Here is a 55,834-nt window from a genome sequence, read left to right on the forward strand (position 1 = left end):
GCAGAGGGTGGTGCCGTCCGGCTGGGGAGCCTCGTCGCGGGCCCAGGCGGGGAGGGTGCCCCAGGCGCGGAGGACGGGGGTGACGAGGGTGCCGTCGGTGGTCGCGCGAAGGCGGGACAGGGCGAGGGCTGCCTTGGCGGGGCCGCGCATGGGCGGGAGCGGGACGGGGGCGGGGGTGCGGTGGAGACGGGCGAGCAGGGTGGCGACGGCTTCCCAGGGGGCCGCGTCCGGGTCTTCAGGGTCGACCGGGGTGCCGTACGGCCAGAAGCTCACGGGCCGGTCGTGGAGGTCGACGGGTATGGGGGTGAGCGGGGGCAGGAGTATCTCGGGGAGTCGGGTGGCTGCCGCCATGCGAGACGTCAGGTCGGTGACGTCCATGTCCGGGGCGTGGGCCTTGGCGACGGTGCCGGCGTGCCGGACGACGGTTGCGTCGGGGCGCTCGGCGAGGGTGGCGGTTGCTCCGCAGGGACAGGCGGACGTGCGTGAGTGAGCCGCGGCTATCGCTTGCGCGGTGAGGTCGGGCAGGAGCGGGGTGGAGGTCACGGGGTCCCTTGTGCGCGGGTTGGCTGAGCCGGGTCGCTGGGCGCCGGGGCAGTCTTTGTGCTCGGCGCTCGGCGTGCTCGGCGTCCATGGGGCCGTGACCGGGGGCTGCCGCCCCCAGACCCCGCTTCGGCCCTGAACGGGCCTCGTCCTCAAACGCCGGACGGGCTGGATGATACGGGGCGGCGTCTGGAAGGGGCCCTGAGCCTGGGGACCAGGCGGACTGGATGATGCGGGCCGGCCTGGACAGGGAGCCCTGAGGCTGACCACCGGGGGCTCGATGATGCGGGCCGTGCTCAAACGCCCCCGTCGGTTTCAGGGAAAAGCAATGCCGGCGCAGCTCCCCAGCTGCGCCGGCATTTTTGCCGTCCGCCGCACCCCCGTCCCCACGGGGTTTCATGGGTGGATGTCCCCGCCCGGACCGCTCTTCCGGGCCTGGGGTCGCCGCTCAGCGCCCCAGCATCACGCCCACGGACGACGCCTGTGTGGCCACTGTCTCCCAGCCGTCGAAGACGAGGAGGAGCAGGGCCGCCAGGGGAAGGGCCATGAGCGTCGCCACCAGGGGGTGGCGGCGGCCCTGGCGACGGGGGCGCAGCCATGTGCGCTCCTGCATGCGGATCACTGTCCGCGGTGCCGTCTGGGCCATGGTCCCTCTCCTGACCTGTGTCAGTTGTCGTTGGCAGCGGCGGGTGTCTGACCTCGGGGGACGAGTGCTGCACCCGCCGCTTGACCTCAAATCTAGGCGCGTGGCCGCCCCGGCACGTCATGCCCTCGTACCGATTGGCGGGCCTCCCGGAGGATGAGCCATGACCTGCGGAGTACTCCCCTGGGTGGAGACGAGGTCCTAGGTCTCGGGGTCATCCCCGAGGGGACGCCCGGTGTGCCCCGCTTTCTCATGGCTCCGCTCCGAGCTGTCCTCCCGCGGGATCGGCTGCTCGACCAGCGCGAGGACCGGTTCGCCATGAAGCGCGCCGTACGCACCACGGACCCTCCCCCACTGCCTAAACGGCGTGGGGGGACCCCCACCGGGTGACTTCGCTCACTTCCACGACACCTCGACGCACCGCCGTCTCCACCCTGCGGCCCGCCCTGCTCGCCACCACCTCGTACGTGCGCGTCGTGTCCCCGGCGTCCACGACTATCTCCACGCGATCACCCTTCACGGGCCCAATCCCCCTTTCGTCACGGGTGGTTGGGGGTGCCTTCGCTGCTAAGTCGCCCTGTTCGTCCACCCTCTGACCACCCTTCAAGTCTCCCACCCACCACTGACAATCCGTCGGGCCGAGAGGGCGCGGCCTCTGCGCACGGCGGCCCGCGGAAACGTAAGCTGTGGCTCGTCAGACGGACCGGGCAGCGGGGATGAACATGGCGATGATGCGCCTGAGGCGCGAGGACCCGCGCGTCGTCGGCTCGTTCAGGCTTCACAGACGGCTCGGCGCGGGCGGCATGGGCGTCGTCTACCTGGGCTCCGACAAGAAGGGGCAGCGGGTCGCGCTCAAGGTGATCCGGCCCGATCTGGCGGAGGATCAGGAGTTCCGCTCGCGCTTCGCTCGTGAGGTCTCGGCGGCGCGGCGGATCCGCGGTGGCTGCACGGCCCGGCTGGTGGCCGCCGATCTCGAGGCCGAGCGCCCCTGGTTCGCCACGCAGTACGTGCCCGGTCCCTCCCTGCACGACAAGGTCGCCGACGAGGGCGCGCTGGGCGCCGCGGAGGTCGCCGCCGTCGGGGCCGCCCTGAGCGAGGGGCTGGTCGCCGTCCACGAGGCCGGTGTCGTGCACCGGGATCTGAAGCCGTCCAACATCCTGCTGTCCCCCAAGGGGCCGAGGATCATCGACTTCGGCATCGCCTGGGCCACGGGGGCCTCGACCCTCACCCACGTCGGCACGGCGGTCGGCTCGCCGGGCTTCCTCGCCCCCGAGCAGGTGCGCGGCGCCGCCGTCACCCCGGCCACGGACGTCTTCTCGCTGGGCGCCACGCTGGCGTACGCGTCGATGGGTGACTCGCCCTTCGGGCACGGCAGTTCCGAGGTGATGCTGTACCGCGTCGTGCACGAGGAGGCGCAGCTGCACGGCGTGCCGGACGCGCTGGCCCCGCTGGTGCGGGCCTGTCTGGCGAAGGATCCGGAGGACCGGCCGAGCACCCTTCAGCTGTCGCTGCGGCTGAAGGAGATCGCGGCCCGGGAGGCGCAGGGGTTCGCGGACGTACGCCCGCCTGCCCAGCGTTCCCCGGAGTCGGACCGGCCGACGGGGCGGCTCGCCGACACCTACGCCGATCAGCAGCGTGCCCAGCGGCGCGCTCAGGGCACTCCCCCGACGCGCGGCACCGGTATGCCGCGGGGCAACGGCGGTCCGCGTGTCCCCGGTCCCGCCCGTGACACGGCCCCGCCGCAGCGCGGTGCCGGCGGTCCGCAGAGCGGTACGGCGTCGGGCCGCCCCGGGGGCCGTCCGATGCCGGGTCCGCGCACCTCGCCCCGCTCCCCCAACGGCAACCGGCCCGCCCCGCGCGGCGGCAACGGACGGCCCGCTCCCCGGAACACGGGGACGGGGCTGCGGCCCGCCAACCCCCAGCTGCTCCGGCAGCGGCTGTTCGTGTTCGTCGTGGTGACGCTGCTCGTGGCGCTCGGCATCGCGGCGGCCCAGGGCTGCCAGGGGCCGGACCGCGGGCTCGGCGGGGACGGCGACGGGGACGTCGTACGTCCGAAGCAGGAGCAGGTGGACTCGGACTTCGAGCCGCTGGATCAGGAAACGATGTCCGAGCGGTACGACTCGACGTTCGAGATTCCGGAGTAGGCGCCCGCAGGGGTCTTTCCCGGGGTGCGCGGTGTCAGAGGAGCGGGGGCAGGATCCGTTCGAAGAACTCCCGGTCGCCCTCGAAGACCGGGGTCAGGGACAGGAACTCCCGCGGTGTGACCCAGCGGGCCTCTGCGACCTCGTCGGGGTCGGGCACCACGTCGCCGGTCTCGGCCCGCGCCGTCCACCAGTGCAGGCGGAAGGTGCCGTCGTCGGTCTCCGACTCCCAGACCTTGGCCAGGGGTACGACGGTGAGGCCGACCTCCTCGTGGACCTCCCGGGCGACTGCGTCCCGCTGGGTCTCACCCGGCTCGATCCTGCCGCTGACGGGCTGCCAGTAGCCGGGGCGTGCGACGGCCGGGCCGCGGCGGATCGCGAGGACGCGGTCGGCGCGCAGCAGGACCGCGACGATGGCCTCACCCCGGCTCATGTGCGCAGGTCCTAGAGCCGGGGGCGGCCGGTGGCCACCGCGTAGAAGGCGACCGCGGCCGCCGCGCCGACGTTGAGGGAGTCGACTCCGTGGGCCATCGGGATGCGGACCCACTCGTCGGCGGCGACCAGGGCCTGGGTGGAGAGGCCGTCACCCTCGGCGCCGAGCATCAGCGCGACCCGGTCCATGCGGTGCGGGGCGGCCTCGTCGAGGGTCTTGGCCTTCTCGTCGGGGGTGAGGGCGAGCAGGGTGAAGCCGGCCTCGCGGACGGATTCGAGGCCCTTGGGCCAGGTGTCGAGGCGGGCGTACGGCACGGAGAAGACCGCGCCCATGGAGACCTTGACGCTACGGCGGTACAGCGGGTCGGCGCAGTCCGGCGAGAGCAGGACCGCGTCCATGCCGAGGGCGGCCGCGGAGCGGAAGATGGCACCGATGTTGGTGTGGTCGTTGACCGACTCCATGACCACCACGCGGCGGGCGGTCTGGAGCAGTTCGGTCGCCGTCGGCAGCGGCTTGCGCTGCATGGAGGCGAGCGCTCCGCGGTGCACGTGATAGCCGGTGACCTGCTCGGCGAGCTCCGGGCTGACCGCGTACACCGGGGCCGGGAGCTCGTCGATGACGTCGCGCATGACGTCGACCCACTTGGCCGACAGCAGCATCGACCGCATCTCGTAGCCGGCTTCCTTCGCCCGTCTGATGACCTTTTCGCCCTCGGCGATGAACAGGCCCTCGGCCGGTTCGCGCTTGCGGCGCAGTTCGACGTCGGTCAGGCCCGTGTAGTCGCGCAGGCGCGGGTCGGTGGGGTCATCGACGGTGATGAGATCGGCCACAGAGTGATACTGCCTTGTCCTGGGTGCGGTGCCAACGGTTCGGGACGGGTTGGGTTACCCGCGGTTACGCGGAAGGGGTCGGTCCGACCTTCACGACCTCGCCGATGACGATGACCGCCGGCGGCTTCACTTCGTGGTCGAGCACCGCCTGGCTCGCCGTCGCGAGGGTCGCGTCGACGCGGCGCTGGGCGGCCGTCGTGCCCTCCTGGACCAGGGCGACGGGGGTGTCGGGGGACTTGCCGTGCGCGACGAGGGTCTCGGCGACCTTCCCGATGGTGCCGACGCCCATGAGGATGACCAGTGTGCCGGTCAGCTTGGCGAGCGACGGCCAGTCGACCAGGGAACGCTCGTCGTCGGGGGCGATGTGGCCGCTGACCACGGTGAACTCATGGGCGACGCCCCGGTGGGTGACCGGGATGCCGGCGGCGCCCGGGACCGAGATGGAGCTGGAGATGCCGGGCACGACCGTGCACGGGACGCCGGCCTCGGCGAGCGCGTTGACCTCCTCCATGCCACGGCCGTAGACGAAGGGGTCGCCGCCCTTGAGGCGGACCACGGACTTGCCCTGCTTGGCGTGCTCGATCAGCGCGTTGTTGATGGCCTCCTGGGCCATGAAACGGCCGTACGGCAGCTTCGCCGCGTCGATCACCTCGACGCTGGGCGGCAGTTCGGCGAGCAGGTCGCGCGGGCCCAGGTGGTCGGTGATGACGACGTCGGCCTCGGCGAGCAGACGGCGGCCGCGCACGGTGATCAGGTCCGGGTCGCCGGGGCCGCCGCCGACGAGGGCGACGCCGGGCGTGCGGGTGCGGTGGTGCGGGGCGACGAGGGTGCCGTCACGCAGGCCCTCGACGACGGCGTCGCGGATGGCGGCGGTGTGGCGGGGGTCGCGGCCGCGTGCGTCGGTGGTGAGGACGGCGACCGTGACGCCCTCGCTGTGGCCGGTGGCCGGGGTCCACGCGGTGGCCGCGTCGGCGTCGTCGGAGCGGACGCACCACACGCGGTGGCGCTCGGCCTCGGCGGAGGCGGCGGTGTTGGCCTCGTGGTCGCTGGTGGCGATCAGGGCGTACCAGGCGTCGGCGAGGTCGCCGTCCTCGTAGCGGCGCCGGTGCCAGGTGACCTCGCCCGCGTCCACCATCGCCTCGACCGACGGGGTCGCCTCGGGGGACACCAGGAGGATGTCGGCGCCCGCCGCGACCAGGGCCGGGAGGCGGCGCTGGGCCACCTGGCCGCCGCCGAGGACGACGACCCGGCGGCCGGTGAGGCGGAGGCCTACGGGGTAGGCGGGATTTTCGGCCATGAGGGTGCGGCTCCCTTTTGCGGCGGCGGTGCGATGCCCTGACGTGCGGATTTTATGCTGCGGGCGGTTCTGACGGTGCGGGTGTCCGGTGGCTGGGCGCGGACGGCGACGTGACTGGGGACCCGGGGTGCACTCCCCGGGTCCCCAGTCACGCGGCTACTTCTCGGTGACCCCGGCCGAGTCGAACGTCGCCACCTCGTGCATCGCCCGCGCCGTGCTCTGCACCAGCGGGAGGGCGAGGAGGGCGCCCGTGCCCTCGCCGAGGCGGAGGTCGAGGTCGACCAGCGGGCGCAGGCCCAGCTTGTTCAGGGCGGCCACGTGACCGGGCTCGGCGCTGCGGTGGCCCGCGATGCAGGCCGCGAGGACCTCGGGGGCGATCGCGCGGGCCACCAGGGCGGCGGCACCGGCGCTGACGCCGTCGAGGATCACCGGCGTACGCAGCGACGCGCCGCCCAGCAGGAGGCCGACGAGCGCGGCGTGCTCGAAACCGCCGATCGCGGCGAGGACGCCGATGGGGTCGGCCGGGTCGGGCTGGTGGACCTCGATCGCGCGGCGCACGACCTCGGTCTTGCGGGCCAGCGTCTCGTCGTTGATGCCGGTGCCGCGGCCGGTGACCTCGGCGGCGTCCGCGCCCGTGAAGACGGAGATCAGGGCGGCCGACGCGGTCGTGTTGGCGATGCCCATCTCGCCGGTCAGCAGCGCCTTGTTGCCGGCCGCCACCAGGTCGCGGGCGGTCTCGATGCCGACCTCGATGGCCTGCTTGGCCTCCTCGCGGGTCATCGCGGGGCCGGTCGTCATGTCCGAGGTGCCCGCGCGGACCTTGCGGGGCAGCAGGCCAGGGGTGGCCGGGAGGTCGGCCGCGACGCCGACGTCGACGACGCACACCTCGGCGCCCACCTGCCCTGCGAAGGCGTTGCAGACCGCGCCGCCGCCGAGGAAGTTGGCGACCATCTGGGCCGTCACCTCCTGGGGCCAGGGGGTGACGCCCTGGGCGTGCACGCCGTGGTCACCGGCGAAGATCGCGACGGCCGCGGGCTCCGGGATGGGCGGCGGGCACTGGCGCGAGAGCCCGGACAACTGCGCGGAGATGATCTCCAGCATGCCGAGCGCGCCCGCCGGCTTCGTCATCCGCTTCTGCCGCTCCCAGGCCTCGCCGAGCGCCTTGGCGTCCAGCGGGCGGATCTGGGCGACGGTCTCGGCGAGCAGGTCGTGCGGCTCCTCGCCGGGCAGGGCGCGACGGCCGTACGTCTCCTCGTGGACGACCCACGACAGCGGGCGGCGCTTGGACCAGCCGGCCTGGAGCAGCTCGGGCTCGTCCGGGAACTCGTCGACGTACCCGACGCACAGGTAGGCGATGACCTCCAGGTGCTCGGGCAGCCCCAGCGCGCGGACCATCTCGCGCTCGTCGAAGAAGCTGACCCAGCCGACGCCGAGGCCCTCGGCGCGCGCGGCGAGCCAGAGGTTCTCGACGGCGAGCGCCGCGGAGTACGGGGCCATCTGCGGCTGGGTGTGCCGGCCGAGGGTGTGGCGGCCGCCGCGGGTCGGGTCGGCGGTGACGACGATGTTCACCGGGGTGTCGAGGATGGCCTCGATCTTCAGTTCCTTGAACTGCTTGGCCCGGCCCTTGGGAAGGGACTTGGCGTAGGCGTCGCGCTGACGCATCGCCAGCTCGTGCATGGTGCGCCGGGTGTCCGCGGAGCGGATGACGACGAAGTCCCAGGGCTGGGAGTGGCCGACGGAGGGCGCGGTGTGGGCGGCCTCCAGGACCCGGAGCAGGACCTCGTGCGGGATCGGGTCGCTGCGGAAGCCGTTGCGGATGTCGCGGCGCTCGCGCATGACCTTGAGGACGGCCGCGCGTTCGGCGTCGTCGTAGGCGGGCGCCGCCGGACCGGTGGGCTGTCGTGTTTCCTCGACCACGGCCGTGCTCTCTTCCGCCTGCTCTTCCTGGTCTTCCTGATCGGCGGCCCGGGTGTCCAGGTCGTCGGCGTGCTGTACGAGTTCGGGTTCGCCGTCCCGGGGTGCGGGCACCGTGGCGGCGGGGCCGGTCCCCTCCGCCACCGGCAGCACGATCGGCTGCGGCGGGGTCGGGGCGAGGTGCGGGGTGGTCGGCACCGAGCCCTCGACCGGCACGAACCGGCCCAGCGGCCGGCCGGGCGCGGACTCCTGCGGGATGCCGCTCGGCAGCACCGTGACGGGCTCGGCCTCGGCGGACGCCGTGGGCTCGACGCCCGGTCGGGCCGGGTCCTCGGCGAGTTGCGCGGGGTGGGGCTGGGACCGGAGCTGGGGGCCCGCGGGCTCGGCGACGAACGACTCGGAGGTCTCGGCCGGGGTCGCGGGGGGCTCGGTCGTGTCCGGGCCGACGGTTGCGGCGGCGAGGGGCTGCGGCACCGCGGCGGTCGGCTGGGAGGCTGCGGCCGGTTCGCCGTCCGGGGTCTGCGGGACATCCGGGAGCGGAGCCGACAGAGCGGCGTCGGGTGCCGGGGCCGCGAGGGCCGTCGGGTCGGCCTCAGCCGCGGGATCCGCTACGGGGGCTTCCGCGTCGGCGGCGGGCGCGCTCGCGTCCGTGGCCTGGGCGGCGGGGTCGGCGTCGGCGTTCACCGGAACTCCGTCCTGCGTGGGGTTCTGCTGGGCCTGCGCGGGGACGGCTCCGGGAGCCTGTGCAGGGGTGGCGTCCGGGAGGGCCTCGGGTGCAGGCGCGAGGCCGGCGTCCGGGACGACCTCGGGAGCCGGCGCGAGATTGGCGTCCGGGACGACCTCCGGGGCCGATGCGAGATCGGCGGCCAGGACGGCCTCGGGGGCCGATGCCTGCTGCGGCTCCTGGGCGGGCAGCTCGGCCGGAACGGCGGGTACGTCCTGCTGGGCGGGTTGATCCGCGTCCGTGGGCTGCGGGATCGCTTCGGGGGCTACGGCCGCGGGGGTGCCGTCGGTGGGCGCGGCGACGGCGTCGGCCGGCTGCGGGGCCGCAGCGACGTGCTCGGCGTCCACGAGCTGGCGGGCCTGAGAGGCGTCCGGGAGGGCTTGGGCGGCCTCGGGGTGCTGAGCCGCTTCGGGAGCCTGTGCGGCTTCGGGGAACTGCGCGGCTTCCGGGAACTGAGCGGCCTCGGGCGGCAGTGCTCCCTCAGGTGGCAGAACGGCCTCCGGAGCGAGGACGGGCTGCGGGGCGTGGGACTCGGCAATCATCTGTGCGGGGGCCTCGGCGGAGGCGGAGGCTACGGCGTCGGGGGCCTGGGCACCCTCGGGGGCCCCGGGAACCTGTGCGGCGCCGGCAGTGGGAGCACCTGGAACCTGTGCGGCGTCGGGAGCCGCAGCCTCGGGAAGCGGCCGGCCCTGGGAGGCGGGAGCGTCGGCCATGTGACCGGCCTCAGCGGCTTGGGCCTCGGCCATGTGACCGACCTCAGCGGCATGGGCCCCGGCCATGTGACCGACCTCAGCGGCATGGGCCCCGGCAACCTGGGCAGCGTCAGCCGCGGCGGCCTCGGCAACCTGAGCGACATCCCCGGCGGTGCCTTCGGCCACCTGGCCCGCATCGGCGATCACGTCGCCGGCCTGGGCCGCGGGCGCCTCGGAAGGCTGGGCAGCTTCAGGCACGGAGCCGTCAGCGACCTGCGCGGCCTCAGCGACCGGAACGGCCTCGCCGGCCGGCGCTTCAGCGGCCACGAGAGGCTCGGCAGCCTCCGGAACCTCGACAACCCCAGCGACCTCGGCGCCCTCGGCACCGACCGGACCCGGTCCGGTCTCAGCGTCACCCTCCGACGCCTCACCGACGCCCGGAACCTCCTGGCCACCGTCCCCGCCGGGCACGGGCCCAGCAGTCGGCACGGCCACGTTCACCGGCGCGGCGTCAGCGGCCTCGCCCCCACCGGTGACCGAGTCACCGGCGACAGCGGGCACCATTCCCACACCCTCGGCGGCACCCGCAACAGCCCCGTTGACCTCCGCCGCACCCGAGGCCCCGGGCCCCTGCGCAGCGTCGTGACCGGGCACCGCCTCGGCAACCGGCGCGACACCGGCAGCAGCAACAACAGCCGGCTCCTGCCCCGCGTACACACCCTCCTGCGGAGCGGACCCGGCCACCCGAGCCACGGCCGCCTGCGCCACTCCGACAGGCTGCTCCGTGGGCATAACCGTTTCGGCAGCCGACGCCTCCATGCTCGACGGCCCGGGGGCCGGAGGCTGGGCGGCGGCGCCCCAGGGTGCCGCCGGCTGCGGGACCGTGGGGTCGAGGTACTCGGGGCTCACCGGGACCGGGCCGGCCTGGCGGACAGGTGCGCCGACGGCGCCGCGGTCGGCGAGGGAGCGGACCGGGCTCGCGGAGGCGTCCGGGATGGGCGGGCCGAGGTGCAGGGGGCGCCGCGGGGTGATCGGCGGGATCGGCGACGTGGGAGCCGTCGGACCCGGGAGGCGGACGGCACTGAGGTCGACCGAGCCGCTGTCGCGGCCGGACATCTCGTGCGCGCCCGGCTCGTGCAGTGCCTCGACGACCGGCTCCGGCATGGGTGGGGCGACCTCGTTGCCCCAGGCACCCTGGGTGCCGGGCAGCAGGAGGTCTTCGTCCTCGGCGGTGGTCTCGGAGAGGTAGGTGTACGTACCGTGCGCCGCGGGGGCGCCCGGCTGCTCCACCGTGCCTGCGCTCTCCGGCAGTCCCTCGCCCGGGACCTGGCCGGTGTCGGTCATGCGTACCCCTCGCCCATCGGTTAGTGCTTATACGACCAGCTCACCGGGAACGGCGCACCGACCGCCCCCGCAGTGAAGAACGAGCGTGCTTGCCCAGCGGCACGAACGACCCGTCCCAAAAAGGCGACAAAGCCATTGAGTGGCATTGTCGTGGTCATTCGTCCGTCGCGACAGCTTGATCCGCGACAGGCCGATGTGGACTGCGCCACGTTGCGCGTCCTCCGGTTTCGCCGTACCACACCCACCCCAAACGGGGCATGTTTTTCCGGACATTGACCGACGAATAGCCGGGCGACCGAGTGCGGTACAACGATCGGCCAGCCTACCGCGCGCGGTACGACAACAGGATCACGGGGAGGGTGGACGGTCACACCGTGCGATCGGGCGGTGTCCGCCCGTCGCCCGACCGGCGTTGCTCAGCGAGGCGTCGGGCGCGGTCCCAACTGCCCGGTGAGCAGGAAGGCGACGCTGCGCTCGCGCTCCGTCCAGGCCCGGGTGTCGAGTTCGACGGACTGGAGGAGGGAGCACTCGACGTCGTAGCCGTGTTCGGAGAGGCCGCGGCCGATGAGTTCGGCGTCGTCGCGGGTCGCGGCGTGCGTGACGATGCGCTGCGGGCGCCGGTCGGCGACGGCGGATACGACGGCCGCTCCCCCGCCCCCGACGCGGACGACGTCCGGCTCGGGGAGGTTCTCCAGGACGTGCGGGGCGGTGCCGTTGACGATCTGGAGCTGGACGCCGAACGCGCGTGCGTTGGCCTCGGTGCGGGTGCATGCCTGCGGGTCGCGGTCGACGGCGATGACGGCGGCGCCGGCCCGGGCGGCCTCGGTGGCGAAGGCACCGCTGGCACAGCCGATGTCCCACACGAGGTCGCCGACGCGCGGGCCGAGGCGGGCGAGTTGGGCGGCGCGCAGCGGTTCGAGTTCGCTCTCGCTCATGAGACCGCCGTAGGACTCGGCGGGCAGTGTCCAGCCGCGCGGGCCGGCGCTCGGGTCGCGGCCGGCGATCCACTCCCCGGCCTCCGCGGTGCCGGCGTGGCCGCCGATGACGATGACGACGTTCGGGTCGCGCCAGGTGTGGTCGGCGGCCTTGTCGGAGGTGACGACGGTGACCTGTTCCCGCTCGGTGCCCAGTTCCTCGCAGATCACGAAGGTTCGGTGGACGCCCTCCAGGAGCAGCCCGAGTTCGGCGGGGCCGGCGCCGGGTGAGGTGAGGACGGCGACCTTGGTGTGGGCGCGGCACACATTCACCGCGCGTCGCAGGGTGCGCCGGTGTGCGACGACCACTTGTGCGTCGTCCCAGGGCATGCCGGCGCGGGCGAAGGCGGCGGCGACCGAGGAAACGGCGGGGACGACCTCGACCTCCAGGCCGAACTCGGGCGCGCGCAGGGTTCGTACGACGCCGAAGAAGGCGGGGTCGCCGTCGGCCAGTACGACCGCGGTGCCGCGGTGGCCCGCGATGCGGCGGGCGGCGAGGGAGACGCTGCCGAGGCGGATGCGCTCGGCGTTGGGCGGCACCTCGGGGAGCGCCAGGTGGTGGGCGGCACCGGCCACGAGCGTGGCGGCGCCGAGGGCTGAGCGGGCCGCGGCGGTCAGCGGCGAGCCGTCCCAGCCGATCACCGTGACGCGGTCGGCCATCGTCGTCAGTCTCCAGGGTTTGCGCAGGTCGTTGCAGGGCAGCCCGAGGGGCAGGCTCCGTGAGGGTACCTGGTCAGCGGCTCGGCACCGACCCCGCCGACGGGTTCGTTTTTCGTCAGTTCCACTCGCCGAACGACGTGAAGCCGCCACTGTCGGCCAGTTGCTCACCGGCGCCGTCGAGGTCCTCCGGCAGGAGGCTCCACACGATGAAGTCGGTGCGTACGTCGGCCCAGGTGCCGTCGTCCGTGCGGACGTGCGCTATGCACGCGTTGCGCAGGACTCCCTCGCTGATGCAGCCGATCTTCTGGGCGACCTGCTGGGAGGCGGTGTTGTCGGCGGCCGTGCGCAGCTCGATGCGCTCGAACTTCTGGTCGGTGAACAGCCATTGCGCGGTGGCGAGCGCGGCCTCGGAGGCGTACCCCTCGCCGCGGGCCCAGGGGGCGACGATGTACGACAACTCGGTGGCACGCACATGCCAGTTCGTCTTCGTCAGCTGGACGACGCCGACCAGGCGCTGGGTGAGGAACTCGGTGACGGCGAGGTCGAGTCCGCGGCCGGACTCGCGTTCCGTCGGGGCGTAGTCGGCGATCCAGGTGCGGGCGCCCTCCTCGGTGAAGGGCTGCGGGACGTCGGTCCAGGCGCCGACCTGTTCGTCGTTCATCATCTCGGCCAGCGCGGGCACGTCGTCCTCGTCGAGGGGACGCAGCACCAACCGCTCCGTGCTGATGGAGATGTTGGGGAAGGTGCTAGTCATGCGACGCTCCGTAACCTTCGACGAACGTTCAAGGCCTGCTGAACTGCCCAGCATGCAGCATGAAAGCACTGAACTGCACCACGGGGTCCACACCAAGTGAAGGAGTGGACCCCGTGCGTGGCGATACGCGGTAAACGCACCGTCAGATAACGCTTGACCTCTTAGAACGCCGCGACGACCGCACCGTCGTACTTGTCCTCGATGAACTTCTTCACCTCGGGCGAGGTCAGCAGCTTGGCGAGCTTCTCGACGCGCGGGTCGTCCTCGTTGCCCTTCTTCACGGCGAGGAAGTTGCCGTACGGGTTGTCCTTGGGCGACTCGGCGGCGATGGCGTCCTTGGCCGGGCTGAGGTCGGCCTCGAGCGCGTAGTTGCCGTTGATGACGGCGGCGTCGACGTCGCTGAGGGAGCGCGGCAGCTGGGCCGCCTCCAGCTCCTTGAACTGAAGGTCCTTCGGGTTGGAGGCGATGTCCTTCGGGGTCGCCGCGTAGCCGACGCCTGCCTTGAGCTTGATGACACCGTTGGCCTCGAGCAGCTTCAGCGCGCGGGCCTCGTTGGTGGTGTCGTTCGGCAGGGCGACGGTGGCGCCCTTCTTCAGGTCCGCCAGCTTCTTGACGCCCTGGGAGTACACGCCGAGCGGCTCCAGGTGCACCGTGGCGTTCGGCACGGCGACGATGTCGGTGCCGTTCTTCTTGTTGAAGTCGTCCAGGTACGGCTGGTGCTGGAAGTAGTTGGCGTCGACCTCACCCTGCTGGACGGCCGTGTTCGGCGTCACGTAGTCGGTGAACTCCTTGACCTCGAGTTCGAGGCCGGCCTTCTTCGCGAGGTTGTCCTTGATGTAGGTAAGGATCTCGCCCTGCGGGGTGGGCGTGGCGGCGACCTTCAGCGGGGCGCTCGCGTCGGAGCCGGAGTCCTCGTCCGAGCCGCAGGCGCTGAGCCCGAGGGTGAGGGCTCCGGCGGCGAGGACGGCAGTGGTGATCTTGGCGGTGTTACGCACGAAAAGTGCCTTTCCTTATGGTGGTGCGACCCCGTGGTGGTGTTACGGGGAGATCTGGGGAGCTCAGACGGTCTTGCCGGTGGCCGTGGATGCCTTCAGCAGCCGCAGCTTCGGCGCCGGGCCCGACTGGCCGCCGCGGCGGTGCAGGGAGCGGGCCGCGTAGTCGCCGGCGGACTGGATGAGGGAGATGACGACGGCGAGGATCGCGACGGTGATCCACATCAGCTCGGTCTCGAAGCGCTGGAAGCCGTAGCGGATGGCGATGTCGCCGAGGCCGCCCGCGCCGACCGTGCCGGCCATGGCGGAGTAGCCGATGAGGGCGACGATCGTGGTCGTGGTGCTGGCGATGACGGACGGCAGGGACTCGGGCACGAGGACCTTGCGCACCACGGTCCAGGTGTTCCCGCCCATCGACTGCACGGCCTCGACGAGCCCGCCGTCCACCTCACGGACGGCCGTCTCGACCAGGCGCGCGAAGAACGGGATGGCGCCGATGGCGAGCGGCACGATGGCGGCCTCACGGCCGATGGTCGTCCCGGTGACCCAGCGCGTGAAGCTCATCAGCGCGACCATCAGGATGATGAACGGCATCGACCGGGCGACGTTCACGATCTGCCCGATGACCTTGTTGGCGAGGACGTTCTGGAGCAGGCCGCCCCGGTCGGTGAGGACCAGCAGGATGCCGAGCGGCAGGCCGCCGACCACGGCGATGAGGGTGGACCAGCCGACCATGTAGAGGGTGTCCCAACACGCCTGCTCCAGCAGGGGCTGCATCTCGGACCAGGTCACTTGGCACCTTCCTTCAGCAGAACGGGCTCCTGGCCCAGTACGTCGATCTGGAGGCCCTGCTCGCGCAGGAAGCCGATCGGCACGACGTTGTCCTCGTAGCGGCCGGGCAGTTCGATGCGCATCCGGCCGACCTGGAGGCCGCCGACGGTGTCGATGGCGGCGCCGAGGATGGAGATGTCGATGTTGTAGGTCCGCGCGAGCTGGGAGATGACCGGCTGGGTGGCGGCCTCGCCGTGGAAGGTGACGTCGACGACGGTGCGGTCGTCCGCGGAGGCTTCACCGGCGACCGGGAAGAGCGCCGAGGCCAGCTCGGAGCCGGGCGTCGCGAGCAGCTCGCTGACGGTGCCTGACTCGACGACGCGGCCGTTCTCCATCAGCGCGGCCGAGTCGCAGATCGACTTCACGACGTCCATCTCGTGGGTGATGAGCAGGACGGTCAGGCCCAGCTGCCGGTTCAGGTCGCGCAGCAGCTGGAGGATGGAGCGGGTGGTCTCCGGGTCGAGGGCACTGGTGGCCTCGTCGGAGAGCAGCACCTTGGGGTCGCCGGCGAGGGCGCGGGCGATGCCGACGCGCTGCTTCTGACCGCCGGAGAGCTGGGCGGGGTAGGCCTTGGCCTTGTCCGCGAGGCCCACGAGGTCGAGGAGTTCGAGCGCCTTGCGGGAGCGCTCCTTGCCCGACCTGCCGAGGATCTCGAGCGGCAGCTCGACGTTGTCCTGGACCGTCCGGGAGGACAGCAGGTTGAAGTGCTGGAAGACCATGCCGATACGGCTGCGCGCCTGCCGCAGTTCCTTGCCGGCCCGGGGGCCGCGTCCGGCGAGGGCGGTGAGGTCCTGTCCGGCGACGGTCACCGTGCCGGAGGTGGGGCGCTCCAGCAGGTTGACGCAGCGGATGAGCGAGGACTTGCCGGCGCCGGACTGGCCGATGACGCCGTACACCTCGCCTTCGCGGACGTGCAGATCGACGCCGTCGAGGGCGGTGACCTCGCGGCCGCGTGAGCGATAGACCTTGGTCAGGCCTGATGTCGTGATCACAGGGGGTTCCGTCACTGTCGAGTACGCGGGCGTGGGTGTGCCCTGGTACGGGAGGGAAGTCATGCGCGGGCAACTCGGTCTCGTACGGCGTCAGGCGTACGGACGTGCCACGGCGGCTCGCTTCGGGGCGCGAGGCTCAGGAGTGGTGCGGGGGCCCTCTAGAAGGCGCGCATTCGACACATACAACGAGCACCGGGCGTCATGGTCGCCTCGGTCGCAGTGGTGCGGCAGCTCGTCGTGGTCATGCGATCAGTAAATCAGACGTATTGCGTTGACCAAGAACCGCTGTCCGCATTGCGGACAGCGGTGGACAGTCCTCAGTCGCGGACGGAGATCTCCACTCGCCCGTCGCTGACCAGCGCGGACAGGGCCGACAGGTCCTTCACGACGAGGTCGGCGTCGACCTCGTCGGCCTGGTGGGTTGTGGTCAACGCCACGGTGGTCATGCCGGCGGCGCGACCGGCCGCGAGACCGGCGGGGGCGTCCTCGAAGACGACGCAGTCGGCCGGGTCGACGCCCAGTTCACGGGCGGCGAGGAGGTAGGGCTCGGGGTCGGGCTTGCCGCGGGTGATGTCGTCGGCGGTGATCATCGTCTTGGGGAGGATGCCGACGGCGTCGAGCCGGGCCTCGGCGAGGCGGCGGGTGGCGGAGGTGACCACGGCCCAGCGGTCGGCGGGCAGGGAGTCGAGGAATGCCTTGGTGCCGGGCAGCAGTTGCACGCCGTCGTTCGGCACGTCCTCGACCTCCATCGCCTCGATGCGTGCCAGGGCCTGAGGCACGACGTCGGCGGGCAGCAGTTCGGCGACTATCTCGACGGCCGGACGTCCGTGCAGCTCGACCCGGCCGAACTCCTCCGTGATCCCGTACTCCTCGGCCCACCGCGCCCAGCAGCGGTCCACGGAGGCGAGGGAGGAGACGAGAGTGCCGTCGTTGTCGAAAAGGAGGGCATGTGCACGGATCTTCATGCCCCCGACCCTACGGTGCCGTCCGGGGGCGGCCGCATCAGGTCTTTTGGGCCGTAATAGGCTCGCCGCATGTTTGATGCCCTGACGCTGGTGACCGGGGTCGCCGCGCTGTTGCTCGCCGCCTGGTGCGGCTGGGCGGCCTACCGTGACCAGCCCACCAAGGACTGGCACTTCATCGGGATGGCCGTGGTGACGCTGCTGGCCCTGGTGCAGCTGGTGGTCGGGATCGTGCAGCTGGCGCGGGGCGAGAAGCCGGAGCAGGGCACGACGATCTTCGTGGCGTATCTGCTGGGGTCGTTCGCGTGTGTGCCCGCCGCCGGCTTCATGTCGCTGGCCGAGCGGTCCAAGTGGGGTTCGGTGACGGTCGCCGCCGGCGGTGTGGTGCTGGCCGTGCTGGAGGTACGGCTCTATGACATCTGGGGAGGCTGAGGTGGCCGTGAGCGAGGACAGGCCGACGCGGCTGATCAGCGGGCCCGGGGTGCTGCTGGTGTGGCTGTACGGCGTGATGGTCGTCGGGGCCGTGTCGCGGTCGGCGTACCAGATCGCGACGGAGTTCGACCGGGCGCCGCTCGCCTATTCGCTGTCGGCGGTGGCGGGCATCGTGTACGGGTTCATCACGTACACGCTCGTCAGGGGTGGGGAGAAGGCCCGCAGGGCTGCGCTGGTGTGCTGCGCCGCGGAGTTGCTGGGCGTACTGACGATCGGCACGTGGACGTTGGTCGAGCCGTCGGCGTTCCCCGATGCGACCGTGTGGTCGGACTTCGGCATGGGGTACTTGTTCATTCCGGTGCTCTTGCCCGTGACCGCGCTGTTTTGGCTGCGCAGGCGTGCGCCTCACGAGGCTGCCGCCTGAGGTTCTCAGGCGGCCCACCGCTCGTCGTGGCTTGTCGCGCAGTTCCCCGCGCCCCTAAGACAGGGCGTCGCAGTCACGCTGTTGTCGCGTATACCCCGGCCTGCTTCTCCAGGACGATCATCGGGACGCCGTCCGCGCCCTTGGACGTGCCCACCGCCTCGTAGCCGACCTTGCGGTACAGGCGGAGGTTGCCCTCGCTGCGGTGGCCGGCCTCCAGGCGGAACCGCTTGGCGCCGCGCTGCTCGGTCAGGGCCGCCTCCGCCGCGCGCAGCAGCCTGGCGCCGATGCCGTGGCCCTGGAGGCGGGGGTGAACGATGAGCTTGCCGATGGCGGCGGCGCCGTCCGCGGTGACGCTGCCGCGCACCGAGCCGACCACCTCTTCGCCGAGCCGTGCCACGAAGACGCAGTCCCCGGTCACCTCGGCACGGACCGAGTCCAGGGTTTGGACGAGCGGGTCGATGCGGTAGTTGCCATACAGCGCCGCTTCGCTCTGGAAGCACAGGTACTGCAACCTGAAGATCTGCTCCGCGTCCCGCTCGGTCGCCGCAGAGATGGTCACGCTCATGCCCATGTGCGCACGCCTCCCGCTCACCTGATCGCCTGTTGTCCCCCACTCCTATCCCCGCGCACTGCGGGCCGCAACCTCCGGCGTGAGCAATCGGCGCAGACATCCCAGGCATCTGGAACGTTCCGGGCCGAGACTGCCCTGTGAGATACCCAACTCCCCCGCGATTTCCCGGTATGTCAGGTCGTTCGGCGAGAGCAGCGCCTCCATGAGACGGGGGCAGCGGCCGGGCAGCCGGCGGACCGCGTCGCGCAGGGCCCGGTGCCGGGCGGCGGCCAGGGCGAGGTGCTCGGGGTCGTCGCGATCGGTGTCGGCGGCGGGCTCGCTCTCGTACGGCCGCTCGCGCCGCGTCGTACGGCGGCTGCGGCGGGCCTCGAAGCGGACGGCGCTGCGCAGCCAGCGGTGCGGATCGGCGGGCGGGCCGTCGGAGTCGAGGCGTTCCAGGAGGCGGAGCCAGACCGCCTGTTCCAGGTCGCCCGGCTCCGCTCCGGAGGCGGGTGCCTCGGCACGGGCCTCCGCGACGAGCAGCGGGCGCAGGGCGGAAACCAGGTCGTCCCTCATATCCGGCACGACGCGGCCGCCCGGGCGGAGGTTGCCCGGGCGGCCGGCGGTCACCCCAATCGGGGCGGGAGGCTCAGCCGTTGACGAAGTCCTCGCGGGCCAGCAGGCCGGTGTCGGGGTTGTCGGTGAAGACACCGTCGATACCGGTCGCGAAGTACGTCCGGTAGGCGCCGAAGACGTCGCCGTAGGCGTCCGCGTCGGTGCCCTTGCGAAAGTTCGCGGGCAGGAAGGGGTTCTCGTTGCGCATCGTGTAGGGGTGCAGGATCAGCCCGACCTTGTGCGCGTCCGCCACCAGCGTGGTGGGCGTGGTGAGGTTGCCGGCCGCGTCCTTCGGGATGACCAGGTCCAGGGTGGGGCCGATGCCCTGGGCGTAGGAGGCGATCTCCCTGAGGCCGGCCGGCTTGACCAGGTCGGCGACGGTGCGCGGGTCGCCCGTCTCGACGAAGTCCCAGGGGCGGGAGGTCGCGCCGGAGAGCAGGACCACCAGCGGGTTGTCGACCAGCTTGTTCAGGCGCTGGATGCTGGTCGGTTCGAAGGACTGGAGGATGACCGGCGAGTTCCGCCTGTCGCGGCCGTACTTGTGCAGCACCTTGGCGACCCGCTCCTCCAGGGCGAGGCCCTGCTTGCGGAAGTAGGTGGGGTGCTTGAGCTCGGGGTAGATCCAGACCTGCTTGCCGCGTTTGCGGGTCTGCTCGTCCTGCCAGCGCAGGACCTCCTCGAAGGTGGGGATCTCCCAGCGGCCGTTGTAGAGGGTGTTGTGCGGGCGGTTGACCGGGATGCGCTCGGTCGCGCGCAGGGTCTTCAGCTCGGCGAGCGTGAAGTCCTCGGTGAACCAGCCGGTCGTGGCGACGCCGTCGAGGGACTTCGTCTTCCTGCGGTCGGCGAACTCGGGGTGGTCCGCGACGTCGGTCGTGCCGCCGATCTCCGGCTCGTGCCGGCAGACCAGATGGCCGTCCCTGGTGGGCACCAGGTCGCCCGCCTCGACGATGTCCGCGCCCATGTCGAGGGCCAGCTGGTAGGAGCCGAGGGTGTGCTCGGGCCGGTAGCCGCTGGCGCCCCGGTGGCCGATGATCGTCGGCTTCGGCAGGCTCTTCACTCCACCGCCACCACCACCGTGCCGGGTCTCCGCGGCCTTCGCCGTACCGGACAGCCCGAGGACCGCGCTGCCCGCGCCGAGCACGGCCGCGCCGAGAAGCTTCCGCCGTCCGGTTACCGCCGTCTGCTCGTTCTCCTGGGTTCCCATGAGCGCCCTTCCTGCCTTCTCCTCGTCGATGCGGGCCGATCGTAGGTGCGCGTCCATGACAGGGGGGAGACCTGGGGCGTAACTCGCGGGGGACTCCGGATGTCGCATGAGAAAGGCGAGGTGACGACGCGTCGGATTCGACGCGGACCCGCGGGGCACCCGCACAGGGTGCCCGTGAGCGATGTCCGTCACACGTTGCGCCCGTGTTACGGAGGGTCGGCCTCGCGTCACCGCAGGTAAAAGTGCGTCAACGGCGAGTAAGACCTCGGTGAAGTCGGCCCACCCGATGTGCGGTACCCCCTGGACCGCGAGTATCGTCCTCACCTGCACAGACATCTACGAATCCCTTGACACCGGAGGGCCCGTTGTCCCGCTTCGCGCTCATCAAGGCAGTGCTCGGACCGATCATGCGCCTGATGTTCCGCCCGCAGGTGGAGGGCGCCGAGCACATTCCGGGCGACGGCCCGGTCATCCTGGCCGGAAACCACCTCACCTTCATCGACTCGATGATCCTTCCGCTGGTCTGCGACCGTCAGGTGCTGTTCATCGGCAAGGACGAGTACGTCACCGGCAAGGGCTTCAAGGGCCGCCTGATGGCCTGGTTCTTCACCGGCGTCGGCATGATCCCGGTGGACCGGGACGGCGGCCGGGGCGGTGTGGCGGCGCTGATGACGGGGCGCCGGATCCTGGAGGAGGGCAAGGTCTTCGGCATCTACCCCGAGGGCACGCGCTCCCCCGACGGGCGGCTCTACCGGGGCCGTACCGGCATCGCCCGGCTGACGCTGATGACCGGCGCGCCGGTGGTGCCCTTCGCCATGATCGGCACGGACAAGATCCAGCCGGGCGGGGCGGGCATGCCGCGGCCGCGCAAGGTGACCGTGCGGTTCGGCGAGGCCATGGAGTTCTCCCGGTACGAGGGCATGGACCGGGACCGGTACGTGCTGCGGGCGGTGACCGACTCCGTGATGGCGGAGGTCATGCGGCTGTCGGGGCAGGAGTACGTGGACATGTACGCGAGCAAGGCCAAAGAGGCGGCGTAGCTCCGCCGGTTGGGCCGGGGGGTTCGTGGGGCTTTCGGCCGTCGGTCGTCTGCGGGGCTGTCGTGGCTTGTCGCGCAGTTCCCCGCGCCCCTATGGGGCGCTTGCCGCGCCCATGCGGCGGAGCCGCACATCGTTACAGCCCCGCGCCCCTATGGGGCGTCACTACGGCGGGCCGCCCCTTTGGCGGCCCGCCGTTCGTGTACTTCGCTACGACGCGGTGTTCTCCAGGCGCTGGCCCCTGAGGAGGAACCAGGCCGCCACCGCTGCTGCCAGCAGGACTGCCGCGCCCGCGCCCGCCGCGATCGCCAGGCCGTCGACGAATGAGGTGCGGGCCGCGTCGAGCATCGCCTCGGACGTCTGGGCCGGCATGCCCGCCGCCGCCTCCACCGCGCCGCCGAGGGACTCGTGGGCCTCGGGCGGGGTGCCCGCCGGGCCGGTGAAGTCCCGGTAGACGCCGGTCACGATCGAGCCGAGCACCGCGATGCCGAGCGCCGCGCCCAGCTCGTACGCCGTCTCCGACACCGCGGAGGCCGCGCCCGCCTGCTCCTTCGGTACGGAGGAGAGGATCACGTCGGACGTCACCGTGAAGGAGAAGCCGGCGCCGACGCCGACGACCAGGAGGGCGGTGCCGAGCAGCGGGTAGCCCGTGGAGCGGTCGATCACGGTGAGCACGGCCAGGGCGAGGCCGATCGCCGCGAGACCGCCGGAGACCACGGCCCGTACCGAGAAGCGGCGGGCCACACGACCGGCGATCAGACCGGCCACGACCGCGCCGATCGCGGCCGGCAGTTCGGCGAGGCCCGCCTCCAACGGACCCCTGCCCTGCACGAGTTGCAGGAACTGGGAGAGGAAGAAGACCAGGCCGGACAGGCCGAGGATGGTCAGCAGGTCGGCCAGGACCGCGCCGCTGAAGCCGCGCCTGCGGAACAGCCGCATGTCCAGCAGCGGGGCCGGCAGGGTGAGCTGGCGGCGTACGAAGCCGTACAGCGCGGCCGCGCCCAGCAGGCCCGCGGCCAGCGTGACCGAGGTGAAGCCGTGGGTCGCCGCCTCCTTGACGGCGTACACGACGGCGATCATGCCGACGAGCGACAGAACGACGCTGATCAGGTCCCACGGTCCGGGGCTCGGGTTGCGGGACTCGGGCAGCAGCTTGATGCCGACGAGGACCAGGACCACCATCACCGGCAGGTTGATCAGGAAGACCGAGCCCCACCAGAAGTGTTCGAGCAGGAAGCCGCCGACGATCGGGCCGACGGCGGTACCCGCGGACGCGGTCGCGCCCCAGATGCCGATGGCGAGGCTGCGCTCGCGCGGGTCGTGGAAGAGGTTGCGGATCAGGGCGAGGGTCGCCGGCATCAGGGTCGCGCCGGCGACACCGAGCAGGGCCCGGGCGACGATCATCATCTCCGGGGTCGTCGCATACGCGTTGAACACGGATATCGCGCCGAACGCCGTGGCGCCGACGAGCAGGATCCGCTTACGGCCGATGCGGTCACCGAGGCTGCCCATGGAGACGAGCAGACCGGCGATCACGAAGGAGTAGACGTCGCCTATCCACAGGAGCTGGGTGCCGGAGGGCTTCAGGTCCTCGCTGATGTAGGGCGTCGCAAGGCCGAGGACGGTCGCGTCGACGGCCACCAGCAGCACGGCGAGCACGAGGACGGACAGCGCCAGCCAACGGCCGGGGCGCTTCGTCACCGCCTCGGTCGGGTTCGCCGTCTGCACGGTGCTGGTCATGATTCCTCTCTCGGTTGTGCGGGGTGACGTAGTGCGCCGCCGAGCAGCAGCTCGACGATCATGTGCGTGAAGTCGTTGCGGGCGACCCTGCCCTCGGCGACCGCCCAGGCTCCGGAGCCGAGCAGGCCGTAGAGCGCCTCGGTGAGCCAGACCGCGCTGAGGTCGATGCGGAACTCGCCGCTCTGCTGGCCGCGTCGGAAGAGCGCGGCGATGCGTTCGTCGATCCGCGCCCAGCCCGCGTTCTGCTCCTCGCCCTCGAACAGCTGGTTCTCCGTGTAGAGGAAGGCGAGCAGTCCGGCCGAGGGCTCGATCTCGCGGACCAGTCGGTGCACGGCGTCCCGGGCCGGCCCCTCGTCCGGGCGGGCGGCGTCCAGCGCGGACTCGCACTCGGCGATGCCGAGCGACTCCAGGGCCCGCACCAGCGCGTCACGCCCGGCGAAGTGCCGGTGCAGGGTGGCGCGGCTGATCCCGGCGGCCTTGGCGACCTCGTCCATGGTCGCGGTGGCTTTGCGGGTCAGCAGGGCCGCGGCGGTGCGCAGCACATGATCACGATCGACGGCCATGAGACAAGAGTAGCGCATGTGAGACATTGATGTCTCACATTGGGCATGCGTGACTCATAGCCGCTGATCAACGGGGTTCTACGTCAGTGCCAGGGCAGCTGCCCGCGCCGCTCCCAGTACGCGCCCGGCTCCTCGGCCAGAGCGGCGAGCCGCTCCAGCTGGGCCTCGTCGAGGTCCACGGCGGCGGCGTGCAGGTTGGACACGAGCTGGACGGTCGTCGCGGCACCGGAGAGGACCACGCCGGCCCAGGGCTCGCGCAGGATCAGGGCGAGCGCGACGGCGTCGCAGCCCAGGGAGACCTCCTCGGCCACGGCCTTCAGCGCGTCAGGCGCGTACGGGTCCGCGAGCCGCCCGTTGGCCATGCCCTCCTTGACGATCACGGTGAGCCCGGCGTCGTGCGCCTCGGCGAGCGCGGGGGCGGCCGAGGTCTCCAGGGCGTTGTACGTCGACTGGACGGTACGGAAGAGGGGCTCGCCGTCGACCGTCACCGCGAGGGCGGCACGGATGGCGTCAGCCTGGGCGGGGCCGCTGGTGGAGAAGCCGACGGTGAGACCGGCCGCCGCCGCTTCGGCGAGCCTCGCGTGGAGGTCCTTGTCGGTGAGGGCGGGGCTGTCCGGGGTCACCGAGTGGATCTGGTAGAGGTCGAGGCGGTCGCCGAGGAGTTCGGCGGACTCGGCGCGCTGACGCTCGTACGTCGTAAGACCGTGGTCCTTGACCTCGTGCTTGTCGGCGTCGGTCGTCCAGTCCGCGGTGTAGGTGTAGCCCCATTTGCTGCCCACGACGATGTCGTCGAACGCGGGGCGGGCATTGAGCCAGTCGGCGAGGAACTCCTCCGAGCGGCCGTAGGAACGGGCGACGTCGAAGTAGCGGACGCCCTGGGCGTAGGCGGCGTCGAGGAGTTCGTGGGTTCGGGTGCGCAGCGATTCGACGCTGCGGTCGTCCCCGAGGTCGGTCTCCCGGCCGAGGTTGATATAGCCGGGGCGGCCCACCGCGGCGAGGCCGAGCCCGATGTGGCAGGTCGGGGTGGTTGCTGTCGCCAGTCGGGCGAAGGGCATCGCGGGCTCCGTTCGGTCGGCTCCGGTACCGGATTCCGATCAACGTACCCCGCGATGCCCCTGGCAATCGGAGCGCGGTTCGCGTGGCGGCGTCGCCCTCAGCCCTGCTTCTTGGCCGCCGCCCACTCGTGCTGGGCCGCCACGTCCTGCTTCACCTCGGCCAGCTGGACCGCCACCGCGCTCGGCGCCGTGCCGCCGCGGCCGTTCCTGGAGGCCAGGGCACCCGGCACGTTGAGGACCGTGCGCACCTCCGGCGTCAGGTGGGCGGAGATCTTCGCGAACTGCTCGTCCGTCAGGCCGTCCAGTTCCTTGCCCTCGGCCTCGGCGACCTTCACGCACTCGCCGGCGACCTCGTGGGCGACCCGGAAGGGGACGCCCTGCTTGACCAGCCACTCGGCGATGTCGGTGGCGAGGGAGAAGCCTGCCGGGGCCAGTTCCTCCATGCGCTCGCGGTTGACGGTGAGGGTCGCCATCATGCCGGTGAAGGCGGGGAGCAGGACCTCCAGCTGGTCGCAGGAGTCGAAGACCGGCTCCTTGTCCTCCTGGAGGTCACGGTTGTAGGCGAGGGGCAGCGCCTTGAGCGTGGCCATGAGGCCCGTCAGGTTGCCGATCAGCCGCCCGGACTTGCCGCGCGCCAGCTCCGCGATGTCCGGGTTCTTCTTCTGCGGCATGATCGACGAGCCCGTCGAGAACGCGTCGTGCAGGGTCACGAAGGAGAACTCCTTCGTGTTCCAGATGATGACCTCCTCGGCGATCCGGGAGAGGTTCACGCCGATCATCGCGGTGATGAAGGCGAACTCCGCGACGAAGTCACGCGAGGCCGTGCCGTCGATCGAGTTGGCGGCCGACCCGTGCTCGAAGCCGAGGTCCTTCGCCACCGCCTCCGGGTCCAGACCGAGGGAGGAGCCGGCGAGGGCACCCGAGCCGTACGGCGAGACGGCCGTGCGCTCGTCCCACTGCCGCAGCCGCTCGGCGTCCCGGGACAGCGACTGCACATGCGCGAGGACGTGGTGGGCGAAGAGCACCGGCTGGGCGTGCTGCAGGTGGGTGCGGCCGGGCATGGCCACGTCCGGGTGGGCCTCCGCGAGGCCGACGAGTGCGTCCTGGAGGTCGGCGATCAGGCCGCCGACGATACGGGCGTGGTCCCGGAGGTACATCCGGAAGAGGGTCGCGACCTGGTCGTTGCGGGACCGGCCCGCGCGCAGCTTGCCGCCGAGGTCCGGGCCGAGGCGCTCCAGCAGGCCCCGCTCCAGGGCGGTGTGGACGTCCTCGTCGGCGATCGTGCCGACGAACTCGCCGGAGGCCACGTCCGCTTCCAGCCGGTCGAGGCCCTCGATCATCCGGGTCAGTTCGTCCTGGGTGAGGAGCCCCGCCTTGTGCAGCACGCGCGCGTGCGCGCGGGAACCGGCGATGTCGTACGGCGCCAGCCGCCAGTCGAAGTGGACGGACGCGGACAGCTTGGCCAGGGCCTCGGCGGGACCGTCGGCGAAACGGCCGCCCCAGAGCCGTACGTCACCGCTGTTGCTGCTCACTCGCTGCGCTCCTCGGGAGGTCTGGGTGTGGCACCGCCTCCCCGTGGCGTGAAACGGGGAGGCGGTCGTCAGGCTAGTGCGCACTCAGCACGCTCACCATGCATTGACATGCATGAGTATGCAGAGTGCTGCATGATTCGTCAATTCGGGTCGGGTGCGGTGGAAATTCCGGTGCGCTCTTTGAACGCGAGAAACCGCTTACCCGTACTTCTCGCCGAACGCAGGCGCCGCGTTCGCAACCGACGACACCCCCGAACCCGAGTGAGGCATCCGCATGTCCAGGGCTCTTCCGAAGTACAACAAGCGTCGCGTCGCGTTCATCGGCGGCGCCGCCGCGGTGGCGCTGTCCGGCACGGTCATCGCCGGGTTCGCCCTCGCCGGGGAGACGTCCCGGAACGGTGGTACGAACGCCCGCACGCTCGCCGGGCCCGGCACCATCTCGTGCCCGGACGTGAGGTCGAAGCTCCCCGCCGTTCCCGCGACCGCGCGGGCCGAGGTCGACCGCAACCTCGCGCTGCTCGACACCCAGATCCGGGAGGCCGACAAGCGACTGGTCGACACCGTCGGACAGGGCGGGCCGAACTTCGTCCAGAACGCCATCCTCGGCCCCCTCAAGGACAAGCGGGTGGCGACGGTCAACCGCATGGCGACGGCCATCGGCCGCACGGCCGCCAGACCGCAGGGCCTGGAGGCGCTGGCACCGTGCACGCTCAACACGGGCGGGAACGCAACCGCGGCAACCCCGAAGGCGACGCCGACCAAGCAGGCCGGCGGCAACACCGGCACCAGCGGGAATGCCGGCAACTCGGGCAACACCAACGCCGTCGGCACCATCTCCTGCCCGGACGTGAGGTCGAAGCTCCCCGCCGTTCCCGCGACCGCGCGGGCCGAGGTCGACCGCAACCTCGCGCTGCTCGACACCCAGATCCAGGAGGCCGACAAGCGACTGGTCGACACCGTCGGACAGGGCGGGCCGAACTTCGTCCAGAACGCCATCCTCGGCCCCCTCAAGGACAAGCGAGTGGCCGCGATCGACCGCATCGCCATCTCCATCGGCCGTACGGCGGCGAAGCCGCAGGGCCTGAACTCCCTGGCCGCCTGCACGCTCACCAAGTGACGTGACAGGCGCTGTGGCCGCCCCGCTGAACGCCGGCCGGGGCGGCCACGGACGGGTCAACCGGACCCCGGAATTCCTTAGACAGGCGAACGATCCCGGTCCATACTCGGTTGACGTGGGAAAAACTTATGAACGCATAGACGGCCGGCTGCGCACGTTCATCGAGGAGCAGCCGCTCTTCTTCACCGCGACGGCTCCGCTGTCCGCCGACGGCACGGTCAATCTCTCCCCCAAGGGCCTCAAGGGCTCGTTCGTCATCCTCGACGAACTGACGCTGGCCTACCTCGACTTCGCAGGCTCCAACGCCGAGACCATCGCGCATCTGCGGGAGAACGGCCGGATCACCCTCATGTGGTGCGCCTTCCAGGGCCCGCCCAACATCGTGCGGGTGCACGGCCGGGGCGAGGCGGTCTTCCGCGACGACCCCCGGTTCAAGGAACTGCTCGGGCACTTCCCCGACATCGACCCGTCGCTGCACGGGCTGCGCGCGATCATCCTGGTGCGGGCCGATCACATCCGCGACTCCTGCGGGTACGCGGTCCCCCTGATGACGTACGACGAGGACCGCGATCTGCACGGCAAGCGGTTCGCGCGGGAGGACGACGAGTCGCTCAGCGCGTACTTCGCCAAGAAGGACTACATCGCGACCAGCCTAGATGGCCTACCCGGCGTGCCGTTGCCGCTGCCTCCGTCTAGCTTCTGAGCCATGCGCCCCGGTGTCGTCGCCCTCGCTTCCGCGTCCCTCCTCGTGCTCGGCGCCGCGCCGGGTGAGGGCCCGCCCCGGCCGCTGCCCGCGCGCATGGCCGACACCGGCGGCGGCAGCCAGCTGATCACCGCCGTCGCACCGCGGGCCGGCTCGACGTCGGGGACGGTGACCTGGTGGAACCGGGCCGGCGGGCGCTGGGTGAAGGCCGGTTCGGCGTCGGCCCGGTTCGGCGCGAAGGGGCTGGTCCGGGGGACGAAGCGCAGGCAGGGCACGAACACGACACCGACGGGGCTGTACGGGCTGCCGTACGCCTTCGGCATCGAGAAGGCGCCGCGCGGGACGACGTACAGGTACCGCCGTGTGCACCAGGGGTCCTGGTGGTGCCAGGACAACGACTCCCGTGCCTACAACCGGTGGAGCGAGCCGCGGTCCCGTGACTGCCGGGCGGCCGAGTCCGAGCACCTGATCTCCTACGGGGCGCCGTACGCGCACGCGCTCGTCATCGGCTTCAACTACGACCGTCCGGTGAAGGGACGCGGCGCCGGGATCTTCCTCCATGTGAAGGGGCGCGGAGCGACGGCCGGTTGTGTGTCGGTGTCGCGGGACGCGATGCGGCGGATCCTGAAGTGGGCCGAGCCGAAGCGCCGACCGCACATCGCGATCGGCACGGCGGGCGGCGCCACGGCGATCACCCGGTACTGACCGGCACAGAGCCACCACCACCGAACAACCACCGCTGAACACACGGACCTCCCCGCACGTATCTCAGGGCCAAGGGACCACGCCACCCCCCTTGCTCCCGTCCCCGGAGGAACCGTGACCACCACGATCGCGGGCGGCCGTGCCGCCCGACGCCAGACGATGCGCCGCATCCGACCGCGCCGCTCCCCGGCCGTTCCGCTGGTGATCGCCCTATGGGCGGGCGCCGCCGCCGTGCTGTGGCTGTGGTGGGACAACACCCCGTCCCTCGCGGACAACACCGCCAAGATCATCGCCGCGGGCCGGATCACCGGTCTGCTCGCGGGTTACCTGATGGCGCTCGTGGTGCTCCAGATGGCGCGGGTGCCCGCGCTGGAGCGGCGGGTGGGCTCGGACCGGGTCGCGCGCTGGCACGCGATGAGCGGCCGCTACACGGTCTGCCTGGTCATCGCGCACGTCTTCCTGATCATGTGGGGCTACGCGCTCCAGGCCGGGAAGACGCTCGGCGGCATCGTCCAGCAGACGATCGACTCGATCAACACCCTGCCTGACATGGGCAAGGCGGCCATCGGCACCGGTCTGCTGTTCTTCATCGCGCTCATCTCGATCGGGGGCATCCGCCGCCGGATCCCGTACGACACCTGGTACCACGTGCACCTGCTGACGTACGCCGCGGTGTTCCTGACGTTCTGGCACCAGATCACCACCGGCAACGAGTTCGCCGTCGAGCCCACCGCGAAGACCTTCTGGTACGGGCTGTACGGGGCGGTGACCGCGGCCGTGCTCTGGTACCGGGTGATCACCCCGATCCGTCTGAACCTGCGGCACCGGATGTACGTCGAGGCGGTCATCGAGGAGACGCCGGGCATCGTGTCGGTGCTGATCGGGGGGCGCAAGCTGCATCGGATGGGCGCGGAGGCGGGGCAGTTCTTCCGCTGGCGGTTCAAGGCGCCGGGCATGCGGTTCAGCTCCCACCCGTACTCCCTGTCGGCGGCGCCGCGCCCCGACATGCTGCGGATCACCGTGAAGGCGATCGGCGACCACACCTCCCGCCTGCGGGATCTGAAGCCCGGCACCAAGGTGTGGGCGGAGGGTCCGTACGGCGCCATGACCGCCCAGCGCCGCAGCCGGGGCAAGGTACTGCTGGTGGCGGGCGGCGTCGGCATCACACCGATGCGGGCCCTGTTCGAGACGCTGCCGGGCGCGTCCGGCGACATCACGCTGCTCTACCGGGCCAACAGCACCCAGGACCTGGCGCTGTGGGACGAGCTGGCGAAGATCGCCGACGAGCGCGGCGCCCGGCTGATGTACGCGGTCAACAGCCCCGACGGCGAGCGGCCCGACATCTCGGCGGAGCGGTTGCAGCAGAAGCTCCCCGACATCGACAAGCACGACGTGTTCATGTGCGGGCCGACCGGCTTCGCACAGTCCGTCTACGAAGCACTGCGCGACGCGGGTGTGCCTGCCCGCCGCATCCATCACGAGTCGTTCGAGATGTGAGCGACGGGACTTCAAGACTTCAGGAGCTGTAGAAGCCATGAGGAAGAGTCACCCCATCCGGCGAGTCGTGCTGGCCGGAGCGGCCACCGTGTCCGGGATCGTGCTGCTGCTGTCGCTGAAGCCGGCGTCCGACCCGGGTTCCGCGCAGGCGGCCGGCGTCGGCGCACCGCCGGCCGCCTCGGCCCAGGGCGGCGCCCAGGCGGCCGGGTCCGGCACGGTCACCGGTGAGGCGGCGCAGACGCAGTACGGCGCCGTGCAGGTGCGGTTGACCGTGAGCAACGGGAAGATCACCCGGGCCGAGGCGGTGCAGGCGCCCAAGGGCGGGCAGAGCGACCGGATCACCGCGAACGCCGTGCCGAAGCTGAACCAGGCGGTCGTCGCCGCGCAGGGCGCCGACATCGACGCGGTGTCCGGGGCCACCTACACGAGCGCCGGCTACAAGGAGTCCCTCCAGTCCGCGATCGACAAGGCGAAGGCGGCCGGCGGCTCTTCACAGGGCTCGGGTTCGCAGGGCTCCGGCTCCGAGGGCTCCGGCTCGCAAGGTTCGGGCGCCGCGCAGGCCAAGACCGTCACCGGCAGCGTCGCGCAGACCCAGTACGGCGCGGTCCAGGTCCGGATCACGGTCAGCGGCGGGAAGATCACCCAGGCCGAGACGGTGCAGGCGCCCAAGGGCGGGCAGAGCGACCGGATCACCGCGAACGCCGTGCCGAAGCTCAACCAGGCGGCCGTGACCGCCGGCAGTGCCGACATCGACGCGGTCTCCGGGGCCACGTACACCAGCGCCGGCTACAAGGAGTCGCTCCAGTCGGCGCTGGACCAGGCCGGTGGCTGACACGGTGGCGGAACCGACACAGGCTCCCGCCGCGGTACGTCGGGCGGAGGAGGTCATGGGGACGGTCGTCTCCTTCGACATCCGCGGCGGGGATCCCGATGCAGTGCGGTCGGCGCTGGAGGAGGCGGTCGCGGGGCTGCACCGGGTCGACGAGGTGTTCAGCACGTACCGCGACGGCAGCCAGATCTGCCGGCTGGCGCGCGGGGAGCTGACCATCGACGAGTGCGACCCGGAGGTGACCGAGGTCCTGGACCTGGGCGCCGAGGCGGAGCGGCTCAGCGAAGGCTGGTTCAGCACGACCTACGAGGGCCGTTTCGACCCGACCGGCATCGTCAAGGGCTGGTCGGTCGAGCGTGCGGCACGCCGCCTGGCGGACGTCCCGGGCGTGACCGGCGTCAGCGTCAACGGCGGCGGCGACGTCCAGCTCCTGGGCACACCGGGCCCTCAACGCCCTTGGCGTGTGGGCGTGTCCGACCCGCTTCGCCCCGGCGGCCTGGCAGCGGTGATCTCCGCCGCCGGGCTGAACGAACTGGCGGTGGCCACCTCCGGCACGGCGGAGCGCGGCGCCCACATAGTCGACCCGCGCACGGGCCGCTCCGCGGTGACGGACCTGGTGGCCGTGACGGTGGTGGCCCCTCGACTCACCTGGGCGGACTGCTGGGCGACAGCAGCCTTCGCGATGGGTTCACGCGAGGGCCTGACCTGGCTGGAGTCCCTCCCGGACGTGGAGGCCCTGCTGATCACGGCGGGCGACGAGGTGCGGTGCACGGGGGGCTTGGCGGCTCGACTCGGGTGACCGCCCCTACCCAGGGGCGCGGGGAACTGCGCGACCGGGCACAACGCAGCCCGGAGTCGGCGGCGCACCTGCCACCACCCCGCTCAGTGCCCGTTCTGAGCCAGCCTCAACAAATGATCGGCGAGAGCCTGACCCCCCGTGGGGTTCCGGCTGATCAGCAGCAACGTGTCGTCACCGGCGATCGTCCCCAGAATGTCGTGCAGCTCGGCCTGGTCGATGGACGAGGCCAGGAACTGCGCGGCCCCCGGAGGGGTGCGCAGGACCACGAGATTCGCCGAGGCCTCCGCGGAGATCAGCAGCTCCTGCGACAGCCGCCGCATCCGCTCCTCCTTCGCCGACTCCCCCAGCGGCGCACGGGGGGTCCTGAAACCCCCCTCGCTCGGCACCGCGTAGATGAGGTCGCCGTCGTTGTTGCGGATCTTCACGGCGTTCAGCTCGTCGAGGTCCCGGGAGAGCGTCGCCTGAGTGACGCTCAGCCCGTCGTCGGCGAGCAGCTTCGCCAGCTGGCTCTGCGACCGCACCGGCATCCGGTTGAGGATGTCGACGATCCGGCGGTGGCGGGCGGTGCGGGTCTGCGGTACGGCAGGCCCTGCGACCCCGTTGTGCTCGTGGTCCTGCGCCTGACTCATCGTCGTCCCATTCTCCGGATCATGCGTCCCCGTCGGCCGTGTCGGCCCCGTCCAGGATGCCGGGAAGGGCCTGAAGAAGCGCCTCCACTTCGTCGTCCCCGAGGTTCAGGGGCGGCATGAGCCGTACGACATCGGGGGCGGGCGCGTTCACCAGGAATCCGGCGTCCTGAGCCACCTGCTGCACCTTGGCGGCGAGCGGCTCGGTGAGCACGATACCCAGGAGCAGGCCCGCACCCCGGACATAATCGATCAACCGGTGATCGAGAGCGTCGATTCCGTCGCGCAACTTCTCGCTCTGCTGCTTGACGTTCTCCAGCAACCCCTCGTTCGCGATGGTGTCCAGCACGGCCAGACCCGCGGCGCACGCGACGGGGTTTCCCCCGAAGGTCGTCCCGTGGTGACCGGGCTGGAGCAGCTCCGCCGCCCGGCCGAACGCGACCGTCGCGCCCAGCGGCAGCCCACCGCCGAGCTGCTTGGCGAGGGTGACGACGTCCGGCAGGACACCTTCGCTGGCCTGGTAGGCGAACCAGTGCCCGGTGCGCCCGGTGCCGGTCTGCACCTCGTCCAGGACCAGCAGCGCACCGGTGGCGGCGGTGATCGCCCGCGCCGCCTTGAGGTAGCCGGCCGGCGGGACCACGACGCCGTTCTCGCCCTGGATGGGTTCGATGATCACCAGGGCCGTCTCCTCGGTGACGGCCGCGGCCAGCGCCTGCGCGTCGCTGTAGGGCACGTGGGTGACGTCGCCCGGCAGCGGCAGGAACGGGTCCTGCTTGGCGGGCTGGCCGGTGAGTGCGAGAGCGCCCATGGTGCGGCCGTGGAAGCCGCCGTCGGTGGCGACCATGTGGGTCCGCCCGGTCAGCCGGCCGATCTTGAACGCGGCCTCGTTGGCCTCGGCACCGGAGTTGCAGAAGAAGACCTTGCCGTCCCGGCCGAAGAGCTGGAGGAGCCGCTCGGCGAGGGCGACGGTCGGCTCGGCCATGAAGAAGTTGGAGATGTGGCCGAGTGACGCGATCTGCCTGCTCACGGCGTCGACGATCGCCGGGTGGGCATGGCCGAGCGCGTTGGTGGCGATGCCGCCGACGAAGTCGAGGTACTGCCTGCCGTCGGCGTCCCAGACCTTCAGGCCCTCGCCGCGCACGAGAGGGAGCCGCGGGGTGCCGTAGTTGTTCATCAGCGAGCCCTGCCACCGCTGGGCGTACTCCTGATTGACGGTCATTCGGCGTCCCCCTCTGGCGCGTCCGGCACGACCATCGTGCCGATTCCCTCGTCGGTGAAGATCTCCAGCAGGATGGAGTGCTGGACCCGGCCGTCGATGACGCGGGCGGTGGTCACGCCGCCCCGGACGGCATGCAGACAGCCCTCCATCTTCGGCACCATTCCGGAGCTCAACTCCGGCAGCAGCTTCTCCAGTTGGGAAGCGGTGAGGCGGCTGATCACCTCGTCGCTGTTGGGCCAGTCCTCGTAGAGGCCCTCGACGTCCGTGAGGACCATGAGGGTTTCGGCGCCCAGCGCGGCAGCGAGTGCCGCAGCCGCCGTATCAGCATTGACGTTGTAGACATGTCCGTCGTCCTGGCTCCGGGCGATCGACGAGACGACCGGGATACGGCCGTCGGCCAGCAGGGCCTCGATCGCGCCCGTGTCGATGTCGGTGATCTCGCCGACCCGTCCGATGTCGACGAGTTCGCCGTCGATCTCGGGCTGGTGGCGGGTGGCTGTGATGGTGTGGGCGTCCTCGCCGGTCAGGCCGACGGCGAGCGGGCCGTGCTGGTTGAGCAGGCCGACGAGCTCGCGCTGCACCTGTCCGGCCAGCACCATCCGTACGACGTCCATGGCGTCCTCGGTGGTGACGCGCAGGCCGGCCTTGAACTCGCTGACGATGCCGTGCTTGTCGAGGGCGGCGCTGATCTGCGGGCCGCCGCCGTGCACTACGACGGGCTTGAGGCCGGCGTGGTGCAGGAACACCACGTCCTGCGCGAACGCGGCCTTCAGCTCCTCGTCGATCATGGCGTTGCCGCCGAACTTGATGACGACGGTCTTGCCGTTGTGCCGGACCAGCCAGGGCAGCGCCTCGATGAGGATCTGGGCCTTCGGGAGCGCGGTGTGCTTCCGCGCGGGTGCGTTGCTCATGACGAGTAGGCGCTGTTCTCGTGGACGTAGTCGGCGGTCAGGTCGTTGGTCCAGATCGTGGCGGTCTCGGAGCCCGCGGCGAGGTCGGCGACGATGTGCACCTCGCGGTAGCGCATGTCGACCTTCTCCCGGTCCTCGCCGACGCCGCCGTTCTTGCAGACCCAGACGCCGTTGATGGCGACGTTGAGCTGCTCCGGCTCGAAGGCGGCCTTCGTCGTCCCGATCGCGGAGAGCACCCGGCCCCAGTTGGGGTCCTCGCCGTGGATGGCGCACTTGAGGAGGTTGTTGCGGGCGATGGAGCGGCCCACCTCGACGGCGTCGTCCTCGGTCGCGGCGTTGATCACCTCGACCTTGATGTCCTTGCTCGCGCCCTCGGCGTCCCGGATCAGCTGCTGGCCGAGGTCGTCGCAGACCTGGCGTACCGCCTCGGCGAACTCCGCCTGGTCCGGGGTGACTTCGGAGGAGCCGGAGGCGAGCAGCAGCACGGTGTCGTTGGTGGACATGCAGCCGTCGGAGTCGACGCGGTCGAAGGTCGTGCGGGTCGCGGCCCGCAGCGCCCTGTCCAGATCGTCGCTCCCGACGACCGCGTCCGTGGTGAGCACGACCAGCATGGTGGCGAGGCCGGGGGCGAGCATGCCCGCGCCCTTGGCCATGCCGCCGACGGTCCAGCCTCCCCTGGTGACGACGGACGTCTTGTGGACCGTGTCGGTGGTCTTGATGGCGATGGCGGCCTTCTCGCCGCCGTGCTCGCTCAGGGAAGCGGCCGCGGTCTCGACGCCGGGCAGCAGCTTGTCCATCGGGAGCAGGACGCCGATCAGACCCGTCGAGCAGACGGCGACCTCGATCGCGCCGCGGCCGAGCACTTCGGCGACCTTCTCGGCGGTGGCGTGGGTGTCCTGGAAGCCCTTCGGGCCGGTGCAGGCGTTGGCGCCGCCGGAGTTCAGCACGACGGCCGAGATCTGGCCGCTCCTCAGCACCTGCTCGGACCACAGGACCGGGGCGGCCTTGACGCGGTTGGAGGTGAAGACGCCCGCGGCGGCGCGGCGGGGACCGTCGTTGACCACGAGGGCCAGGTCCGGATTGCCGTTCTCCTTGATCCCGGCGGCGATGCCTGCCGCCCGGAACCCCTTTGCTGCCGTGACACTCACGGTGCGACTCCGATCGTGGAAAGCCCGGTGTTCTCGTGAAACCCGAGGGCGATGTTCATGCTCTGGACGGCACCACCGGCCGTGCCCTTGGTGAGGTTGTCGATGGCGCTGATCGCGATGATGCGGTTCGCGGCGGCGTCGAACGCGACCTGCACCTGAACGGCGTTCGAACCGTAGACGGACGCCGTGGCGGGCCACTGCCCCTCGGGGAGGAGGTGGACGAAGGGCTCGTCGGCGAACGCCTTCTCGTACGCGGCGCGGACCGACTCGGCGGTGACGCCGTCCTTGGCCTGCGCGCTGCACGTGGCGAGGATGCCGCGGGGCATGGGCGCGAGGGTCGGCGTGAAGGAGACGGAGACCCGCTCCCCCGCCGCCGCGCTGAGGTTCTGGATCATCTCGGGCGTGTGCCGGTGACCGCCGCCGACGCCGTACGGCGTCATGGACCCCATGACCTCGCTGCCCAGCAGGTGCGGCTTGGGCGCCTTGCCCGCGCCGGACGTGCCGGAGGCGGCGACGATCACGGCCTCGGGCTCGGCGAGCGAGGCGGCGTAGGCCGGGAAGAGGGCGAGCGAGACGGCGGTCGGGTAACAACCGGGCACCGCGATGCGCTTGGACCCCTCCAGCGCAGCGCGGGCACCCGGCAGCTCGGGAAGGCCGTACGGCCAGGTGCCGGCATGCTGGGAGCCGTAGAACCGCTCCCAGTCGCCCGCGTCCTTCAGCCGGAAGTCGGCGCCCATGTCGACGACCAGCGCGTCCGGGCCGAGCTGCTCGGCGACGGCCGCGGACTGCCCGTGCGGCAGGGCGAGGAAGACGACGTCGTGCCCGGCCAGCACCTCGGGCGTGGTCTCCTGGAGCACGCGGTCGGCGAGCGGCAGCAGGTGCGGCTGGAGCGCACCGAGTCGCTGCCCGGCGTTCGAGTTGCCGGTCAGGGCGCCGATCTCGACCTCGGGGTGCGCCAGGAGCAGGCGCAGCAGTTCCCCGCCCGCATACCCGCTCGCTCCGGCCACCGCCGCACGTACCGCCATGGAATCCTCCTCCTAGATGGCATGACTATACGTTTCGCCGCAGTTTTATGCAATCACTGATCGCCGGGACGGGGGCTCCGAGAGCGGGGCCGAGAAAATCGGCTTTGTCCAGGACATGTCCAGGAGCTAGTGTCCCCGGGCGCACATCAGGGGGATCACTACAGGTGGGGGACATGACCGAAAGCGTCCGCGCGCCCGAAAAGGGCGCGAACGTATGGGGGCAGGCCATCGCGGCCGTGGCGATGGTGACGGCGCTCGGCGGGGGTTTGTGGGCGTACGGGCAGACGTCCGAGAGCGGTGGGCCGCCTCCCGCCACATGCTCGGACGAGACGCCCGGGAAACCGACCGGGCGGGTGACCGGGGCCCAGCTGTGCGAGGCACTGCTCCGCCCCGACATCGCCGAGCTCCTGGGCACGCCGGCCGAGGACGCGAAGACCGCGAGCGGCAGCGACGGCTCCGTCGGGCTCTCCGGCGGCAAGGACATCCCGATGCCCTCCGCCGAGGTCGAGTTCGACACGTACACCGTGACGCTGTCGGCCACCTACGACGACCTCCCGGTGGCGGGGTCGGAGTCGCTGCTGAGGGACGCGGAGAAGCGCACGGTGCTGGGCCGGCCGGCGGTGCTGTACTCGGACCGCACGATCAGGATCGCCTTCCGCCTCGACGGGGGCGACGCCGACAGCGGTCCCGGGGTCCCGCTGCGGTCCCTGATGGTGGCCAAGGACGCGAAGGACGGCGGTGGCTCCTTCGACGTGACCCTGTGGCGCGCCGACGGCATGGTGCCGGACGGCGCCGTCCTGCTGCGGCTCGCCGAGAAGGTGCTGCCGACGGTCCCGGGATGGACCGCCGGCAGCTGACCCGCCGCGTCACCTCTGCTTGAGCCGCAGGAACGTCACGGAGTTCGCCGGGAAGGTGTACGTGAACCTGTCCGTGACCCGCGAGAAGGTGGACGTCGCCGGGGTGACCGGTGCGTCCGTCTCGGTGTTCACCGCGTCCTGGTCGGCGGCGAGGGTGGTCACCCGGGCCGTGGAGGCGACCCTGGCGCCGCCCAGGTCGATCGCGGTGCGGGCCTCGGCCGGCTGGGCGTTGACGACCTTGACGATCAGGTCACCGGTCCGGGCGTCCTTGGTGACGACCTGCCGGAACGGCTCGGCCGGCTTGTCGTCGGTGAAGCCGCCCCACTCCTGGCCGTCGAGGTACAGCGTGACCTGGCGGCCGCGCACCTTGACGTCGATGTCGTAGGCGCGGCCCGTCTCGATCGAGCCGGCCTTGGTGAGCAGCGTTCCCTTGCCGCCGTCCACGGCCTGCTCGACGGCGGACTGGGTGTTGTTCCAGCCGCCCAGGTTCCACCAGTAGTAGTTGCCGGTGTCCTTGACGCCGAAGGCGACGAGGAAGCCCTCCTTGCCGGACTTCTTGGTGGCCTTCACATGCAGGTCGTAGTCGTGCCAGGACGGGTCGCCGGCCTGGACCATGGTGTTCTCCGCCGCCGCGTCCGTCTGGACGTACTGGCCGTCCTCGACGCTCCAGTTGCCGGCGCCGGTGTGCGTCCACTTCGAGGCGTCACCGGAGAAGTCGTCGCTCAGCAGCGTGGCCCCGTCCGCCGCGGTGACCTTCACGTCGTCGTACGCGGCGCTGGTCGCCCAGGTCGAGAGGCCGACGGCACCGGTGATCGGGCCGCTGACGTCCGGTGTGGTGGTGGCCTTCGAGGGGACGACCCGGTCGCCGACGTTGTTCATGAACAGCTTCTGGACCTCGTAGTTCGCCGAGTTCCAGGAGGCGCGGTTGTTGAACCAGACCAGGTCAGGACGCCACTGGACGTAGTCCTCGTTGGCGAGCAGCGGGGCGTACGAGGCGAGCTTGACGACGTCTGCGTTGCGCTCCAGGCCGGTCATGAAGGCGGCTTCGGAGAGGCCGTTCTTCCAGGCGTTGCCCTGGGAGGCATACTCGCCGAGGAAGACCTTAGGGCCGCCGCGGTCGTAGGAGTCGTAGCGGTCGTTGTTCTGGAGGAACCAGTTGGGGCTGTTGTAGTAGTGCTCGTCGACCATCTCGACGTTCGCCTCGCGGTTGAGCCTCCAGGCGGTGTCGAAGGTGGTGCCGGCGTCGTCCGGGCCGGAGTTGGAGACGACCGTGATGTCCGGATACTCGGCCTCGATGGCGGCGCGGAACTGCTTGAAGCGGTCGAAGAACTCGTCGGGGAGGTTCTCCTCGTTGCCGACTTCGAGGTGCGTGAGGCGGAAGGGCCGCGGGTGACCCATCTCGGCACGGACCTTGCCCCACTTCGAGGTCGCCGGGCCGTTCGCGAACTCGATCAGGTCGAGAGTGTCCTGGATGTGCCTCTTGAGCAGCGCCTCGTCGTCGACGGCCCTGTTCTGGCCGCAGCCGGTCACCAGGGCCGGGACGACGGGCAGCGGCATGGCGCCGATGTCCTCGGAGAAGCGGAAGTACTCGTAGTAGCCGAGGCCGTAACTCTGGTTGTAGCCCCAGAAGTTGGCGTTGGTGGCGCGTTCCTCGACCGGACCGACGGTGTCCTTCCACTGGTAGGAGCGCTTGCGCTGCCAGCCGGAGGCCGCGCTGTAGTCCTCCATGGAGCCGGTGTTGACCAGGCAGCCGCCCGGGAAGCGCACGAACCCCGGGTGCAGGGCGGCGATCTTCTCGGCGAGGTCCTTGCGCAGGCCGTTCTGCTGGTTCCGATAGGTGTCGCGCGGGAAGAGCGACACCATGTCGAGGGCCGCCGCGTCGGTCGCCGCGACGGCAAGACGGCCGCGGTTGCTGGTGCGGGTCGCGGTGAACGTGGCCCTGTACTTGGCCCAGCCACCCTTGACGGCCACCTGGCGGGCGGTCGCCAGCGCGCCGGCGGCGTCCTTCAGGGCGACCGTGAGCGTGCTGCGGCTGCCGGCGCGGGCCCACACCGAGAAGTCGTACCGCTTGCCCTGCTCGACCCGGATCCCGGTGTTGTAGCCCGCGTTCGTGACGGACGAACCGGCACCCAGGGAGAGGTAGTTGCGGTTGCGCTCGTTCAGTCGGCCGGAGTCGTTCACGACCTCGCCGGTGCCTTCGACGGTCCAGGAGGTGAGGGGCGTGTACGACCGGTTGTCGTCCGGGGAGTACTCGAAGGACCGGTTCTGCACGAGCTCCGCGTACAGACCGCCGTCCGCGGCCCGGTTGATGTCCTCGAAGAAGACGCCGTACATCGTGTCGTCGATGGCGGCGCCCTTGGCGGCCGGGTCGACGGTGATCCTGTAGTCGGTGACGTCCTCGGCGTGCGCGGTGGCGGTGGGGACGAGGCCGGCCGCGACCAGGAGGGCGGTGGCGGCCGTGCCGTATCTCCGGCGGATGCGTGACATGGATACTCCGCGGCTCGATGTTCGAAATATCAGACACTGATCAACACTTCGAACGGCAAGATAGGGAGGGGAATTCGGAGGCGTCAACGATTCGCACGGTTTCGAAAGTTGTCGGACGAGCCGGGCGGGTCGGGAGGGTGGAACGGATGGGCGAGCTCTGGCCGGTACCGGACGCACTGGCGTATCTGGCCGGAGGCTGGCGCGCCGAGCGGGCGGTGCGGGACCTCGCGAGCGGGGACGAGGGCGAGTTCTCCGGTACGACGATCTTCGAGCCGCTGGAGGACGTGGAGCCGCCGCTCGGGCTGCCGCAGGGGGCACCGCAAGGGCTGCCGCAGGGCCTGGCGCGAGGGCTGCCGCGGGGGCTGCTGCACCGCGAGTCCGGCACGTTCGTGTGGCGGGGCGTGCCGCGGCCCGCCGAGCGGACGCTGCGCTTCCTGCCGGGGAGTTCACCGGGGACGGCGGACGTGCGCTTCGCCGACGGTCGCCCGTTCCACGACCTGGACCTGTCCTCCGGCCGCCATGTCGCCGATCACCCCTGCTCGGCCGACCTCTACCGGGGCGAGTTCACCGTCCGGGACGCGGACCACTGGCGGTCGGTGTGGCGGGTGCGCGGACCGGCCAAGGAGCTGGTCCTCACCACCGACTACGCACGCGAGCGCTGACCGGACCCCGCGTCGAAGCGGAGGTGCCAGCGCCCCGCGCGACCGGTGACCGTGGTCGCCGACAGCGGACGCACGTCGATGTTCCAGTACGTCGACGGCGGCGCCTTCAGCACGTAGACCAGGGCGGCGCGGATCACCGACGGTTCGGCCACGGCGACGATACGATCGCCGTCGTCCACGGGCCGGGTGTCGAGCCAGTTTCCGACGCGTCCGATGAACCCGAGCAGCGATTCGCCTCCGTGCGGAGTGGCGCGCGGGTCGGCCAGCCAGGCGTCCACCGCGTCCGGCTCGCGGGCCATCGCCTCGCCGAGCGTGAGCCCCTGCCAGCGGCCCATGTCACAGTCGCGCAGGGCGAGTTGCACCAGCGGGGCGTAGCCCAGGGCGTCGCCGGTCGCGCGGCTGCGCGGGGTCGGCGAGCAGTAGCGCAGCTCGGCCGCGGCCAGCGGCAGCAGGCCGTGCGCGACGCTCTGCACCTCGTCCCAGCCGGCCTGGTCCAGCGGCCGGTCGTCCTGGAAGCGCTCCGCGAGCAGCGAGGAGCTGCGCGCGGCGGCGACGAACGTGACCCGAAGTGACATGCGGTGATGGTGTGACGCCGAAGTGACCAGGTCAAGAGTGGTTGTGCCGACGTCACCGAGGGTGGACGAAGGCTTACTGCGGGGTCAGGATCAGGCGGACAAGTGGCTGGAAAACGAGCAGATGGAAACTTCAAGTACGCCCGTCCGGAGCACCGCCGACGGGGACGGCGCTCCGAGCGGTCAGAAGTAGAGCGCCATCCACTGGTCCGGGTTCTCCAGCGGCGCGAAACCGAGCTTCGCGTAGACCCCGTGCGCGTCGTGAGTGGCGAGCAGGATGCGCCGGAGCCCGTACGGCCGCAGGTGCTCCCGCACCTCCCCCACGAGCGCCGATCCGATGCCCTTGCCGCGCACCGACGGGTCCACATACACATCGCACAGCCACGCGAAAGTCGCCCGGTCGGTGATGATCCGGGCATACGCCACCTGATCCCCCGAGACCGACTCGTACACCCCGAAGTTCAGCGACCCGTCGATCGCCCGATCCTGCTTCTCCCTCGCCCGCCCGAGCGCCCAGTACGCATCGGTGGACAGCCACCGATGGACCCGCTCCCGGTCGATACGGTCCGGGTCGACAGAGATCTCATAGCCCTCGGCGAGGCTCGGGGTGTCGGTCATGCGGCGAGATTCGCAGGAGGAAGGCACGAACGTCGACCGATTTTCACCGGCCGCCATGACCACCCTCCGGGGAGCGGTTGCCGCCGACCTCCATGACCACCCTCCGGGGAGCGGTTGCCGCCGACCGCCACGACCACCCTCCGGGGAGCGGTTGCCGCCGACCGCCACGACCACCCTCCGGGTTGCGGTTGTCGCCGGCCGCCACCAACCCCCCCAAGGGGCGCGGGGAACTGCGCGACCAGCCACGACGGCGCCGCAGACGCACGACACACACCCCCCCCGGCCCCCAGCGGAGCGCTAAAGCACTTCGTCGCAAGCCGCCCGCAACCGCCGCACCCCCTCCGCGATCTCCCCCAGCCCCGCGACGGCCGCGAAGCTCAACCGCAGATGACCGGCCGACGGCTCCGCGCTGAAGTACGGACGCCCCGGCGTGACGGCGACGCCCGCACGCAGGGCCGCGGCAGTCAGCGCCGACTCTCCCCCAGGGCCGAAAGCCCGGGAGGTGCCCCCAGTGCCGTCAGGAAGGCGGAGCCACAGGTGGTAGCCGCCGGACGGGACGTGCGGGAGGGCGAGTTCGGGCAGGTCCAGACACAGCGCGGCCGTCATGGTGTCGCGGCGGGTCTTCAACTCGGCGGAGATCGACCGCAGATGACGGGGCCAGGCGGGCGAGCCGACCAACTCCACGGCCGCTTCCTGCAAGGGACGCGGCACGAAGAAGGAGTCGACGACCTGGATCGCGCGCAGCCGCTCCAGCACGGGGCCGCGGGCGGCGAGCGCGCTCACCCGGAAGCTCGGCGAGGTCGCCTTGGTCAGCGAACAGACGTGCACGACGACGCCGTCCGGGTCGTCGGCGGCCAGCGGACGCGGCAGCGGACCCGCGTCCTCGTGCACCAGCCGGCGTACGAAGTCGTCCTCGACGACGAAGGCACCTGCGTCGCGCGCGATGCGCAGCACCTCGCCGCGCCTGTCAGGGGCGAGCATCGCGCCGGTCGGGTTCTGGAACAGCGGCTGGCAGACGAAGACGCGGGCGCCGGTCGCCCGGAACGCGTCGGCGAGCAGCGAAGGGCGCACCCCGTCCGCGTCGACCGGGACGGGGACCGGACGCAGACCGGCACCGCGGGCGATCGCGAGCATGCCCGGATAGGTCGGCGACTCCACCAGCACCGGCGCGCCGGGCGGTGCCAGCGCCTTCAGCGCCGTGGTCAGCGCCGACTGACCGCCCGCGGTGATCAGCACCTCGGCCGCCGTGACGGCGCCGCCCGCCCCGCCGATGCTGCGCGCGAACCACTCCCGCAGCTCCGGCAGCCCCTCCATGGGCGGCCTCCCCCATGCTCCGGGCCGCCGCCCGGCCCGCGACAGCGCGGCGGCCATCGCCCGCTCCGGCTGCAAGGACTGGTGCAGATAGCCGCCGTTGAACTCGATCACGCCGGGCGGCGGAGCGGCGAGCGAGACGAGCACCCCCGAGGCGTCCACCGAGCGCGGGACCAGCTCCGGCCCGCCTTCCGCGCTGAGGGTGACCTCCTGCCAGGAGGTGTCCCCGGCGGGGTCCACGTGTGTGTGCGGCTCGGCGCGGAACGCCCCGGCCCCGGGGCGGGTGACCACCAGGCCCTCGGCCGCCAGCTGGGCGAGGGCGCGGGAGACGGTCACCGGGCTCACCCGGAACCGCTCGACGAGCGCACGGCTCGACGGGAGCTTTCCACCCGGAGAGTAGCGGTTGAGTTCCCGTCGCAGCTGATTCGCCAGTTCACTGACACTGCTACGCTCTTGCATGAGGACCAAGAATAGCGCTACCGACCCGACCTCGATAGCAGTCACCGCCGAGCCGGCCCCGGCCACCACGGCCACATCCGCCACCCCGGCCGCCCCTGTCGCCCCGGCCTCGGTCGCCCCCGTCAGGCAGGCCGCTTCGGCGCGCGCGGCCCTCGGCGGCACGCTCCAGGCCGCCCTCGGTGTCGCGGCCTTCTCCCTCACCTTCCCGGCCACCGCGTGGGGGCTGGAGAGCTTCGGTCCCTGGTCCCTGGTCGCCGTGCGCAGTGTGCTCGCCGCGCTCATCGCGGGCGGTTGTCTGCTCGCGGTGGGGGTCCCCCCGCGCGAGCGAAGCCGAGCGTGGGGGAGCGTCCCGCTGCCCGCCCGTCGGCACTGGGCGGGCCTCGCGGTGGTCGCCGCCGGAGTGGTCGTCGGTTTCCCCCTGCTCACCACACTCGCGCTCCAGACGTCGACCACCGCGCACGCGGCCGTCGTGGTCGGTCTGCTGCCGCTGACCACCGCCCTGTTCTCGGCCCTGCGCGTCGGCACCCGCCCCTCGCGGACCTTCTGGCTGGCGGCGCTCGCGGGCGCCGCCGCGGTGGCCGCCTTCACGGTGCAGCAGAGCGGCGGCGCGCTGACCACCGCCGACCTGTATCTCTTCGGGGCCCTGCTGGTGTGCGCCGCCGGCTACACCGAGGGCGGCCGACTGGCCCGGGTCATGCCGGGCTGGCAGGTGATCGGCTGGGCTCTGGTGCTGTGCCTGCCGATCACCGTGCCGGCCGCCGCGGTGGCCCTGTCCCACGAAGCCGTCCACCTCTCCTGGCACGGTGTGACCGGGCTGCTGTGGGTCGCGGCGGGCTCGCAGTTCCTCGGGCTCGTCGTCTGGTACCGGGGCATGGCGGCCATCGGCATCCCGAAGGCCAGCCAGTTGCAGTTGGCCCAGCCCCTGCTCACACTGGTGTGGTCGGTGCTGCTGCTGGGCGAGCACCTGACAGTGGCCGCCCCGCTGACGGCCGCGGCGGTACTCGTATGCATCGCCGTGACGCAACGGGCGCGTGGCTGAGCGGGCCCTGACGACCCACTTCCAACCACCGCTCCACGCCGTAGACTCAAGGCCACGGACCGCTGCTCCCGCACCTGGTGAGGAGGACCGACAGATGCGTGCAATCGTGGGCGACCAGCTTGTGCAGCACGGCAGGGTGGTCGGGCAACACGACAAGGTCGGCGAGATCGTCGAAGTCCTCGGTCATGAGGGCAACCCCCCGTACCGCGTCCGTTTCGAGGACGGGCACGAGGGTCTGTGCTCCCCCGGCCCCGACACCGAGATCCGTCACAGTCACCGGAAGACGACGACGAGGTAGCCCCGAGAGGCAGCCCGGTCGCAGTCCCGGAGCGACGGATCAGCGTGGTGCGATCGCCGGCTGCCCGTAGTGGTCGGCGACCACCCGTGCCATGGCCCCGATCCGGTCCGCCGCCAGGTCCTTCGCGGCGAAGTAGACGTGTCCGCGTGCCTCCGGGTGGTCCTCGGCCAGCGTGAGGTGCCGCGACAGCTCGGCCGGGTCCTGCCAGGCGGCGGGCTGCGCCGCGTCCCCGGCCTTGTAGAGCGCCTCGCCGACGTAGAGCTGCGTCCGGCTCCCCCGCGCGACCTCGGCCCACCACGGCAGGAGCTTGGCGTAGTCCGCGACGGCGAAGCCGATGTTCCAGTACAGCTGCGGACAGATGTAGTCGATCCAGCCCTCGCGCACCCACTTGCGGGTGTCCGCGTACAGGTCGTCGTACGTCTCGACACCGCCCCGGGTGTCGGAGCCCAGCGGGTCGGAGGCGGCGTTGCGCCACACGCCGAACGGGCTGATGCCGAACTGCGTGGCGGGCCTGATCGCCCTGATGCCGGCCGCCATCTCCAGGATCAGCTTGTCGATGTTGTCCCGCCGCCAGTCGGCCCTGGCCTCGAAGCCGCCGCCGTAGGTGTCGTAGGCCTCGTCGTCGTCGAAGCTCTGACCGGCCACCGGGTAGGGGTAGAAGTAGTCGTCGAAGTGGACCGCGTCGACGGGGTAGCGCGCCACCGCGTCCAGCATGGCCCGCTGCACGAAGGCCCGGACCTCGGGCAGCCCCGGGTTGTAGTAGAGCTTGCCGCCGTACGACACCACCCAGTGCGGGTGCCGGCGGGCGGGGTGGGTCTCGGCCAGCCGGTCGAGGTCGGTGTGGTTGGCGATGCGGTAAGGGTTGCACCAGGCGTGCAGCTGGAGCCCGCGGGCGTGAGCCTCCTCCACGGCCGTACCCAGCGGGTCCCAGCCGGGGTCCTGGCCCTGGGTGCCGGTGAGGACCTGGGTCCACGGCTCGTACGGCGAGGGCCACAGGGCGTCGGCGGTCGGCCGCACCTGGAGGATCACCGTGTTCAGCCGGCAGCGCGCGGCCGCGTCGAGGTGGGCCATCAGTTCGGCGCGCTGCTCGTCCGCGCTGAGCCCCTGCCTGGAGGGCCAGTCCCGGTTGGCGACGGTCGCCACCCAGACCCCGCGCATCTCGCGGGTCGCCCACCGCCGGTTCCGGTTGGCTCCGTCCGCCACGGCGGAACCGGCCGCCATCGCGCCGCCTGACCCCACGAGTGCCGACAGTGCGGTCACCGTGAATGCCCGCCGTGACAGCCATGACTTCCGGTTGCGCATCCTTTTCGTACCTCCGTGTGCCGTGGTCAATGGCCCCACCCCGGGACGGATCCATACGTTCTGGACCTGATCCCGCGTCAGCCTTTCATGCGGCACCCGAACGATCGATCACGCGCCGCCGAAGGTAACGTGCAGGTTTGGAGCAGGCGCCGAACAACGGCGGACCTGCCGCAGTCGTGGATCAGCGAAGGGGTCGATGTGACCGGCATCTCCGGAGATATTGCACGCGTCGGTGTGGTGGGCTGCGGCCAGATGGGAGCGGGCATCGCCGAGGTGTGCGCCCGCGCCGGGCTGGACGTGAAGGTCGCCGAGACCACCGGCGAGGCCCTGGAGATCGGCCGCACCCGGCTGTTCAACTCCCTGGACAAGGCCGCCGAGCGCGGCAAGCTCAGCGAGGCGGAGCGGGACGAGACGCAGGCGCGGCTGTCCTTCACCACCGACCTCGGCGAGTTCGCCGACCGCGATCTCGTGATCGAGGCCGTCGTGGAGAACGAGCAGGTCAAGACCGAGATCTTCCAGGTCCTTGACCAGGTCGTGACCCGGCCCGACGCGATCCTCGCCTCCAACACCTCCTCGATCCCGCTGGTGAAGCTCGCGGTCGCCACCTCGCGCCCGGACCAGGTCATCGGCGTGCACTTCTTCAACCCGGCCCCGGTGCAGAAGCTCGTCGAGCTGATCCCGGCGCTCACCACCTCCGAGGGCACGATCGCGCGCGCCCAGTCCTTCGCCGAGAAGCTGCTGGGCAAGCACGCCATCCGCGCCCAGGACCGCTCCGGCTTCGTGGTCAACGCGCTGCTCATCCCGTACCTGCTCTCCGCGATCCGGATGTTCGAGTCGGGCATCGCCAGCCGCGAGGACATCGACAACGGCATGGAGCTCGGCTGTGCCCACCCCATGGGCCCGCTGAAGCTGTCCGACCTCATCGGCCTGGACACGGTCGCCTCGGTGGCCGACAGCATGTACGACGAGTTCAAGGAGCCGCTGTACGCCGCGCCCCCGCTGCTACAGCGCATGGTGGACGCGGGCCGGCTGGGCCGCAAGACCGGCTCCGGCTTCTACACCTACGGCTGATTACGGTCGGTCAGATTCCGGCCAAGTACACGGGCCCGGCACCGAACAGGTGCCGGGCCCGCGTCATTCACACACCGTGTGCGCGGCGGGCTCGCATATGCCGTTCGCACACTCTCCCCATGCGTCCACCAGGCGAGTTCACTTTTCCTGCGCATGCCAGGGATTCGAGACGACTACGGAAAGGAGCGGACACGTGACCGCCGATCCCGAGCATCCAGTCGTATCTGGAGAACTCGCAGAGTTACGACGCCGACTCGACGTCGCCTACGCCCGCGTGGAGGGCGGGCTGACTCTGCTCACGCACCGCACCGAGGAGACCGCCAAGGAACTCGACGAGCTGAACACCCGGATCCACACACTGGAACACACGCGCTGGCCGCTGCCCGCGGTCGCCGCCCTCACCGCCGTGGGTGCTCTCGTCGTGGCGATCTGGCAGGCCGTTGGGCACTAGCCGAGCCTGAGATGGTGCAGCAGGAGTAACGCGGCCGCCATGTTGGCGGCCGGGACCTCCCCACGGGCGACCATGTCGGGGACGAGCTTGAGCGGGACCCATTCCCTGCGGTCCGACTCGAAGTCGTCCACGGGATGCCCGACGTACTCGCCCTCGTCGGCCCAGTAGATGTGGTGCCGGGCGTCGGTGAGCCCGTTGGAGGGCTCCACGCTCATGAGGTGGTGCAGAGGTCCCGGCCGCCAGCCGGTCTCCTCCTCGAGTTCCCTGGCGGCCGCCCGGGCGATGTCCTCGCCGTCCTCGACGACGCCCGCCGCGAGTTCCCATCCCCAGCTGTCGGTGATGAAACGGTGGCGCCACAGGAGGAGCACTTCATTGGCCTCGTTGACCACCGTGGCCACGGCCACCGGCCGCAGCCGTATCAGGAAGTGGTCCAGGTGCCGACCGTCGGGCAGCTCCACGTCTGCCAGGTTGACGGTGAACCAGCGGTTTTCATACACAGTTTGTTCGTTCTGTTTCGTCCACTGCACGGTTCTGCCACCTTCCGTCGAGTAAGTGGCAATATCGCAGCAGGGACTATGAGGTGTCGGTGTTCGAGTACCCGCGTGCACCGGCCTACAGCGGTACGCGCAGCGCTCCGTCGATGAGTTCGGCGGCCTCGGAGGTGCCCGCGCCACCGCTGCGCACCAGGTGTTCGCGTACCGCCCGGAGTCTGTCGCGCAGACGCTGGGACTCCATTCCCCGCGCCTGCTCGGCCATCTGCACGGCGGTGGCCACGGCCTTGTCGGCGTTGCCCTGGCGCAGCTCGATCGTGCTGAGCATGGCCAGCCGGTGCACCCGGCCCCGGTCGTGGGCGGGGTTGTCGACGGCGGCCGTGGCATGCTCCCCCGCGGCCGCGAGCTCCCCGAGACTCAGCAGCGCCTCCGCCACCTGGACGTTGACGAGGCCGGGTTGGACATAGCCCGTTTCGTCGGGTTCGTATCCGCGGTGGATGCGTTCGGCGGCCTGCTCGGCACGCCGGATGCAGGACAGGGCGCTCGTGCCGTCGCCGAGGTGGGCGTACGCCTTCGCCTGCATCGCGTACAGATCGGAGGCGAGTGCCGGGGTGATGTGCTTGCCGGCGGCCCGCAGCGCGGCCTCCGCGAAGGCGACCGCCTGCCGGAACTCCCGCATGAACAGCGCCTGGTTGACCAGCAGCGCGATCACATACGCACCGAGCCCACGGTCCCCACTGGCCTTCGCCAGCCGCAGCGCCTGATGGAAGTACCGCTGGGCGAGCCCGTGCGCGTCGGAGTCGTAGGCGCAGATCCCGGCGATGGCCACCAGCCCGCCCGTGGCCCGGTGCAGTTGGCGCCCGGTGGCGTCGGTGTAGCTGCCGCGCAGCAGCGGGGCGGCCTCGGCGTTGAGGAAGCCGACGATCCGGGTGCGGGTCGCGATGCCGCCCGCCTTGCGGTACATCTGCTCGTAGTGGGTGCGGGCCGCCCGCAGCATGTCGATGTCGGCGGAGGTGACCCGGTGCCGTCCCCCGCGTGAGACGTCGACGTCCTCGGGCGGGTTCTCCCACTCCCACACCGGCATCACGGCGGGTGTGCCGGTGACCGCGGGGGCGCCCAGTATGTGCGGCCGCTGCTGCTCGTCGGAGCGCCACAGGGCGGTGGCCCGCTCGACGAAGCCGGACAGTGTGGTGGTGTGCGCGGAGTTGGGCTCACCGGGGACGCCGAGACCGATGTCGTCGAGTGTGACGGTACGGTGCAGCCGGCCGGCCAGCACCTCACAGATCAGGTCGGGCACCTGACCGCGGGGCCGCTGCCCCTTCAACCACCGTGCGACGGCGGTGTGTTCGTATCTCAGCGCGAGCCCACGCGCCCGCCCCGCCTGGTTCACGTGTGCTGCCAGCCCCGCGTGCGAGATCCCGGCCTCGTCCAGGATCGCGTCGAGCAGAGTGTTGGGCTGCATATATGCCCCCCGGGTGGCCTCGGTGACCGTCAGACTAGTGCGAACCGGTTCACACGGGGTGTGAACGAAGTACGCGAATCCGTAGCGTGCGCGCGCTGTTGCGGAGAGTTTCCTGCCGGTTGACTGAGATGCCTCGCAAAGAGGCCGGCCGGGCCGCCGGCTCCCCCTCGTACAGTGCGGCGGCCCGCTTCCGCGCCGTCCGCCCAGCTGCCTGCCCGACACTCCGTGGCGGGGCGGACGGCCGCCGCCGGCTCGGCAGCGCGACTGATCGCCGTTGCACTAGAGGTAATTGGTCGACTGCGGGTTCGTTGTGGCTGGTCGCGCAGTTCCCCGCGCCCCTAAGGGGTTGCACTCCATCGGGGCTCGGTCGTTCCGTAGGACCAGTAGCGCCATGTCGTCCGACTGCCTGCCCCTTGTGTGGCGGAGGACCCCTGTGAACAGGCTGCGCAGGATGGCCTGGGCAGTGATCGGGTGCTGCCTTACGACACCGGCGAGCGCCGCCTGCAGCGAGAAGAATTGGCCTCTCGCATCCCTCGCGTCCTCGACACCGTCCGTGTACAGGACCAGGGAGTCGCCGGGGAACAGGGTGCCGCAGGACACCGGGGACGGTTCCGTCGGAAGGGGGAACAGGCCCAGGGGCGGAAGGGGGTCGGTGCGGGCGAGGGGCTCGACGCTGGTGCCGCTCAGCAGATACGGCCAGGGATGGCCGCAGTTGAGCGCGGTGATCTCGCCGTCGCGGCCGATCTCCAGGAGCAGCACGGTGACGAAGTCCTCGGCCGCGGGGTGTTCGTCCGGTGCCCGCTCGCGCAGATGGCGGGCCAGCGCCCGGTCCAGCCGGTGCAGCACCCGGCGCAGATCGGGTTCGTCGTGGACGGCCTCCCGGAAGCTGCCGAGGACGGCGGCGACCGTGCCGATGGCTTCGATGCCGTGGCCGCGGACGTCACCCATGACCGCGCGTACGCCGTGCTCGGTGGCGATGACCTCGTACAGGTCGCCGCCGACCCGGGCACCGCGGTCCGCGGAGAGCTGGGCGGCGGCGACGTTCAGCCCGTCGATGCGCGGCGGCAATGGCCTCAGCAGCACGCTCTGCGCGGCACCGGCGACCTCGCGCATCTGCCGGAGCTCACGCACCAGGGCCCGCCGGACGTGCAGGATCAGCCCGGTCCCCACGGCGAAGAAGACGGCGCTGGTCACGATCCGCGCACCGAGGCCGTCCTGCTGGGCGAGCGGGCAGGTCAGCTTGTAGGTGATCGCCATCCCTCCCCAGGCGGTGGGCAGCCCGAACGCGAGCACCTTGCGGGGAACCCGAGCCTTGAAGCGGAGCATGCCGATGGTCCCCCAATAGCCCCTGACAAAGCAGAACGGACCGACCTCGAAAGGCCGGTCCGATTCTGTCGGCAGATAGTCCGGAAGTACCAGATCATCCCGAGAAGTCACCCCATCGAGTGAGGTGACCTCACCGGGCCGACGGGGTGTGGGGGGGGCATGCCCCCCCACAAGGGGCGCGGGGCTGTGTCGATATGCGGCTCCGCCGCGTGGGCGCGACCAACCACGACGAAACCCGCAGCCGGCAGACGACACCGTCCCCCGCGGCGATCAGCCCCTCAGCACGGCACCCGTACGCTCGCCCGCCAGGGCAACCGCCGCATCCCGAGCCGCCGAAGCCTCGTCAACCGTCAGCGTCCGGTCACCCGCGCGGAAGCGCAACGCGTACGCGAGCGACTTCTTGCCGTCGCCGAGCTGCTCGTCGTTGACGTACACGTCGAACAGGCGGATCGCCTCGAGGAGTTCACCCGCGCCCTCACGGAGCGCGTCCTCCACCTCGGCGGCCGGCACCGGCTTGTCCACGACGAGGGCCACGTCCTGGGTGGCCACCGGGAACGTGGAGATGCTCGGCGCCTGGGGCGTGCCGTCGCCGACCTGCTCCAGGGCGTCCAGGTCCAGCTCCATCGCGCAGGTGCGGGCGGGCAGACCGAGGGCCTTGAGCACCCGGGGGTGCAGCTCGCCCGCGTGACCGACGACCGTCTCCGTGCCGTCCACGGCCACGGCGAGCTCGGCGCACCGGCCGGGGTGCCACGGCCCGTACTGGCCGCCGCGCACGATCAGCTCGGCTCCGGCCTCGCGGGCCACGAGCCGGGCCGCCTCGATGGCGTCGGCCCAGTCGGCCGGACGTCCGGCGCCCCACCAGCCGGCCTGCTCACGCGCACCGGCGAGGACGACGGCCACGTGCCGCGGCTGCTCGGGCAGCACGGCGTCGAGCGCGGCGAGCTCCTCGTCGGTCGGACGGCGGTCGACCGGCAGGTGACCGACGGTGCCCGGCTTCTCGTTCGGGAGGAAGATCAGCCCGGTCTCGAAGAGCGCCAGCTCGTGCGAGCCCCGCCCGTCGTTGCGCCGCAGCGCGCCGAGCAGACCCGGCAGCAGCGACGTGCGCAGCGCGGGCTCCTCGTCGTTGAGCGGGTTGACCAGCTTCACGACACGGCGGGCCGGGTCGTCCGCGGCCAGGCCGAGCTGGTCGAAGACCTGCTCGCTGACGAAGGGGTAGTTCGGCGCCTCGACATAGCCGGCCCCGGCCAGCGCGCGGCCGACGCGGCGGTGCAGGCGCTGACGGTGGGTCAGGCCACGGCCGGACGGCGGCTTGGGCAGCGTGGAGGGCAGGTTCTCGTAGCCCTCCAGCCGGATGACCTCTTCGGCCAGGTCGTTCGGCTCAAGGAGGTCGGGCCGCCAGGACGGCACGGTGACGATCAGCTCGTCCTGCCCGTAGACGTCGCAGCCGATCTGCTGGAGCCGGCGTACGACGGTCTCGCGGCCGTACTCGACGCCCGCGACCTTGTCCGGGTGGTTGGCCGGGACGGTGATGGTGTGCGGCGCGGACGGCGTGACGACCTCGGTGACACCGGCGTCGGCGGTGCCGCCCGCGAGCAGGACCAGCAGGTCGACGGTGCGCTGGGCGGCCGCGGCGGCGGCAGCCGGGTCGACGCCGCGCTCGAAGCGACGGGACGCCTCGGAGGACAGCTTGTGCCGGCGGGCCGTACGCGCGATGGCGACCTGGTCGAAGTGGGCGGCCTCGATGACGACCGCGGTGGACGCGTTCTCGACGTCCTCGTGGTCGGCGATCTCGGTGTTGGCGCCGCCCATGACGCCCGCGAGGCCGATGGGGCCGCGGTCGTCGGTGATGACGAGGTCCTCGGCGTGCAGCTTGCGCTCGACGTCGTCGAGGGTGACGAGCTTCTCGCCCTCCTCGGCGCGGCGCACGCCGATGGTGCCCTGGACCAGGTTGCGGTCGTAGGCGTGCAGCGGCTGGCCGAGCTCCATCATCACGTAGTTGGTGACGTCGACGGCGAGCGAGATCGGGCGCATGCCGACCTTCTGCAGGCGCCGCTGGAGCCAGATCGGCGAGCGGGCCTCGGGGCTGAGGCCGGTCACCGTGCGGGCGGTGAAGCGGTCGCAGCCCATCGGGTCCGAGACCTGCACCGGGTAGCCGAAGGCGTTCGGGCCGGGCACGTCGAGGAGCGCCGGGTCGCGCAGCGGCAGGCCGTAGCCGATGGCGGTCTCGCGGGCGACGCCGCGGATGGACAGGCAGTCGCCGCGGTTGGCGGTGACGGCGATGTCCAGGACCTCGTCGACCAGCTCCAGGAGCTCGATGGCGTCCTTGCCGACCTCGGTCTCCGGGGGCAGCACGATGATGCCGTGCGTGCCGTCGTCGCCCATGCCCAGCTCGCTGCTGGAGCAGATCATGCCGTGGGACGTGCGGCCGTAGGTCTTGCGGGCGCTGATCGCGAAGCCGCCGGGCAGCACGGCGCCCGGGAGGACCACGACGACCTTGTCGCCGACCTGGAAATTACGGGCGCCGCAGATGAGTTCCTGGGGCTCGCCGGTGCCGTTGGCGTGGCCGACGTCGACGGTGCAGAAGCGGATCGGCTTCTTGAACTCCGTCAGCTCCTCGATGGTCAGCACCTGGCCGACGACGAGGGGGCCCTTGAGGCCGTCGCCGAGCTGCTCGACGGTCTCGACCTCGAGACCGGCGAAAATGAGCTTGGCCTGGACGTCGCGCCCGGTCTCCGTCGCCGGCAGGTCGACGTACTCCCGCAGCCAAGAAAGCGGGACCCGCATCAGATCTCCATCCCGAACGGCCGGGTGAACCGGACGTCACCCTCGACCATGTCTCGCATGTCTTCGACGTTGTGGCGGAACATCAGCATCCGCTCGATGCCGAACCCGAAGGCGAAGCCGCTGTACTTCTCCGGGTCCACGCCGCAGGCGGTGAGGACCCGCGGGTTGACCATGCCGCAGCCGCCGAGCTCGATCCAGCCTTCGGAGGAGCAGGTACGGCAGGGCCGGTCGGGGTTGCCCACGGACTCGCCCTTGCAGACGTAGCAGAGCATGTCCATCTCGGCGCTGGGCTCGGTGAAGGGGAAGAAGTTCGGCCGCAGCCGGGTCTTCATGCCCTCGCCGAACAGGGACTGGACCATGTGGTCCAGGGTGCCCTTGAGGTCCGACATGGTGAGGCCCTCGTCCACGGCGAGCAGCTCGACCTGGTGGAAGACCGGGGTGTGGGTGGCGTCCAGCTCGTCGGTGCGGTACACGCGGCCGGGACAGATCACGTACACCGGCAGCTCACGGCTGAGCAGCGAGCGGATCTGCACCGGCGAGGTGTGGGTGCGCAGCACGACACCGGACTCGGTGCCGCCGTCCGGGCCCTGCACGAAGAAGGTGTCCGCCTCGCCGCGCGCCGGGTGGTCCGGGCCGATGTTGAGGGCGTCGAAGTTGAACCACTCCGCCTCGACCTGGGGGCCCTCGGCCACCTCGTAGCCCATGGCCACGAAGATGTCCTCGATGCGCTCCGAGAGCGTGGTGAGCGGGTGGCGGGCGCCGGCCGGGACGCGGTCGTACGGCAGCGTGACGTCCACCGCCTCCTCGACCAGTACGCGCTGGTCGCGCTCGGCCTCCAGCTCGCCCTGGCGGACGCCGAGTGCCTTGTTCACCGCGCCACGGGCCTGCCCGACCCGCTTGCCGGCCTCGGCCTTGGCGTGCGGGGGCAGGGCGCCGATCTCGCGGTTGGCGAGGGCCAGCGGGGAGGTGCCGCCGGTGTGGGCGACCTTGGCCTCCTGGAGCGCGTCGAGGGAGTCCGCGGCGGCGAAGGCGGCGAGCGCCTCGTCCCGCATCCGCTCGATCTCATCCGGTTTCAGGGCCTCGACCTCTACAGGGTCGTACGACTTATTCGGTGCCGACATCTCTTCCCGTGCTTCCGATTGGCTGGCTGAGTGCCCCGTCTCGACCTGGAGACGCTTCGTCTCTGGTTTTGGACGCAAAGGTGCCAATGGCCGAGTCTAACGGGGTCGGGGTATGCGAATGCGCCCGTGGTGCTTCAGGCCATGAAGGCCGGTGCCGCCACGGGCAACGTAAATCGGAACTGTGCGCCGCCGCCGGGGGCGCGGCCGACCGTGATGGTGCCGCCGTGGGCCTCGACGATGCCCTTGACGATGTAGAGCCCGAGGCCGGTGCCGCCGCGCTTGCTGCCCCGCCAGAAGCGGGTGAAGACGCGGTTCATGGACTCCTCCGGGATGCCGGGCCCCTCGTCGCTCACGGTGACCGACGTGCCGGTGTCCTCGCCCTCTCGGGGGGACTCCGTGGCCGTGATGTCAATGGTGACCGTTCCGTCGCCGTGCCGCACGGCATTTTCGATGAGGTTGCTGAGCACCTGGTCGATCTTGTCCGGGTCGGCCCACAGGGCGGGCAGCGGCTGCTCGATGCGCAGCATGAACCGGTCGGCGACCTGGCCGGCGGCGACGTACGCCTGGATGTGCCGCCCCACGGCCGCGCCTATGTCGACGGGCTGGCGGCGCACCTCGAGGCGTCCGCTGTCGATGCGCGAGATGTCGAGCAGCTCCGCGATGAGGCGGGTGACGCGGTCGGCGTCGGCGTCGACGGTCTCCAGCATCAGCCGCTTCTGGTCGTCGGTGAAGCGTTCCCACTTGGCCAGGAGCGTGGCGGTGAAGCCCTTGACCGAGGTCAGCGGGGAGCGCAGCTCGTGGGCGACGGTCGCGATCAGCTCGGCGTGGCTGCGCTCGGTGCGGCGGCGGGCCTCGGTGTCGCGCAGCGAGACGACGACGCGGTGGACGGGCCCGGTGGGCTCGGTGCGGACGTAGCGCGCGGAGACCAACACCTCGCGCCCGCCGGGCAACAGCAGGTTGCGCTCGGGCTGCCGTCGCCTGATGGCCAGTCCGCCGTAGGGATCGGTCAGCTGCCACCAGCGGCGGCCCTCCAGGTCCTCCACTGGCAGGGCCTTCTCCAGGCGCTGCC

At 71.3% G+C, this 55,834-nt stretch carries 51 protein-coding genes and 1 pseudogene (2 of these 52 cut by a window edge); 16 read left to right on the top strand and 36 right to left on the bottom strand.

Annotated elements, in window-relative coordinates; translation table 11 throughout:
• The 3 genes and pseudogenes from PGH47_RS07930 to PGH47_RS07940 all read right to left on the bottom strand — a co-directional run.
• On the bottom strand, positions 1-543 hold the 5' portion of the coding sequence (locus PGH47_RS07930) for a phosphotransferase family protein (protein ID WP_271662831.1). 396 nt of this gene lie to the left of the window's left edge; the window shows 543 of its 939 coding nt (coding positions 1-543); it begins with the start codon at positions 541-543; its stop codon lies beyond the left edge, outside the window.
• Between the two features lie 445 nt (positions 544-988).
• Positions 989-1,186 (bottom strand): hypothetical protein, encoded by a 198-nt coding sequence (locus PGH47_RS07935; RefSeq protein WP_030967874.1) that lies wholly within the window; start codon positions 1,184-1,186, stop codon positions 989-991.
• A 198-nt stretch (positions 1,187-1,384) separates the two neighbouring features.
• Positions 1,385-1,703, bottom strand: a pseudogene (locus PGH47_RS07940) (hypothetical protein).
• A gap of 196 nt (positions 1,704-1,899) precedes the next feature.
• Here PGH47_RS07940 and PGH47_RS07945 point away from each other — a divergent pair.
• Positions 1,900-3,327 carry a serine/threonine-protein kinase gene (locus tag PGH47_RS07945; RefSeq protein ID WP_271668005.1) on the top strand — a complete coding sequence of 476 codons (1,428 nt, stop codon included), beginning with the start codon at positions 1,900-1,902 and terminating at the stop codon, positions 3,325-3,327.
• Between the two features lie 34 nt (positions 3,328-3,361).
• Here PGH47_RS07945 and PGH47_RS07950 read toward each other — a convergent pair whose 3' ends face one another.
• From PGH47_RS07950 to PGH47_RS07995, 10 genes are all read right to left on the bottom strand, one after another.
• Positions 3,362-3,757 (bottom strand): NUDIX domain-containing protein, encoded by a 396-nt coding sequence (locus PGH47_RS07950; protein WP_271662832.1) that lies wholly within the window; start codon positions 3,755-3,757, stop codon positions 3,362-3,364.
• An 11-nt stretch (positions 3,758-3,768) separates the two neighbouring features.
• The gene (locus PGH47_RS07955) at positions 3,769-4,587 is read right to left on the bottom strand and encodes a TrmH family RNA methyltransferase (RefSeq protein ID WP_030959948.1); all 819 of its coding nucleotides are present in this window, start codon (positions 4,585-4,587) and stop codon (positions 3,769-3,771) included.
• 64 nt (positions 4,588-4,651) lie between these two features.
• On the bottom strand, positions 4,652-5,884 hold the full coding sequence (gene cobA, locus PGH47_RS07960) for a uroporphyrinogen-III C-methyltransferase (protein WP_271662833.1): 1,233 nt from the start codon (positions 5,882-5,884) through the stop codon (positions 4,652-4,654).
• Between the two features lie 156 nt (positions 5,885-6,040).
• A complete protein-coding gene (gene cobT, locus PGH47_RS07965; RefSeq protein WP_271662834.1) occupies positions 6,041-10,558 on the bottom strand; it encodes a nicotinate-nucleotide--dimethylbenzimidazole phosphoribosyltransferase in 4,518 nt (1,505 codons plus the stop codon).
• A gap of 416 nt (positions 10,559-10,974) precedes the next feature.
• Positions 10,975-12,192, bottom strand: a complete 1,218-nt coding sequence (cbiE, locus tag PGH47_RS07970; protein WP_126899329.1) for a precorrin-6y C5,15-methyltransferase (decarboxylating) subunit CbiE — start codon at positions 12,190-12,192, stop codon at positions 10,975-10,977.
• Between the two features lie 115 nt (positions 12,193-12,307).
• Positions 12,308-12,946: a GNAT family N-acetyltransferase gene (locus tag PGH47_RS07975; RefSeq protein WP_126899330.1), complete on the bottom strand. Its 639-nt coding sequence runs from the start codon at positions 12,944-12,946 to the stop codon at positions 12,308-12,310.
• 161 nt (positions 12,947-13,107) lie between these two features.
• A complete protein-coding gene (locus PGH47_RS07980) occupies positions 13,108-13,941 on the bottom strand; it encodes a MetQ/NlpA family ABC transporter substrate-binding protein (protein WP_271662835.1) in 834 nt (277 codons plus the stop codon).
• Positions 13,942-14,004: 63 nt separating this feature from the next.
• Entirely contained in the window at positions 14,005-14,730 is a 726-nt protein-coding gene (locus PGH47_RS07985) for a methionine ABC transporter permease (RefSeq protein WP_030967680.1), read from the bottom strand.
• Positions 14,727-15,761 (bottom strand): methionine ABC transporter ATP-binding protein, encoded by a 1,035-nt coding sequence (locus PGH47_RS07990; protein WP_271662836.1) that lies wholly within the window; start codon positions 15,759-15,761, stop codon positions 14,727-14,729. Before PGH47_RS07990 ends, PGH47_RS07985 begins: the two co-directional genes overlap by 4 nt.
• 317 nt (positions 15,762-16,078) lie before the next feature.
• The gene (locus PGH47_RS07995) at positions 16,079-16,726 is read right to left on the bottom strand and encodes an HAD family hydrolase (protein WP_271662837.1); all 648 of its coding nucleotides are present in this window, start codon (positions 16,724-16,726) and stop codon (positions 16,079-16,081) included.
• Positions 16,727-16,795: 69 nt separating this feature from the next.
• Here PGH47_RS07995 and PGH47_RS08000 point away from each other — a divergent pair, with 69 nt between their 5' ends.
• Together PGH47_RS08000 and PGH47_RS08005 are read left to right on the top strand one after the other, a co-directional pair.
• A complete protein-coding gene (locus tag PGH47_RS08000; RefSeq protein ID WP_030967677.1) occupies positions 16,796-17,155 on the top strand; it encodes a hypothetical protein in 360 nt (119 codons plus the stop codon).
• Entirely contained in the window at positions 17,136-17,579 is a 444-nt protein-coding gene (locus PGH47_RS08005; RefSeq protein ID WP_376056940.1) for a hypothetical protein, read from the top strand. The genes PGH47_RS08000 and PGH47_RS08005 overlap by 20 nt, the downstream gene beginning before the upstream one ends.
• Positions 17,580-17,652: 73 nt before the next feature.
• Here PGH47_RS08005 and PGH47_RS08010 read toward each other — a convergent pair whose 3' ends face one another.
• The 3 genes from PGH47_RS08010 to PGH47_RS08020 all read right to left on the bottom strand — a co-directional run bounded on the left by PGH47_RS08010 (position 17,653) and on the right by PGH47_RS08020 (position 19,948).
• On the bottom strand, positions 17,653-18,150 hold the full coding sequence (locus PGH47_RS08010; protein WP_271662839.1) for a GNAT family N-acetyltransferase: 498 nt from the start codon (positions 18,148-18,150) through the stop codon (positions 17,653-17,655).
• A gap of 45 nt (positions 18,151-18,195) precedes the next feature.
• On the bottom strand, positions 18,196-18,705 hold the full coding sequence (locus tag PGH47_RS08015) for a sigma-70 family RNA polymerase sigma factor (protein WP_271662840.1): 510 nt from the start codon (positions 18,703-18,705) through the stop codon (positions 18,196-18,198).
• Positions 18,706-18,778: 73 nt separating this feature from the next.
• Positions 18,779-19,948 (bottom strand): glycerophosphodiester phosphodiesterase, encoded by a 1,170-nt coding sequence (locus PGH47_RS08020; protein WP_271662841.1) that lies wholly within the window; start codon positions 19,946-19,948, stop codon positions 18,779-18,781.
• A gap of 365 nt (positions 19,949-20,313) precedes the next feature.
• Between PGH47_RS08020 and PGH47_RS08025 the strand changes: the two genes are divergently transcribed.
• The gene (locus PGH47_RS08025; RefSeq protein ID WP_030967672.1) at positions 20,314-20,988 is read left to right on the top strand and encodes a lysophospholipid acyltransferase family protein; all 675 of its coding nucleotides are present in this window, start codon (positions 20,314-20,316) and stop codon (positions 20,986-20,988) included.
• A 207-nt stretch (positions 20,989-21,195) separates the two neighbouring features.
• Here the strand turns inward: PGH47_RS08025 and PGH47_RS08030 are convergent, their stop codons facing one another.
• The 4 genes from PGH47_RS08030 to argH form a co-directional block, all read right to left on the bottom strand.
• Entirely contained in the window at positions 21,196-22,725 is a 1,530-nt protein-coding gene (locus tag PGH47_RS08030) for an MFS transporter (protein ID WP_271662842.1), read from the bottom strand.
• Positions 22,722-23,288, bottom strand: a complete 567-nt coding sequence (locus PGH47_RS08035; RefSeq protein WP_271662843.1) for a TetR/AcrR family transcriptional regulator — start codon at positions 23,286-23,288, stop codon at positions 22,722-22,724. Before PGH47_RS08035 ends, PGH47_RS08030 begins: the two co-directional genes overlap by 4 nt.
• A gap of 83 nt (positions 23,289-23,371) precedes the next feature.
• Positions 23,372-24,343, bottom strand: a complete 972-nt coding sequence (locus tag PGH47_RS08040; RefSeq protein WP_271662844.1) for an aldo/keto reductase — start codon at positions 24,341-24,343, stop codon at positions 23,372-23,374.
• A 98-nt stretch (positions 24,344-24,441) separates the two neighbouring features.
• Positions 24,442-25,875 carry an argininosuccinate lyase gene (argH, locus tag PGH47_RS08045; protein WP_271662845.1) on the bottom strand — a complete coding sequence of 478 codons (1,434 nt, stop codon included), beginning with the start codon at positions 25,873-25,875 and terminating at the stop codon, positions 24,442-24,444.
• A 274-nt stretch (positions 25,876-26,149) separates the two neighbouring features.
• On the opposite strand from argH, the gene PGH47_RS08050 reads away from it, so the two are divergent.
• The 6 genes from PGH47_RS08050 (at position 26,150) to PGH47_RS08075 (ending at position 31,525) form a co-directional block, all read left to right on the top strand.
• Positions 26,150-26,992, top strand: coding sequence for a hypothetical protein (locus tag PGH47_RS08050; protein WP_271662846.1), 843 nt, complete (start codon positions 26,150-26,152; stop codon positions 26,990-26,992).
• A gap of 115 nt (positions 26,993-27,107) precedes the next feature.
• Positions 27,108-27,695: a pyridoxamine 5'-phosphate oxidase family protein gene (locus PGH47_RS08055; RefSeq protein ID WP_107909313.1), complete on the top strand. Its 588-nt coding sequence runs from the start codon at positions 27,108-27,110 to the stop codon at positions 27,693-27,695.
• Between the two features lie 3 nt (positions 27,696-27,698).
• A complete protein-coding gene (locus PGH47_RS08060) occupies positions 27,699-28,400 on the top strand; it encodes a L,D-transpeptidase family protein (protein WP_271662847.1) in 702 nt (233 codons plus the stop codon).
• Positions 28,401-28,514: 114 nt separating this feature from the next.
• Entirely contained in the window at positions 28,515-29,897 is a 1,383-nt protein-coding gene (locus PGH47_RS08065; RefSeq protein ID WP_185932602.1) for a ferredoxin reductase family protein, read from the top strand.
• Positions 29,898-29,934: 37 nt separating this feature from the next.
• Positions 29,935-30,729, top strand: coding sequence for an FMN-binding protein (locus PGH47_RS08070; protein ID WP_271662848.1), 795 nt, complete (start codon positions 29,935-29,937; stop codon positions 30,727-30,729).
• A gap of 55 nt (positions 30,730-30,784) precedes the next feature.
• Entirely contained in the window at positions 30,785-31,525 is a 741-nt protein-coding gene (locus tag PGH47_RS08075; protein WP_271662849.1) for an FAD:protein FMN transferase, read from the top strand.
• A gap of 83 nt (positions 31,526-31,608) precedes the next feature.
• On the opposite strand, the gene PGH47_RS08080 is transcribed toward PGH47_RS08075, so the two are convergent.
• From PGH47_RS08080 to argC, 5 genes are read right to left on the bottom strand one after another with little or no spacing between them, the layout of a single operon-like run.
• Positions 31,609-32,154, bottom strand: coding sequence for an arginine repressor (locus tag PGH47_RS08080; protein ID WP_125524811.1), 546 nt, complete (start codon positions 32,152-32,154; stop codon positions 31,609-31,611).
• A 19-nt stretch (positions 32,155-32,173) separates the two neighbouring features.
• On the bottom strand, positions 32,174-33,370 hold the full coding sequence (locus PGH47_RS08085) for an acetylornithine transaminase (RefSeq protein ID WP_271662850.1): 1,197 nt from the start codon (positions 33,368-33,370) through the stop codon (positions 32,174-32,176).
• Complete coding sequence (gene argB, locus PGH47_RS08090; RefSeq protein ID WP_269643388.1) at positions 33,367-34,281, bottom strand: acetylglutamate kinase; 915 nt, start codon at positions 34,279-34,281, stop codon at positions 33,367-33,369. The genes PGH47_RS08085 and argB overlap by 4 nt, the downstream gene beginning before the upstream one ends.
• Complete coding sequence (gene argJ / locus PGH47_RS08095; protein WP_271662851.1) at positions 34,278-35,429, bottom strand: bifunctional glutamate N-acetyltransferase/amino-acid acetyltransferase ArgJ; 1,152 nt, start codon at positions 35,427-35,429, stop codon at positions 34,278-34,280. Before argJ ends, argB begins: the two co-directional genes overlap by 4 nt.
• Complete coding sequence (argC, locus tag PGH47_RS08100) at positions 35,426-36,454, bottom strand: N-acetyl-gamma-glutamyl-phosphate reductase (RefSeq protein WP_271662852.1); 1,029 nt, start codon at positions 36,452-36,454, stop codon at positions 35,426-35,428. The genes argJ and argC overlap by 4 nt, the downstream gene beginning before the upstream one ends.
• 173 nt (positions 36,455-36,627) lie before the next feature.
• Between argC and PGH47_RS08105 the strand changes: the two genes are divergently transcribed.
• Positions 36,628-37,311: a DUF6215 domain-containing protein gene (locus PGH47_RS08105; protein ID WP_271662853.1), complete on the top strand. Its 684-nt coding sequence runs from the start codon at positions 36,628-36,630 to the stop codon at positions 37,309-37,311.
• A gap of 9 nt (positions 37,312-37,320) precedes the next feature.
• Here PGH47_RS08105 and PGH47_RS08110 read toward each other — a convergent pair whose 3' ends face one another.
• Positions 37,321-39,798, bottom strand: a complete 2,478-nt coding sequence (locus tag PGH47_RS08110; protein ID WP_271662854.1) for an alpha-L-arabinofuranosidase C-terminal domain-containing protein — start codon at positions 39,796-39,798, stop codon at positions 37,321-37,323.
• A 146-nt stretch (positions 39,799-39,944) separates the two neighbouring features.
• Here PGH47_RS08110 and PGH47_RS08115 point away from each other — a divergent pair, with 146 nt between their 5' ends.
• Complete coding sequence (locus PGH47_RS08115; protein ID WP_271662855.1) at positions 39,945-40,460, top strand: DUF6314 family protein; 516 nt, start codon at positions 39,945-39,947, stop codon at positions 40,458-40,460.
• On the opposite strand, the gene PGH47_RS08120 is transcribed toward PGH47_RS08115, so the two are convergent.
• The 3 genes from PGH47_RS08120 to PGH47_RS08130 form a co-directional block, all read right to left on the bottom strand.
• A complete protein-coding gene (locus tag PGH47_RS08120; RefSeq protein ID WP_271662856.1) occupies positions 40,442-41,035 on the bottom strand; it encodes a histidine phosphatase family protein in 594 nt (197 codons plus the stop codon). The genes PGH47_RS08115 and PGH47_RS08120 overlap by 19 nt on opposite strands.
• 180 nt (positions 41,036-41,215) lie before the next feature.
• Complete coding sequence (locus PGH47_RS08125) at positions 41,216-41,650, bottom strand: GNAT family N-acetyltransferase (protein WP_271662857.1); 435 nt, start codon at positions 41,648-41,650, stop codon at positions 41,216-41,218.
• Between the two features lie 297 nt (positions 41,651-41,947).
• The gene (locus PGH47_RS08130) at positions 41,948-43,420 is read right to left on the bottom strand and encodes an aminotransferase-like domain-containing protein (protein WP_271662858.1); all 1,473 of its coding nucleotides are present in this window, start codon (positions 43,418-43,420) and stop codon (positions 41,948-41,950) included.
• On the opposite strand from PGH47_RS08130, the gene PGH47_RS08135 reads away from it, so the two are divergent.
• Positions 43,419-44,459, top strand: a complete 1,041-nt coding sequence (locus tag PGH47_RS08135; protein ID WP_271662859.1) for a DMT family transporter — start codon at positions 43,419-43,421, stop codon at positions 44,457-44,459. The genes PGH47_RS08130 and PGH47_RS08135 overlap by 2 nt on opposite strands.
• Positions 44,460-44,553: 94 nt before the next feature.
• Positions 44,554-44,757, top strand: a complete 204-nt coding sequence (locus PGH47_RS08140; protein WP_271662860.1) for a DUF1918 domain-containing protein — start codon at positions 44,554-44,556, stop codon at positions 44,755-44,757.
• Positions 44,758-44,796: 39 nt separating this feature from the next.
• Here PGH47_RS08140 and PGH47_RS08145 read toward each other — a convergent pair whose 3' ends face one another.
• Positions 44,797-46,059, bottom strand: coding sequence for a glycoside hydrolase family 10 protein (locus tag PGH47_RS08145; protein ID WP_271662861.1), 1,263 nt, complete (start codon positions 46,057-46,059; stop codon positions 44,797-44,799).
• Positions 46,060-46,257: 198 nt separating this feature from the next.
• Here PGH47_RS08145 and PGH47_RS08150 point away from each other — a divergent pair, with 198 nt between their 5' ends.
• Together PGH47_RS08150 and PGH47_RS08155 are read left to right on the top strand one after the other, a co-directional pair.
• A complete protein-coding gene (locus PGH47_RS08150) occupies positions 46,258-47,130 on the top strand; it encodes a 3-hydroxybutyryl-CoA dehydrogenase (protein WP_271662862.1) in 873 nt (290 codons plus the stop codon).
• Between the two features lie 193 nt (positions 47,131-47,323).
• A complete protein-coding gene (locus PGH47_RS08155; RefSeq protein ID WP_271662863.1) occupies positions 47,324-47,581 on the top strand; it encodes a hypothetical protein in 258 nt (85 codons plus the stop codon).
• Here PGH47_RS08155 and PGH47_RS08160 read toward each other — a convergent pair.
• From PGH47_RS08160 to PGH47_RS08185, 6 genes are all read right to left on the bottom strand, one after another.
• Positions 47,578-48,108: an NUDIX hydrolase gene (locus PGH47_RS08160; protein WP_030952280.1), complete on the bottom strand. Its 531-nt coding sequence runs from the start codon at positions 48,106-48,108 to the stop codon at positions 47,578-47,580. The two genes, PGH47_RS08155 and PGH47_RS08160, sit on opposite strands and share 4 nt — an antisense overlap.
• Before the next feature lie 85 nt (positions 48,109-48,193).
• Complete coding sequence (locus PGH47_RS08165) at positions 48,194-49,534, bottom strand: hypothetical protein (protein ID WP_030952278.1); 1,341 nt, start codon at positions 49,532-49,534, stop codon at positions 48,194-48,196.
• A gap of 279 nt (positions 49,535-49,813) precedes the next feature.
• Positions 49,814-50,860, bottom strand: coding sequence for a PP2C family protein-serine/threonine phosphatase (locus PGH47_RS08170; protein WP_271662864.1), 1,047 nt, complete (start codon positions 50,858-50,860; stop codon positions 49,814-49,816).
• Between the two features lie 270 nt (positions 50,861-51,130).
• The gene (gene pheT, locus PGH47_RS08175; protein ID WP_271662865.1) at positions 51,131-53,644 is read right to left on the bottom strand and encodes a phenylalanine--tRNA ligase subunit beta; all 2,514 of its coding nucleotides are present in this window, start codon (positions 53,642-53,644) and stop codon (positions 51,131-51,133) included.
• Complete coding sequence (pheS, locus tag PGH47_RS08180; protein ID WP_126899356.1) at positions 53,644-54,765, bottom strand: phenylalanine--tRNA ligase subunit alpha; 1,122 nt, start codon at positions 54,763-54,765, stop codon at positions 53,644-53,646. The genes pheT and pheS overlap by 1 nt, the downstream gene beginning before the upstream one ends.
• 134 nt (positions 54,766-54,899) lie before the next feature.
• A protein-coding gene (locus PGH47_RS08185) for a sensor histidine kinase (RefSeq protein WP_271662866.1) crosses the window boundary here: on the bottom strand, positions 54,900-55,834 show its 3' portion. It continues 202 nt past the right edge of the window; only the last 935 of its 1,137 coding nucleotides appear in the window; the start codon falls outside the window, past its right edge — the gene reads right to left on this strand; the stop codon is at positions 54,900-54,902.

The organism is Streptomyces sp. HUAS 31, from assembly GCF_028198125.1.
Classification (GTDB): domain Bacteria; phylum Actinomycetota; class Actinomycetes; order Streptomycetales; family Streptomycetaceae; genus Streptomyces; species Streptomyces chartreusis.

Coding starts and splice junctions, on each gene's coding strand:
- PGH47_RS07935 (WP_030967874.1), bottom strand. CDS start 1,186: ATGGCCCAGACGGCACCGCGGACAGTGATCCGCATGCAGGAGCGCACA.
- PGH47_RS07945 (WP_271668005.1), top strand. CDS start 1,900: ATGAACATGGCGATGATGCGCCTGAGGCGCGAGGACCCGCGCGTCGTC.
- PGH47_RS07950 (WP_271662832.1), bottom strand. CDS start 3,757: ATGAGCCGGGGTGAGGCCATCGTCGCGGTCCTGCTGCGCGCCGACCGC.
- cobA (WP_271662833.1), bottom strand. CDS start 5,884: ATGGCCGAAAATCCCGCCTACCCCGTAGGCCTCCGCCTCACCGGCCGC.
- cobT (WP_271662834.1), bottom strand. CDS start 10,558: ATGACCGACACCGGCCAGGTCCCGGGCGAGGGACTGCCGGAGAGCGCA.
- cbiE (WP_126899329.1), bottom strand. CDS start 12,192: ATGGCCGACCGCGTCACGGTGATCGGCTGGGACGGCTCGCCGCTGACC.
- PGH47_RS07975 (WP_126899330.1), bottom strand. CDS start 12,946: ATGACTAGCACCTTCCCCAACATCTCCATCAGCACGGAGCGGTTGGTG.
- PGH47_RS07995 (WP_271662837.1), bottom strand. CDS start 16,726: ATGAAGATCCGTGCACATGCCCTCCTTTTCGACAACGACGGCACTCTC.
- PGH47_RS08000 (WP_030967677.1), top strand. CDS start 16,796: ATGTTTGATGCCCTGACGCTGGTGACCGGGGTCGCCGCGCTGTTGCTC.
- PGH47_RS08005 (WP_376056940.1), top strand. CDS start 17,136: ATGACATCTGGGGAGGCTGAGGTGGCCGTGAGCGAGGACAGGCCGACG.
- PGH47_RS08010 (WP_271662839.1), bottom strand. CDS start 18,150: ATGGGCATGAGCGTGACCATCTCTGCGGCGACCGAGCGGGACGCGGAG.
- PGH47_RS08015 (WP_271662840.1), bottom strand. CDS start 18,705: ATGAGGGACGACCTGGTTTCCGCCCTGCGCCCGCTGCTCGTCGCGGAG.
- PGH47_RS08020 (WP_271662841.1), bottom strand. CDS start 19,948: ATGGGAACCCAGGAGAACGAGCAGACGGCGGTAACCGGACGGCGGAAG.
- PGH47_RS08030 (WP_271662842.1), bottom strand. CDS start 22,725: ATGACCAGCACCGTGCAGACGGCGAACCCGACCGAGGCGGTGACGAAG.
- PGH47_RS08035 (WP_271662843.1), bottom strand. CDS start 23,288: ATGGCCGTCGATCGTGATCATGTGCTGCGCACCGCCGCGGCCCTGCTG.
- PGH47_RS08040 (WP_271662844.1), bottom strand. CDS start 24,343: ATGCCCTTCGCCCGACTGGCGACAGCAACCACCCCGACCTGCCACATC.
- PGH47_RS08050 (WP_271662846.1), top strand. CDS start 26,150: ATGTCCAGGGCTCTTCCGAAGTACAACAAGCGTCGCGTCGCGTTCATC.
- PGH47_RS08060 (WP_271662847.1), top strand. CDS start 27,699: ATGCGCCCCGGTGTCGTCGCCCTCGCTTCCGCGTCCCTCCTCGTGCTC.
- PGH47_RS08070 (WP_271662848.1), top strand. CDS start 29,935: ATGAGGAAGAGTCACCCCATCCGGCGAGTCGTGCTGGCCGGAGCGGCC.
- PGH47_RS08075 (WP_271662849.1), top strand. CDS start 30,785: ATGGGGACGGTCGTCTCCTTCGACATCCGCGGCGGGGATCCCGATGCA.
- PGH47_RS08080 (WP_125524811.1), bottom strand. CDS start 32,154: ATGAGTCAGGCGCAGGACCACGAGCACAACGGGGTCGCAGGGCCTGCC.
- PGH47_RS08085 (WP_271662850.1), bottom strand. CDS start 33,370: ATGACCGTCAATCAGGAGTACGCCCAGCGGTGGCAGGGCTCGCTGATG.
- argB (WP_269643388.1), bottom strand. CDS start 34,281: ATGAGCAACGCACCCGCGCGGAAGCACACCGCGCTCCCGAAGGCCCAG.
- argC (WP_271662852.1), bottom strand. CDS start 36,454: ATGGCGGTACGTGCGGCGGTGGCCGGAGCGAGCGGGTATGCGGGCGGG.
- PGH47_RS08105 (WP_271662853.1), top strand. CDS start 36,628: ATGACCGAAAGCGTCCGCGCGCCCGAAAAGGGCGCGAACGTATGGGGG.
- PGH47_RS08110 (WP_271662854.1), bottom strand. CDS start 39,798: ATGTCACGCATCCGCCGGAGATACGGCACGGCCGCCACCGCCCTCCTG.
- PGH47_RS08115 (WP_271662855.1), top strand. CDS start 39,945: ATGGGCGAGCTCTGGCCGGTACCGGACGCACTGGCGTATCTGGCCGGA.
- PGH47_RS08120 (WP_271662856.1), bottom strand. CDS start 41,035: ATGTCACTTCGGGTCACGTTCGTCGCCGCCGCGCGCAGCTCCTCGCTG.
- PGH47_RS08125 (WP_271662857.1), bottom strand. CDS start 41,650: ATGACCGACACCCCGAGCCTCGCCGAGGGCTATGAGATCTCTGTCGAC.
- PGH47_RS08135 (WP_271662859.1), top strand. CDS start 43,419: ATGAGGACCAAGAATAGCGCTACCGACCCGACCTCGATAGCAGTCACC.
- PGH47_RS08130 (WP_271662858.1), bottom strand. CDS start 43,420: ATGCAAGAGCGTAGCAGTGTCAGTGAACTGGCGAATCAGCTGCGACGG.
- PGH47_RS08140 (WP_271662860.1), top strand. CDS start 44,554: ATGCGTGCAATCGTGGGCGACCAGCTTGTGCAGCACGGCAGGGTGGTC.
- PGH47_RS08145 (WP_271662861.1), bottom strand. CDS start 46,059: ATGCGCAACCGGAAGTCATGGCTGTCACGGCGGGCATTCACGGTGACC.
- PGH47_RS08165 (WP_030952278.1), bottom strand. CDS start 49,534: ATGCAGCCCAACACTCTGCTCGACGCGATCCTGGACGAGGCCGGGATC.
- PGH47_RS08170 (WP_271662864.1), bottom strand. CDS start 50,860: ATGCTCCGCTTCAAGGCTCGGGTTCCCCGCAAGGTGCTCGCGTTCGGG.
- pheT (WP_271662865.1), bottom strand. CDS start 53,644: ATGCGGGTCCCGCTTTCTTGGCTGCGGGAGTACGTCGACCTGCCGGCG.
- pheS (WP_126899356.1), bottom strand. CDS start 54,765: ATGTCGGCACCGAATAAGTCGTACGACCCTGTAGAGGTCGAGGCCCTG.